General features: G+C 65.5%; 53 protein-coding genes (1 of these 53 running past the window's edge). 9 read left to right on the forward strand and 44 right to left on the reverse strand.

What is annotated here, in order from left to right; genetic code table 11:
- The 3 genes from DU475_RS04420 to DU475_RS04430 form a co-directional block, all read right to left on the reverse strand.
- The coding region (locus tag DU475_RS04420; protein WP_164630900.1) for a PAS domain S-box protein at window positions 1-2,986 on the reverse strand (2,986 nt) is incomplete at its 3' end.
- A 5-nt stretch (window positions 2,987-2,991) separates the two neighbouring features.
- Complete coding sequence (locus DU475_RS04425) at window positions 2,992-3,828, reverse strand: response regulator (protein WP_013503627.1); 837 nt, start codon at window positions 3,826-3,828, stop codon at window positions 2,992-2,994.
- Between the two features lie 22 nt (window positions 3,829-3,850).
- Complete coding sequence (locus tag DU475_RS04430; protein WP_013503628.1) at window positions 3,851-4,540, reverse strand: response regulator; 690 nt, start codon at window positions 4,538-4,540, stop codon at window positions 3,851-3,853.
- A 703-nt stretch (window positions 4,541-5,243) separates the two neighbouring features.
- Here DU475_RS04430 and DU475_RS04435 point away from each other — a divergent pair.
- Window positions 5,244-6,212: a LysR family transcriptional regulator gene (locus DU475_RS04435; protein ID WP_047309885.1), complete on the forward strand. Its 969-nt coding sequence runs from the start codon at window positions 5,244-5,246 to the stop codon at window positions 6,210-6,212.
- 232 nt (window positions 6,213-6,444) lie between these two features.
- On the opposite strand, the gene hemA is transcribed toward DU475_RS04435, so the two are convergent.
- The 14 genes from hemA to bchF are packed head-to-tail and all read right to left on the reverse strand — an operon-like array spanning window position 6,445 to window position 22,346.
- A complete protein-coding gene (hemA, locus tag DU475_RS04440) occupies window positions 6,445-7,656 on the reverse strand; it encodes a 5-aminolevulinate synthase (protein ID WP_047309886.1) in 1,212 nt (403 codons plus the stop codon).
- The gene (puhE, locus tag DU475_RS04445; RefSeq protein WP_013503632.1) at window positions 7,653-8,711 is read right to left on the reverse strand and encodes a putative photosynthetic complex assembly protein PuhE; all 1,059 of its coding nucleotides are present in this window, start codon (window positions 8,709-8,711) and stop codon (window positions 7,653-7,655) included. Before puhE ends, hemA begins: the two co-directional genes overlap by 4 nt.
- A 13-nt stretch (window positions 8,712-8,724) precedes the next feature.
- A complete protein-coding gene (acsF, locus tag DU475_RS04450; protein WP_164630902.1) occupies window positions 8,725-9,822 on the reverse strand; it encodes a magnesium-protoporphyrin IX monomethyl ester (oxidative) cyclase in 1,098 nt (365 codons plus the stop codon).
- A complete protein-coding gene (locus tag DU475_RS04455; protein ID WP_013503634.1) occupies window positions 9,819-10,118 on the reverse strand; it encodes an O2-dependent cyclase accessory protein in 300 nt (99 codons plus the stop codon). The genes acsF and DU475_RS04455 overlap by 4 nt, the downstream gene beginning before the upstream one ends.
- 2 nt (window positions 10,119-10,120) lie before the next feature.
- Complete coding sequence (puhC, locus tag DU475_RS04460) at window positions 10,121-10,627, reverse strand: photosynthetic complex assembly protein PuhC (RefSeq protein ID WP_013503635.1); 507 nt, start codon at window positions 10,625-10,627, stop codon at window positions 10,121-10,123.
- Between the two features lie 13 nt (window positions 10,628-10,640).
- Window positions 10,641-11,303 carry a photosynthetic complex putative assembly protein PuhB gene (puhB, locus tag DU475_RS04465; RefSeq protein WP_013503636.1) on the reverse strand — a complete coding sequence of 221 codons (663 nt, stop codon included), beginning with the start codon at window positions 11,301-11,303 and terminating at the stop codon, window positions 10,641-10,643.
- Entirely contained in the window at window positions 11,300-12,067 is a 768-nt protein-coding gene (puhA, locus tag DU475_RS04470) for a photosynthetic reaction center subunit H (protein ID WP_013503637.1), read from the reverse strand. The genes puhB and puhA overlap by 4 nt, the downstream gene beginning before the upstream one ends.
- 22 nt (window positions 12,068-12,089) lie before the next feature.
- Window positions 12,090-13,523: a BCD family MFS transporter gene (locus tag DU475_RS04475; protein WP_047309889.1), complete on the reverse strand. Its 1,434-nt coding sequence runs from the start codon at window positions 13,521-13,523 to the stop codon at window positions 12,090-12,092.
- The gene (gene bchM / locus DU475_RS04480; protein WP_013503639.1) at window positions 13,520-14,221 is read right to left on the reverse strand and encodes a magnesium protoporphyrin IX methyltransferase; all 702 of its coding nucleotides are present in this window, start codon (window positions 14,219-14,221) and stop codon (window positions 13,520-13,522) included. The genes DU475_RS04475 and bchM overlap by 4 nt, the downstream gene beginning before the upstream one ends.
- A complete protein-coding gene (gene bchL / locus DU475_RS04485; RefSeq protein ID WP_142882156.1) occupies window positions 14,221-15,159 on the reverse strand; it encodes a ferredoxin:protochlorophyllide reductase (ATP-dependent) iron-sulfur ATP-binding protein in 939 nt (312 codons plus the stop codon). The genes bchM and bchL overlap by 1 nt, the downstream gene beginning before the upstream one ends.
- Window positions 15,156-18,902 carry a magnesium chelatase subunit H gene (locus tag DU475_RS04490; protein WP_164630904.1) on the reverse strand — a complete coding sequence of 1,249 codons (3,747 nt, stop codon included), beginning with the start codon at window positions 18,900-18,902 and terminating at the stop codon, window positions 15,156-15,158. The genes bchL and DU475_RS04490 overlap by 4 nt, the downstream gene beginning before the upstream one ends.
- Window positions 18,877-20,499, reverse strand: a complete 1,623-nt coding sequence (gene bchB, locus DU475_RS04495; protein ID WP_164630906.1) for a ferredoxin:protochlorophyllide reductase (ATP-dependent) subunit B — start codon at window positions 20,497-20,499, stop codon at window positions 18,877-18,879. The genes DU475_RS04490 and bchB overlap by 26 nt, the downstream gene beginning before the upstream one ends.
- A 3-nt stretch (window positions 20,500-20,502) precedes the next feature.
- Window positions 20,503-21,792 (reverse strand): ferredoxin:protochlorophyllide reductase (ATP-dependent) subunit N, encoded by a 1,290-nt coding sequence (locus DU475_RS04500; RefSeq protein ID WP_164630908.1) that lies wholly within the window; start codon window positions 21,790-21,792, stop codon window positions 20,503-20,505.
- On the reverse strand, window positions 21,789-22,346 hold the full coding sequence (bchF, locus tag DU475_RS04505) for a 2-vinyl bacteriochlorophyllide hydratase (protein WP_433962608.1): 558 nt from the start codon (window positions 22,344-22,346) through the stop codon (window positions 21,789-21,791). The genes DU475_RS04500 and bchF overlap by 4 nt, the downstream gene beginning before the upstream one ends.
- A gap of 445 nt (window positions 22,347-22,791) precedes the next feature.
- On the opposite strand from bchF, the gene DU475_RS04510 reads away from it, so the two are divergent.
- The gene (locus DU475_RS04510) at window positions 22,792-23,484 is read left to right on the forward strand and encodes a cobalamin B12-binding domain-containing protein (RefSeq protein ID WP_234713426.1); all 693 of its coding nucleotides are present in this window, start codon (window positions 22,792-22,794) and stop codon (window positions 23,482-23,484) included.
- Window positions 23,485-23,545: 61 nt separating this feature from the next.
- Window positions 23,546-24,220, forward strand: a complete 675-nt coding sequence (locus DU475_RS04515; protein ID WP_142882154.1) for a biliverdin-producing heme oxygenase — start codon at window positions 23,546-23,548, stop codon at window positions 24,218-24,220.
- Window positions 24,221-24,250: 30 nt separating this feature from the next.
- On the opposite strand, the gene DU475_RS04520 is transcribed toward DU475_RS04515, so the two are convergent.
- Entirely contained in the window at window positions 24,251-26,446 is a 2,196-nt protein-coding gene (locus DU475_RS04520; protein WP_164630910.1) for a GAF domain-containing protein, read from the reverse strand.
- The gene (gene ppsR / locus DU475_RS04525) at window positions 26,447-27,844 is read right to left on the reverse strand and encodes a transcriptional regulator PpsR (protein ID WP_047310058.1); all 1,398 of its coding nucleotides are present in this window, start codon (window positions 27,842-27,844) and stop codon (window positions 26,447-26,449) included.
- A 322-nt stretch (window positions 27,845-28,166) separates the two neighbouring features.
- On the opposite strand from ppsR (DU475_RS04525), the gene DU475_RS04530 reads away from it, so the two are divergent.
- Entirely contained in the window at window positions 28,167-28,586 is a 420-nt protein-coding gene (locus DU475_RS04530) for a c-type cytochrome (RefSeq protein WP_047310057.1), read from the forward strand.
- Window positions 28,587-28,791: 205 nt separating this feature from the next.
- Here the strand turns inward: DU475_RS04530 and DU475_RS04535 are convergent, their stop codons facing one another.
- The 17 genes from DU475_RS04535 to DU475_RS04615 all read right to left on the reverse strand — a co-directional run bounded on the left by DU475_RS04535 (window position 28,792) and on the right by DU475_RS04615 (window position 44,626).
- The gene (locus DU475_RS04535; protein WP_013503650.1) at window positions 28,792-29,064 is read right to left on the reverse strand and encodes a hypothetical protein; all 273 of its coding nucleotides are present in this window, start codon (window positions 29,062-29,064) and stop codon (window positions 28,792-28,794) included.
- A gap of 33 nt (window positions 29,065-29,097) precedes the next feature.
- Window positions 29,098-29,562 carry a TspO/MBR family protein gene (locus DU475_RS04540; protein ID WP_047310056.1) on the reverse strand — a complete coding sequence of 155 codons (465 nt, stop codon included), beginning with the start codon at window positions 29,560-29,562 and terminating at the stop codon, window positions 29,098-29,100.
- A gap of 20 nt (window positions 29,563-29,582) precedes the next feature.
- Window positions 29,583-30,788 (reverse strand): geranylgeranyl diphosphate reductase, encoded by a 1,206-nt coding sequence (locus DU475_RS04545; RefSeq protein ID WP_164630912.1) that lies wholly within the window; start codon window positions 30,786-30,788, stop codon window positions 29,583-29,585.
- Window position 30,789: 1 nt separating this feature from the next.
- Window positions 30,790-32,115: a BCD family MFS transporter gene (locus tag DU475_RS04550; protein WP_047310054.1), complete on the reverse strand. Its 1,326-nt coding sequence runs from the start codon at window positions 32,113-32,115 to the stop codon at window positions 30,790-30,792.
- 2 nt (window positions 32,116-32,117) lie between these two features.
- Entirely contained in the window at window positions 32,118-33,011 is an 894-nt protein-coding gene (gene chlG / locus DU475_RS04555; protein WP_013503654.1) for a chlorophyll synthase ChlG, read from the reverse strand.
- A complete protein-coding gene (ppsR, locus tag DU475_RS04560; RefSeq protein ID WP_142882153.1) occupies window positions 33,004-34,437 on the reverse strand; it encodes a transcriptional regulator PpsR in 1,434 nt (477 codons plus the stop codon). Before ppsR (DU475_RS04560) ends, chlG begins: the two co-directional genes overlap by 8 nt.
- 288 nt (window positions 34,438-34,725) lie before the next feature.
- A complete protein-coding gene (gene pufM, locus DU475_RS04565) occupies window positions 34,726-35,649 on the reverse strand; it encodes a photosynthetic reaction center subunit M (RefSeq protein WP_047310052.1) in 924 nt (307 codons plus the stop codon).
- A 27-nt stretch (window positions 35,650-35,676) separates the two neighbouring features.
- Window positions 35,677-36,510 carry a photosynthetic reaction center subunit L gene (gene pufL, locus DU475_RS04570; RefSeq protein ID WP_047310051.1) on the reverse strand — a complete coding sequence of 278 codons (834 nt, stop codon included), beginning with the start codon at window positions 36,508-36,510 and terminating at the stop codon, window positions 35,677-35,679.
- Window positions 36,511-36,641: 131 nt separating this feature from the next.
- Complete coding sequence (gene pufA / locus DU475_RS04575; RefSeq protein WP_047310050.1) at window positions 36,642-36,833, reverse strand: light-harvesting antenna LH1, alpha subunit; 192 nt, start codon at window positions 36,831-36,833, stop codon at window positions 36,642-36,644.
- 15 nt (window positions 36,834-36,848) lie between these two features.
- Window positions 36,849-37,046 carry a light-harvesting antenna LH1, beta subunit gene (gene pufB / locus DU475_RS04580; protein ID WP_013503658.1) on the reverse strand — a complete coding sequence of 66 codons (198 nt, stop codon included), beginning with the start codon at window positions 37,044-37,046 and terminating at the stop codon, window positions 36,849-36,851.
- A 154-nt stretch (window positions 37,047-37,200) separates the two neighbouring features.
- Entirely contained in the window at window positions 37,201-37,425 is a 225-nt protein-coding gene (locus DU475_RS04585) for a hypothetical protein (protein WP_047310049.1), read from the reverse strand.
- Window positions 37,426-37,502: 77 nt separating this feature from the next.
- Window positions 37,503-38,951 (reverse strand): chlorophyllide a reductase subunit Z, encoded by a 1,449-nt coding sequence (bchZ, locus tag DU475_RS04590; RefSeq protein ID WP_047310048.1) that lies wholly within the window; start codon window positions 38,949-38,951, stop codon window positions 37,503-37,505.
- Window positions 38,951-40,540, reverse strand: a complete 1,590-nt coding sequence (gene bchY / locus DU475_RS04595; protein ID WP_164630914.1) for a chlorophyllide a reductase subunit Y — start codon at window positions 40,538-40,540, stop codon at window positions 38,951-38,953. Before bchY ends, bchZ begins: the two co-directional genes overlap by 1 nt.
- A gap of 23 nt (window positions 40,541-40,563) precedes the next feature.
- A complete protein-coding gene (locus tag DU475_RS04600) occupies window positions 40,564-41,562 on the reverse strand; it encodes a chlorophyllide a reductase iron protein subunit X (protein ID WP_013503662.1) in 999 nt (332 codons plus the stop codon).
- Window positions 41,562-42,500: a chlorophyll synthesis pathway protein BchC gene (bchC, locus tag DU475_RS04605; protein ID WP_164630917.1), complete on the reverse strand. Its 939-nt coding sequence runs from the start codon at window positions 42,498-42,500 to the stop codon at window positions 41,562-41,564. Before bchC ends, DU475_RS04600 begins: the two co-directional genes overlap by 1 nt.
- 88 nt (window positions 42,501-42,588) lie before the next feature.
- Window positions 42,589-43,710: a methyltransferase gene (locus DU475_RS04610; RefSeq protein WP_013503664.1), complete on the reverse strand. Its 1,122-nt coding sequence runs from the start codon at window positions 43,708-43,710 to the stop codon at window positions 42,589-42,591.
- A gap of 49 nt (window positions 43,711-43,759) precedes the next feature.
- Window positions 43,760-44,626, reverse strand: coding sequence for a polyprenyl synthetase family protein (locus tag DU475_RS04615; RefSeq protein WP_164630919.1), 867 nt, complete (start codon window positions 44,624-44,626; stop codon window positions 43,760-43,762).
- 119 nt (window positions 44,627-44,745) lie between these two features.
- Between DU475_RS04615 and crtD the strand changes: the two genes are divergently transcribed.
- The 3 genes from crtD to DU475_RS04630 all read left to right on the forward strand — a co-directional run bounded on the left by crtD (window position 44,746) and on the right by DU475_RS04630 (window position 47,675).
- Window positions 44,746-46,305, forward strand: coding sequence for a 1-hydroxycarotenoid 3,4-desaturase CrtD (gene crtD, locus DU475_RS04620; protein WP_164630921.1), 1,560 nt, complete (start codon window positions 44,746-44,748; stop codon window positions 46,303-46,305).
- A gap of 4 nt (window positions 46,306-46,309) precedes the next feature.
- Complete coding sequence (locus tag DU475_RS04625) at window positions 46,310-47,263, forward strand: carotenoid 1,2-hydratase (protein WP_013503667.1); 954 nt, start codon at window positions 46,310-46,312, stop codon at window positions 47,261-47,263.
- An 82-nt stretch (window positions 47,264-47,345) separates the two neighbouring features.
- Window positions 47,346-47,675, forward strand: a complete 330-nt coding sequence (locus tag DU475_RS04630; RefSeq protein ID WP_041807459.1) for a GIY-YIG nuclease family protein — start codon at window positions 47,346-47,348, stop codon at window positions 47,673-47,675.
- A gap of 43 nt (window positions 47,676-47,718) precedes the next feature.
- Here DU475_RS04630 and DU475_RS24025 read toward each other — a convergent pair whose 3' ends face one another.
- From DU475_RS24025 to DU475_RS04655, 7 genes are all read right to left on the reverse strand, one after another.
- Entirely contained in the window at window positions 47,719-47,871 is a 153-nt protein-coding gene (locus DU475_RS24025) for a hypothetical protein (RefSeq protein WP_013503669.1), read from the reverse strand.
- Window positions 47,868-48,002: a hypothetical protein gene (locus DU475_RS24450; RefSeq protein ID WP_283805259.1), complete on the reverse strand. Its 135-nt coding sequence runs from the start codon at window positions 48,000-48,002 to the stop codon at window positions 47,868-47,870. Before DU475_RS24450 ends, DU475_RS24025 begins: the two co-directional genes overlap by 4 nt.
- A gap of 64 nt (window positions 48,003-48,066) precedes the next feature.
- On the reverse strand, window positions 48,067-48,981 hold the full coding sequence (gene hemF, locus DU475_RS04635) for an oxygen-dependent coproporphyrinogen oxidase (RefSeq protein WP_013503671.1): 915 nt from the start codon (window positions 48,979-48,981) through the stop codon (window positions 48,067-48,069).
- Window positions 48,982-49,316: 335 nt separating this feature from the next.
- A complete protein-coding gene (locus DU475_RS04640) occupies window positions 49,317-50,384 on the reverse strand; it encodes a phytoene/squalene synthase family protein (protein WP_080964243.1) in 1,068 nt (355 codons plus the stop codon).
- Window positions 50,381-51,916 carry a phytoene desaturase gene (locus DU475_RS04645; protein ID WP_142882147.1) on the reverse strand — a complete coding sequence of 512 codons (1,536 nt, stop codon included), beginning with the start codon at window positions 51,914-51,916 and terminating at the stop codon, window positions 50,381-50,383. The genes DU475_RS04640 and DU475_RS04645 overlap by 4 nt, the downstream gene beginning before the upstream one ends.
- Before the next feature lie 75 nt (window positions 51,917-51,991).
- Window positions 51,992-52,879: an alpha/beta fold hydrolase BchO gene (bchO, locus tag DU475_RS04650; protein ID WP_013503674.1), complete on the reverse strand. Its 888-nt coding sequence runs from the start codon at window positions 52,877-52,879 to the stop codon at window positions 51,992-51,994.
- Between the two features lie 158 nt (window positions 52,880-53,037).
- Window positions 53,038-54,000 (reverse strand): alpha/beta fold hydrolase, encoded by a 963-nt coding sequence (locus tag DU475_RS04655; RefSeq protein WP_164630923.1) that lies wholly within the window; start codon window positions 53,998-54,000, stop codon window positions 53,038-53,040.
- A gap of 110 nt (window positions 54,001-54,110) precedes the next feature.
- Between DU475_RS04655 and hemE the strand changes: the two genes are divergently transcribed.
- Both hemE and DU475_RS04665 read left to right on the forward strand, forming a co-directional pair.
- Window positions 54,111-55,157, forward strand: a complete 1,047-nt coding sequence (gene hemE, locus DU475_RS04660; protein ID WP_164630925.1) for a uroporphyrinogen decarboxylase — start codon at window positions 54,111-54,113, stop codon at window positions 55,155-55,157.
- A 377-nt stretch (window positions 55,158-55,534) separates the two neighbouring features.
- Window positions 55,535-56,266, forward strand: coding sequence for a PilZ domain-containing protein (locus tag DU475_RS04665; protein WP_013503677.1), 732 nt, complete (start codon window positions 55,535-55,537; stop codon window positions 56,264-56,266).
- A 25-nt stretch (window positions 56,267-56,291) separates the two neighbouring features.
- Here the strand turns inward: DU475_RS04665 and DU475_RS04670 are convergent, their stop codons facing one another.
- Window positions 56,292-57,671: the 3' portion of a magnesium chelatase subunit D gene (locus tag DU475_RS04670; RefSeq protein ID WP_164630927.1), read on the reverse strand. Its footprint extends 393 nt past the window's final position; the window shows 1,380 of its 1,773 coding nt (coding positions 394-1,773); the start codon falls outside the window, past its right edge; the stop codon is at window positions 56,292-56,294.

Here is a 57,671-nt window from a genome sequence, read left to right on the forward strand (position 1 = left end):
CCGCCTCCTTGTAGCGTGCCACCTGCTCAGGAAGGACGTTCGCAGTGAGCGCGATGATCGCCCCCCCGCCCCCCTCCCCACCGAGAGCGCGGAGGCGGCGGGTGGCCTCGAGACCGTCCATTTCGCCCATTTGAATGTCCATGAAGATCACGTCGTAGCGGCGGCTGCCGACCATCGCGATCGCGGCGCTGCCACCGTCGGCGAGGTCGACCTCGTGGCCGGCCCGGGTCAGCATGGTCTTGCACAGATCGCGATTCATCTCGACGTCGTCCACCACCAGGATCTTGAGGCTGCGGCCGGCCTCCACCAGCGTTTCGCTCCTCTCGATGTCGAGCTCGGCGGCGATCGGTAGTTCGATCTCGAAATAGAACGTGCTCCCGCGGCCGGGCGCGCTGTCGATGCCGATCTCGCCGCCCATCGCCTGAACGATGCGCTGCGAGATCGCGAGGCCGAGCCCGGTGCCGCCGTATTTGCGGGAGATCGTCTCGTCGGCCTGACTGAAGCGCTTGAACAATCCCTTCTGATCCTGTGCCGAGATGCCGATGCCGGTGTCGGTGACGGTGATACGCAGCCGCGCACGATCGCCGACGCGCGACAGGCAGGCGACGTTCAATTCGACGGAGCCGGCCTCGGTGAACTTGACGGCATTGTTGAGCAGATTGAGGAGCACCTGTCGCAGGCGCGCACCATCGCCCATCAGAACCGCCGGGATTTCGTGCGCGTCGACCCGCAGTTCAAGTCCCTTCTTCTCGGCCTTCCGCTGGATGATCGACATGCAGTTGTCGATCAGTTGCTCGACGTAGAGCGGCTTGCTTTCCAGCGTCACGCCGAGCGCCTCGATCTTCGAGAAGTCGAGGATGTCGTCGATGATCACCCGCAACGAGTCGCTGGCTTCGAAGATCCGTATCACCTGCCGACGGGTGTCCAGCGCCAGCGTCTGGTCTTCCAGCACCAGATCGGCGTAGCCGATGATGCCGTTGAGCGGGGTGCGGATCTCGTGGCTCATATTGGCGAGGAAATCCGCCTTGGCGGCGCCGGCCTTCTCGGCGCTGGCGCGCGCGGCCTTCAGTTCGTTCTCGTATTTGAGCTGCTCGGTCAGATCGACCGCGATTCCGAGGACACCGAGATCGGTCCCGTCTTTCGTCCGCAGCCGGCTGAGCGTCAGCCGGACGGGAATCCGGCCCCCCTCCGCGTTGATATAGGTCCACACCGCGGTGTCGGGATCGCTGCGCGCGAGGCGCGCACGCAGCACGCCGAGATTCGAGCCGACATCGACCCCCTCCTGCCGCAACGCGTCGGCGCGCGCGGCGAGTTCATCGGGATCGTGAAACAGCATCGCGGTCGCCCGGCCGATCAGATCCTCGGCCTCGTAGCCCAGCATCCGCTCGGCCGCCGGATTGAACAGCGTAATGGTGCCGGTGACGTCGGTGGCGATCACCGCATAAGCGGCGCGTTCGAGGATGGCGGACTGCAGTGTGAGCGTCTTCTCGAGCTGCGCGGTGCGCTCGGCGACCTGCCGTTCCAGCCAGGCGTTGAGGTTGCGGATCTTGTGTTCGGCCGCCACCAGATCGGTGATGTCGCGCGCGGCGGTCGCGATGCCGATCAGTGAACCGTCTTCGCAGCGGATCGGCGAGACGCTGACGGCGACGTCGACGGGATCGCCGTTGCGTTTGTTGCGCTTGGTCCGGAAATGGCTGACCTTCTGTCCATCGCGGATGTCGGCGAAGATGCGGCTTTCCTCGTCCCAGAGCGACTCCGGAACGATCAATTCGGTCGTCGGCCGGCCGATCGCCTCTTCGGCGGAATAGCCGAACAATCGCTCGGCCGCCTTGTTCCAATCGACCACCGTGCCGTCGACCGATTTGGCGATGATCGCGTCGTTCGAGCTTTCGAAGATCGCCGCCAGCCGCGACCGTGCGATGTCGTGCTCGGCGCGGCGGGCCTTATACGAAATCTGCAGATTGACGAGCGAGGTGAGCAGAAATCCGAGCGCCAGCGTGACGGTGAAGCCGAGCCACGGGCTCGGCAGACTCAAGGAGTTCACGAACGGCGGCAACGCCCAGATCTGGATGTGCCAGGTGCGGCCGTAGACCGCGAACGAAATCTCGCGTGCCGGCAACGACATCCCAACGTCCTGCGGCCTGCCGACGGTGTGAAACGGCGCTCCGCCATCGTCGGTCAGTGTAAACCCGAACGCGCCGGTGGCGCTGTGGAGGTCCGCCAGGATCTGGTAGATGTCGATCGCGGTGAAGGCCCAGCCGATCAGCGCCCGTCGCCGCTGCTCCTCGGTCGCGATCGGATCGCCGGTGCGATACACCGGCAGCAGAATCAGCACTCCGCTGTCCATCCCGCTGATCGGTAGCAGTTCGATCGGCGCCGTCATCGTCGCCTCGCCGGTCGCCGCCGCCGCATCGGCAGCCGTCTTGCGGCTGCTCTCCGAGGCCAGATCGATGCCGTACGCGACGGCGTTGATGTGGCTCGGCTCAAGGTAGGTGACGAGGTATCGCGTACCGTCGTGCGGGGCCAGTTGGGAGACCTTGTAGGTCGGCTGACCGCCGGCGCGCCGCTGCGCGACGAACGCCGCCACGTCCTGCGGTTCGACCGGACGGACGAAGCCAAATCCGCGGGCGCCCGGGAACTCCCGGAGAAAGTCGCGCGTCTCGGCGTAGCGATGAAAGGTGTCGAAGCTGATCGACTCGCCGCCGCTGGCCACCACGACGCCGCGCGCGGCCAGCAGTCCGAAGCGATAGCTGCCGAGATTGTCCTCGAGCTGATCGGTGAGATCGGCGGCGAGCGCATCGAACTTGCGCGCCACGGTGCGGACATTCTGCTCCGCGACCCCATAGGCGACGAGGGCGCTCAACAGCGCGCTGGCCACCGTTCCGACGACCATCCCGACCAGCCACCGCCGCTGCGCCGCCCGCTCGCGCGCGACCGGCTGCGAGACCTTGGGTGCGGACGCTCCTGGGGACAGGCCGGCAACCATCGGTGTCAGAGCTTCACGGCAGCAATCGGCTCGGCCGAGCAATATTGCTGGATCGCATCGAACAGCTCGCTGACGTCGAACGACTTCCTGAAGATGCCGACGGCGCCGGGATAGCCCAGCATCTCTCGCTTGAGCTGCTTGGCAGTGGTCTCGTCGAGCTCCCTTCCGCTGATGACGATGACCGGGATCTGCGCCGTGGCGCGCGAGCTCCGCAGCCGCATGATCAGAAACTCCGCGTCGCCTTCGGGCATGTAGTAGTCGGTGACGACGACGCTGGGATAATGGCTGGCGGCGAGCCGCAGGGCACGGGCCGCATTTGGCGCGTACAGCACCTCGATGCCGAGCTTCTTCAGGCGGCTGGAGAGGAACTGGGCGACCTGCTCGTCGTCGTCGACCACCAGCACGCGCGGATTGCTCGGCACGGCGTCCGGCATCGTCGCAAACGGCCCGATCTGCTCGGCGATCGCTTCGGCCATGTGCGGAAAGATCTCCATGAGGGCCTGACAGATATCCTGCCAGAATTGCTCGCGCTTGCAGGCGTAGAACAGCCCCATCGCCTCGCAGTGCTGCAGCGTTTCGTCGCTCGGGGTGCCGGTGACGATGATGACGTCCGCCGAAAGGCCGCCCGGTTCGAGCAGATGGTACGAGGCGGTGAGCCCGTCGAGCTTCGGCATGTTGATGTCGACGATGATCAGGTCGGGCGAGCTGCGTCTGGCCTTCAGCAGCATCTGCAGGCCGTTGGTCGCGGTGTCGACCTCGAACCCCATCTTCCTGCAGCGGGTCGACAGCGCCGCCAGAACGGCAGGATCATCGTCGGCAATCAGGATCACGGGCGCGTTCATACGGCTCTCCAAATCGCGATGATCAATCCGGTCGCGGGCCGCTGTTCCGATCGAGCAATTCGAGGAGGCCATCCAGCCCTGCAAGCGTGTCGGCTCGGGCGACGCCGTCGGGCGTCATATGTGCGATCCCGTCCTCGACCGCTGCCGCAGCATCGCTGATCGCTCCGAAGCCGTAGATCCCCGCGACACCGACCAGCTTGTGGACGACGTGCCGCAAATCGTCCGGCGCGCCGCCGGCTTCGAAGGGTCCGCGCAACTCCCGGAGCAACGCGGCATCATCTTTGAAGCGATCCCGGATTCCGATCTCCGGCGCCGGGCCGGCGTCGTCGACCGCGGATGCCGCGAGCGCCAGATATCCGCGCACGCTGCCGATCAACTCCCGCAGATTGAAAGGCTTTGCGATGATGCCGGACGCGCCGAGCGCTTTGAAATCGGCGATGTCCTCGAATCTGCCACAAGCGGTGGTGAACACGACCGGGATGCCCATGGTGAGCGGCCGATTGCGCAACTCCCCCAGCAACTGGAGACCGTCGACCTCGGGCATCGAAACGTCGCTCAAAATCAGATCCGGCAGCCATTCGGCAGCGGCGCGCATCCCCTCCTCGGCGGAGAGGCACCCTCTGGTCTCGAGCGTCGGATCACGTGACAGCACCGCCGCAACAACTTTCAGCATCGCCGGATCGTCGTCGATATGCAGAACACGACTCTTCACACGACCTCCCTATCCGACACCCGCGCCGGTCCTGCCGTGACAAACAACCTCTCCGACCCGCATCGACCCAACGCCATGACGACCACCACAACGAGCCCCATGACGGACCCCATGACGAACCCCACGACGACCACCATGATAGTTAGCTCGCTAACATACCGTTTAAGTGACCTCGATTCTCACTCGATGGAAAGCACCCCGGCCAGTTACTCGGTATTGCACGTAGTTACGTACTAATTTCGACATTACTCGGAACTCTACGAAGCCCCCTCCCCGTACAATCCACACTCCGCCAGACGACGCACACGCCGGACCACACCCACCGAAGCGACCGCACCCGACCCGCAGCGCCATCGACGCAACTAATCGAATCGACGCGCCCGCAACGCAACTAATCGATTCGCCGCAGCAGTCGACGACACACACGCGCACGCAATCCGGCGCGCCTCTCCGACACGACACAGACCTGCGGTTCGAGATCAGCCGAAACCAACGCACGGCAGCTATGGCGCTGATACGCAAGCCGCCGGGCACGCCGATCGATGTCCGATCACCGTCCACCTCGACATCGTCGAACGCCCGATCGGCGCCTGCCGTGCCGGACGTGCCGCCGGTGCGGACGACACAGCGCGTTCGGTCAAGGTTGACCCTCCGGAGCGAATGACCGAAACTTGACCACCGCCACGCATGCAGTCGTTGTTCGATGAGTCGACAATTCAGGACCGTCTCGATCCGCCAGCTCCGCGCGCTGGCGGCGTTGGCAGAGACCGGCAGCATCACCGCGGCGGCAGTCAAATTGAACCTGACGCAGCCGGCCGTGACACTGCAGCTCCGCAATCTGCAGGCGCTCGCCGATCTGCCGCTGATCCAGCGCAGCAGTGACGGAATGCGGCTGACCGACGCCGGGCGCGAAGTGCTGGCGCTCAGCGAGCGGATCGAGGCCGCGATCGCCGCGTGCGAGACCTCGCTGGAGATGATCGCCGGCAAGACCGCGGGACGGATTTCGATCGGCGCGGTGTCGACCGCGAAGTACTTCGTGCCGTTCGCGATCTCGGGCTTTCTCAAGCGTCATCCGAAGATCGACGTGCATCTGTCGATCGGCAATCGCCAGGAAATCGGCGCCGAGCTGCGCAACTACGAACTCGACATCGCCATCATGGGACGTCCGCCGGTCGATCTCGAGGTCGACGTCCACCTGATCGGCGACCATCCACACGTCGTCATCGCGCCGACCGCGCATCGGCTGGCCCGCAAGGACGGCATTGCGCCGGCCGAACTGGCGAGCGAGACCTTCGTGACCCGCGAGCCCGGCTCGGGCACGCGCAGCCTGATGGAGCAGTTCTTCGGCGGCGCCGGAATCAGCCCGGCGATCGGCATGGAGATGACCAGCAACGAGACCATCAAGCAGGCGGTGATCGCCGGGCTCGGCATCGCCTTCATCTCGGCCCACACCGTCGCCACCGAGCTCGACGAGCGGCGGCTGGTGATTCTGGATGTCGAAGGATTGCCGGTGGTGCGGCAGTGGTTCGTGGTCAGTCGTCGGGACAAGGTGCTGCTGCCGCCGGCGCGGGCGATGCTCGACTTCCTGAAGGCCGAAGGCCCGCAGTTCCTGCCGCGCACCCACGGCCGGCTACGGCTGACCCGGCCCTCGCCCCGCGGCAAGCGCGGCTGAACGGAGGGTGCCGGTGGCTCTGATCCGCTGAGCCCGGCCTTTCACCGTCGTGGATCTCGAAGCTCGGCTGTGCGGAAACGCCCCCCTCGGCTGGATTGCTGCGCAATCCGGCCACTTCGCGCGCACAGGGAGAAGCCCGGTGCGGGCAGCCACGGGCAAAAGCACCTCGTAGAGACAAAAGCGCGCGCCTTGCGGCGCGCGCCAGTCTTGCTCGGGTAGATCGGTGAACGACTCAGGCGGCCTTGGCGAGGCCGACCCGTGCCCAGATTTCGGCGAGCGCCTGCACCAGATGCTCGATATCGGCGTCGGTGTGCTGCGGCGACGGCGTGATCCGCAGCCGCTCGGTGCCGCGCGGCACGGTCGGATAGTTGATCGGCTGCACATAGATGCCATAGCGGTTGATCAGCTCGTCGCTGATCTGCTTGCACAGCACGGCGTCGCCGACCATCACCGGCACGATGTGGCTCGGGTTCGGCATGTGGGCGACGCCGACCTGGTCGAGCCGCATCCGCAGCCGGGCGACGCGATCCTGATGGCGATCGCGCTCGGCCGAGCTCGAGCGGATGTGGCGAACGCTGGCCAGCGCTCCGGCGGCGACCGCCGGCGGCAGCGAGGTCGAGAAGATGAAGCCCGAGGCGAAGCTGCGGACGAAGTCGCACAGCGCCGCCGAGCCGGTGATGTAACCGCCGACGATGCCGAACGCTTTCGCCAGGGTGCCTTCGATCACGGTGAGGCGGTGGCTCAGTCCCTCACGGTCGGCGATGCCGCCGCCGTTCGGACCGTACAGGCCGACGCCGTGGACCTCGTCCAGATAGGTCATGGCGTTGTGCGCGTCGGCGACATCGCAGATTTCGGCGATCGGCGCGATGTCGCCGTCCATCGAATACACCGACTCGAACGCCACCAGCTTCGGGGCGTGCGGATCGAGATCGGCGAGCTTGCGCTCGAGATCGCGCGGATCGTTGTGGGCGAAGATCCGGGTCTCGCTGCGGCTGTGCCGGATGCCCTCTATCATCGAGGCGTGATTCAGCTCGTCCGACAGGATCACGCAGCCGGGCATCCGCGACGCCAGCGTCGACAGCGTCGCCCAGTTCGAGACGTAACCGGAGGCGAACAGCAGACCGGCTTCCTTGCCGTGCAGTGCCGCAAGCTCCTGCTCCAGCAGCACGTGATAGTGGTTGGTGCCGGCGATGTTGCGGGTGCCGCCGGCGCCGGCTCCGCAGGAATCCAGCGCCTCGTGCATCGCGCTCAGCACCGCCGGGTGCTGGCCCATGCCGAGATAGTCGTTCGAGCACCAAACTGTGACTTCGCTGATGCCTTCGGGCCGATGGTGAGTCGCGCGCGGGAACGAACCCGCGTGGCGCTCCAGGTCGGCGAACACGCGATAGCGACCCTCGCGATGGAGGCCTTCGATCTGCCGCTTGAAATAGGCTTCGTAGTTCATGACGTCCTCCCGTTGAGCGTCGCGGCGGGTTCTGCGACCCGAGCCGATGCCAAGCCGCTCCGGGGATGTTGCTCCAGGAAGGTCTGGCGGAACTGGTCTTCCAGCCGCTGCCGGGCGCAAACCTGGCGCGCCTTCGGCTGCGCCTCCTCGGCGCGGGCGGTGGGAACGACGACGAGCTGCGGTGCGGAGCGAGTCTCGACCGCGGCCTGAGAGTCGGCGTGCTGCGAGGAGCCCTGCGCGGACGCAGCAGCGATGGTGGCGGAGGGGTTCTGTTCCATGACGATGTTCTCCGGCGAGAAACCTGGACGAATGCCCCAGCTCCACAGCGTGATGGCAGGCAGGGGCAGCAGCATGAACCAATGCTCGACGACACCGAGCGCAAACAGCGTCGACACCAGCGTCAGCCCGACCACTTCAAACGGCGTATCGGCGACTTCCACAATGCGCTGGATCATAACCACCAGCACCGCAGTCGCCAGCGTCACCGAAATCGGGAAGAACGCGCTGACCGGCTTGCGGGCGAAATAGGTCTTCAGGAACTGGACGGCATCCGGCATCAGCTCGTCATTGGTGACGGGCACGCCGAGGAACAGATTGATCTTGGCGCTCTGGCGCAGCACCCACAGCGCCACATAGGTCCACAGCCCGACCTGGTTCTCGGCGCCGAGCGTGACCAGAAGCACCACGCCGCCGCAAGCGAGCAGGCAGATCTCGTGATAAAGGATTGCCTGCAACGCATAGCTGAAGCGCACGAAGCCCTTGGCGCCGGGCGGGCACGGCTCGGCCCGCGGGCCGGTGAGCCAGCCCGACAGGAAGGCGATCTCCTGGGCGCCCCACAGGAAGATGATGCAACTGAACGCCATGTAGGCCGCGCCGACGCTGACGTCGTTCGCTGTCACCGACAGGCCGCACAGCGCGATGATCAGCATTCCCCCGGCACACACCGCCCGCAGCAACTCCGAGCGGCCGACGCTGCCGACCAGCAACAACACCGCCCCGGTGGAGAACCACCAGACGAACGCCGCGAAGATCGGTGGGCCGAGGTAGCTGATCATCGGACCGTCCTCCTCACCACGCCGGACGCAGGCCGATGACGCGCGGCAGTTCGTTGCGCTTGGCCGGGAGCAGGAACAGGCGAGCGAACGCCAGCGCCGCCGCGGCGGCATGGAACGGACGTTTCATCCTGCCGAGCAGCCCCTGGCTGTGGCTCTTCTCGATCTTCTCGGCGGCGATGCGGATCCGTTCGAGGTTCCTGAGGAAGCGCGGATCGTCGAGGTTGATCATCACCGGAAACACCTGCTTGGAGATCTCGGTGGTGACGCGGAACACCTGCATGTCGTAGTCGGTGGCGTCGACTCCCAGCGCCTCGTAGAACGCCGGCCGCATGTGGTCGCGGACGTACATGGTCGCGAACACCGCGAGCAGGAAGAACCGGATCCACAGCTTGTTGACGCCGGACAGCAGCGACGGGTCGGCGCGCATCAGAAGCGCGAACGCCTCGCCGTGGCGGAACTCGTCGTTGCACCAGCGCTCGAACCATTTGAAGATCGGGTGGAAGCGGCGCTCGGGATGGCGCTCCATCTGGCGATAGATGGTGATGTAGCGGGCGTAGCCGATCTTCTCCGACAGATAGGTCGCGTAGAAGATGAACTTCGGCCGGAAGTAGGTGTATTTCTTGACCTTGGTCAGGAACGACAGGTCGACGCCGATGCCGTGATCCTTGAGGATCTCGTTGATGAAGCCGGCGTGGCGGGCCTCGTCGCGGCTGAGCAGACCGAACAGCTCGCGGATTTCCGGGTTCTTGATCCGCTTCTTGATCTCGGAATACAGCACGCAGCCGGAAAATTCGGCGGTCAGCGACGATACCAGGAAGTCCTTGAATTCGGCGCGCAGCTCGGGCGGCAGCTTGTCGAGGTCGCTCTCGATGAATTCGTCGGTCTTCTTGAAGTGCGACTTGTTGTAGTCGGCACGCAGCTCGTTCATCATCGTATTCCATTCGGAACGAACGAGGCTGACGTCGAGCTTGTCCATCGCGGCGTAGTCGGTGGTGTAGAACCGCGGGGTCAGAATGGTGTCTTGCTTGGCGATTTCGAGGCTGTCGATGCTGCCCTTGATGTCTGGTCGCGATCGCACTGCGCCCTGGGCGCCGCCCTCCATTGGAATCATTGAGCCCTCCCGGTCGAAAAGCTGACTTCGTACAGTTCGGTCAGTTCACGGTAGCCTTCGAACCGCGCACGGATCTTGTCGAGAAGACCGGCACGGACCACGGTTGCGGTGCGACGAACGACCAAACGTTCGCCGAAGTCGACGTGGGTCGGCGCATCGTGAACCAGGACCTCGTCGCCGGGTCCGATTTCGATATCGCCGTCGAGGACGACGTGTGCATGCAGGGTTTCCGAGGTCTGTTCGATCTCGACCGTGCAGGGGACGTCGAAGCTCGTGCGTTTCCCTAGTCCGAACATGCTTATTTCGAAGCGCCTTTCCCGGTGGGGTCCTGATTATTGGAGGTGGTTTGGTCCGCGCCGTCGCCGGCGGGCATCAATTGTGCGAAGGCGCGCAGATTGTCGGCGCCGAACGCGTTGAGGTCGATCACCTTCTTGGTGACCGGATCGGTCAGCGTGTACTGCCCGTTGACGTAGCGGGCGAGCTGGAACGACGGCGTCGAGCCGATGCCGGACTTCTGGCGCTCGCGCGCCATACCGTGCATCACGACCCGCACGAACCCGGACTGGCCGGGCTGCAGCGACGCCACGAGCTGCCGGTCGGCAGAACGATACACCAGCACCGCACCGTCGGGACTGTCTTCGAAGTTCAGGTCGAGGCTTTCGACCATCGCCGGCGGCGTCATTTTGGAATGACCGATGCCGGTCAGGCTGGTGGTCGCCGCCGCGGCGATCGTGAACAACACGACCGCCGCAGCCGCGATCAGGACACCCTTCGGGACATTGAGATTGTGCGCGGCCTCGCTCATCTCGATCTCCGGTTCAGGCTATTGCCGTTGCGGTTGAACTCGGCAGCGGACCGTCTTCCGGGCCGCTGCTGGTGGATTGCACGATCGCCACCGCGGAGCTGTCGGTCTGCGCCTTCACCGCCTCGGCGAGCTTGGCGGCGACGGCGGCGACGTCCGGAACCGAATTCAGCATCGGTTCGGGATTGTTGATGTACCAGGGCCGCACGTGCGGCCACAGCAGGACGTAGGATGCGCGCCTGTCGTCGATGACGCGCAGCGGAATGTCGCCGCTGCCGTCGCGATTGCGGCGGAGGTCGGCGTTGGCGATCCGGGTCAACGGAATGTTGATCGTGATCGGCAGCGCCACGCCCATCTGGATCAGGACGCGCTTCGAGGTGATGGTGTAGCAGGTCGCGCGCCGGAACAACCAGACCAGCAACGCGAGCAGCCCGAGGCCGATCGCCGCCGGGATCAGAAGCGTCGATGCCGAGATCAACGCTTCCGCCGGCGACTGGCCGTTCGACCAGTACGACCAGGACTTCCACACGATCAGCAGGGCGAAATAGATCGCCACCGCCCGCATGTGGAAGGACCTGATGGCCAACCCCTTGTAGGTCGGCTTCCCCTGCCAGATGACGCGCTCTCCCTCCGGCAAGGGCGATGGAAGCTCACGAAACTGGCTGGGGACGTCGGTCATACCAGAGACTCCGAACGCAGCGGCGTGGCGTAGAGGGTGCCGGCGCCGTAATACGCACAGATCTTGTCTTCTTCGAGCTTGGTGACCTGATCGCTCTTGGCGGTGGTCGGGACGCCGGCGAACTGATCGCCACGGATCGCGTCGACCGACACCCGGCCCGACGGATCGTTGATCAGCGCGAACGGCACCGGGAGCAGCACGCGCTTGCGGCTCTTGGCGACTTCCACCTCGAGGTAGCGGGCGAGCACTTCGGCGCGGTCGACCCAGACTTCGGTCACCGTACCGCCGACCACGCCGTCGCAGCCGATCACCGGCATGCCGATCGGATTCGGGTCACGCGGATCGAGGAACATGCCCTTGGCGGCACGCAGCGGCGCGATCGCCGGCAGGTTGTCGAGGGCGAGCTCCGGAACGTCGGCGCGCTGCGCGTAGGAGCCGGGGCCGACGCCGTCGGCGAACGGGTTGCCGGTCGGCACGAACGGCGCACCGGGCCACGGCGCCGACGGGGCGAGCGCCACGTTCGGGCGGTCGTTGCCGGTCGACGGCACGGTCTTGGTGGCACCGCCACGCAGCAGGTAGGTCTTCGGATCCGGCGGCGCAGGCACGCCGATCTTCGCCAGCCGGGTGCCGCTGCCGCTGTCGGCGACCAGCGGATAGCCCTCGCGCTTGTCTTCACGGCGAAGATAGAACAGCAAGCCAGCGAAGAAGATCCAAAATACGTACAGGGTAACCTGCGCTAAGTCCAAATACGCTCCGGGTTGCATGGGACAGACCCCTTCCTCTTAGTTAACTTGGAAATTCGGCTAGGCCGAATTTGGCTGACGACTGCGCGTAGTCCGTTCGTGTCGTGCGCACGAGCGGACCGACCGCAACCAGCGTTGCAAACAGCAACGCGATCTCGATGTAGTAGACGAAGCAGTAACCGATGGCCGGCCCCGACAGCACGGCGCCGAGCGCGCCGTCGCTGGCGAGAGCTGCGACGGCATCGCGAATGCCGCCGCCGAGCAGGATGCCGCCGCCGGCTGCGGTCGCCTGCACTGCGCCCCAAGTGCCGAGCGCCATTCCTGAATCACTGCGGGACGCCACGGCCATCGCGGCCGTCAAGGTGCCGGCCGCGAACAGACCGCCGCCGAATCCGATCAGCGCGGTGCCGATCCGGAACAGCACCGCCGATTGCGCCGGCGCCGACATCACCACCGCGGCGAACGCGAACATGCCGATCATGGCGCCGAGGCCGGCGAGCCGGTACGGATCGCCGCCACGGCCGAGGGTCCGCGCCGCCAGCGCGAATCCGCACAGCGTGCCGATCGCAAAGAACGCGGTCAGCGCCGTGGTCTGCCCCACGCTGAGCTGCAAAACCTGGGCGCCGTAGGGCTCCAGCAGAATGTCCTGCATCGAAAAACCGGCAGTGCCGAGCGCGACCGCCACCAGCATCCGGGTCGAGCCGCCGGCGTTGCGGAACTGGGTCCAGGATTCGGCAAACTGCGGTCGCGGCCGCGCCGCCGAGGTCAATTGCGGGTTGCGAGCTTCCTGCTTCCACAGCGCCACGATGTTGAGCCCGAGCTGCAGCACGGCGACGCCCTGGATCACCTGGATCAGCCTGAGCTCGCTGAAGTCGTGCAGCAGTTCGCTGAAGATCAGCGCGCTGCCGGTCATCCCGACCAGCAGCATCACATACAGAAACGCGACCACCCGCGGCCGCGACACTTCCGGCGCGATGTCGGTGGCGAGCGCGAGCCCGGCGGTCTGAGTGGTGTGCAGCCCGGCTCCGACCAGCAGAAACGCCAGAGCGGCGCCGATCTGGCCATACACCGCCGGATAGGCGCCCTCGCCCGACAGCACCAGCAGCGCGAACGGCATGATGGCGAAGCCGCCGAACTGCAGCAGCGTTCCCATCCAGATGTACGGCACCCGGCGCCAGCCGAGCACAGAGCGATGGTGGTCCGACTTGAAGCCGATCAGCACCCGGAACGGCGCGAACACCAGCGGCAGCGACACCATCAGCGAGACCAGCAAGGTGGTGACGCCGAGCTCGACGATCATCACCCGGTTGAGGGTGCCGTTGAGCAGCACCACCGAGGCGCCGACCGAAACCTGGAACAGCGACAGACGCAGCAGACGACCGAGCGGAAGCTCCTTGGTCGCCGCGTCGGCGAACGGCAGGAAGCGCGTACCGAGACGCATCCAGCCTTTCGCCAATGTCGCTGCGAGTTGGCTCATCGTCGAACCATCTCCAGGGCCTGCGAGGTGTAGAAGCCGGACGACACCCGATGGGTGCGGCCGGGCTGCCATTGCGCCAGCAGCGGCTCGGCCGCAACCAGACCGCGCAGCGTCTTTTCGCTGATCGGCTCGATCGCCGGCGCGCGGTCGGCACGCGGGAAGAAGCCGCCGACGAAATGCATCAGCGTCAGCAGCGGCGTCTTCGGCGCGAACGTCACCGCCATCGACTGCCGGGTGCGCGACGCCAGCGTCGCCAGCATCCGGCAGATGTCGTGCGGCAGATAGTGGATCAGCGAGTCCATCGCGACCACGAAGTCGAACTCGCCGAGTTCGGGGTCGAGCATGTCGCCGGAGCGGAAGTCGATCGCGGCCGGATCGATGTCGGCCGGCAGGCGCTCGCGCGCCACCGCCACCAGCGTCGGCGACAGGTCGATCGCGACGACCTTGGCACCGCGCCGCGCCGCCTCGATCGACAGCGCGCCGGTGCCGCAGCCGGCGTCGAGCAGCCGGGTGCCGGTCATGTCGGCCGGAAGCCACGACAGCAGCGTGCCCCGCATTTCGTCGCGGCCGGCGCGCACGGTGGCGCGGATACCGCTGACCGGCGCATCCGACGTCAGCTTGGCCCAAGTGTCGGCGGCGGTGCGATCGAAATAGGTTTCGAGCTCGCCGCGTCGCTCAATGTAGCTGCCCAACGCCATCAATCAAATCCCAAGAGATCAAAGATGTCGCGATCCTTCAGCGGCTTGCCCTGGACCGGGGGTTCCTTCGCCTCCCACAATTCGGTAGCGAGCCGAAGATATTCATTTTGCACAGCTTCGATTTCTGCGGTGTGATCCATCTCAAAAAGTGTCATCTTTTTCAGACGGCTCTTCCGGATGACATCGAGGTCCGGCAGATGCGCGACGCGCTGGATACCGGTGCGTGCGCCGAACTTGTCGATCTGGTCGGTCTCGCGGCTGCGATTGGCAATCAGTCCCGCCAGCCGCACGCTGTAGTTCTTCGACTTCGCCTGGATCGCCGCGGCGATGCGGTTGGCTGCGAAGATCGAATCGAAGTCGTTGGCGGCGACGATCATCGCCCGCTCGGAATGCTGCAGCGGCGAGGCGAAGCCGCCGCACACCACGTCGCCGAGCACGTCGAAGATCACCACGTCGGTGTCTTCGAGCAGATGATGCTCCTTGAGCAGCTTGACGGTCTGGCCGACGACGTAGCCACCGCAGCCGGTACCGGCCGGCGGGCCGCCGGCCTCGACGCACATCACGCCGTTGTAGCCCTCGAACACGAAGTCCTCGGGGCGCAGCTCCTCGGAGTGGAAGTTCACCGACTCCAGGACGTCGATCACCGTCGGCATCAGCTTCTTGGTGAGCGTGAAGGTCGAGTCGTGCTTCGGATCGCAGCCGATCTGCAGCACGCGCTTGCCGAGCTTGGAGAACGCCACCGACAGGTTCGACGAGGTCGTGCTCTTGCCGATGCCGCCCTTGCCGTAGATCGAGAACACCTTGGCGGAGCCGATCTTGACCTCGGGGTCGAGCTGGACCTGGACGCTGCCCTCGCCGTCGCCCTCGGCGCATTTGCCCGCATTGATGTCGGCGCAGCCCGAGGTCTTCAGCTTCAGGGGGTCAGTCAGGATGTTCATGCGGCCACTCCCACGCCTTCCAGGCGATCCTCGAGCTCTTCGCCTGCCTTGCGCAGGGTCTCGAGCATTTCCGGGTCCGGAGACCAGTAGTTGCGTTCGTGCGCTTCGATCAGGCGGTTGGCGACTTTCGCCGAAGCCACCGGATTGAGCGCGGCGAGGCGTGCCCGCATTTCGGGATCGAGCACGAAGGTTTCGGTGAGCTGCTTGTACACCCACGGGGCGACTTCCCCCGTCGTTGCCGACCAGCCCATAGTATTTGTCACGTGCTCTTCGATCTGACGCACGCCTTCGTAGCCATGCTTGAGCATGCCCTCGTACCACTTCGGATTCAGCATCCGGGTGCGAGTTTCGAGCGCGACCTGCTCCGAGAGCGTCCGCACCGTGCCGGCGCCGCGGGTCTGGTCGCCGATATACACCGGCGCAGCCTGGCCGCCCTTCGCCTTGCGCACCGCGCGGCTGATGCCGCCGAGCGTGTCGAAGTAATGATCGACCGTGGTGACGCCGAGCTCGACCGAGTCGAGGTTCTGGTAAGCCAGATCGACGTCGGCGAGCGCGCTCTTGAGCAGTTCGGCGTGCTGCACCGGCTGCCCCTTGAGACCATAAGCGAAGCTCTTGCGCTTGGTGTAGGTCTCGGCGAGTTCGTCCTCGTCTTCCCAGCGGCTGTTCTCGACCAGGTGGTTGACGTTGGAGCCGTAGGCGCCGTCGGCATTGCCGAACACCCGCAGCGAGGCCGTCTCCATGTCGCATTTGTGCTCGGCCTGGTAGGCCAGCGAATGCTTGCGGATGAAGTTCTGCTCGGCCGGCTCCTCGGCGCTCGCCGCCATGAAGGCGGCTTCGGCGAGCAGCTTGATCTGCAGCGGCAACAGGTCGCGGAAGATGCCCGACATGGTGATGATCACGTCGATCCGCGGCCGGCCCAGCTCTTCCAGCGGGATCAGGTCGGCGCCGGCGAGACGGCCGTAGCCGTCGAACCGCGGCCGGGCGCCCATCAGCGCCAGCGCCTGGCCGATCGGCGCGCCTTCGTTCTTCAGGTTGTCGGTGCCCCACAGCACGATCGCGACGGTCTCGGGCAGCGGATTGCCCTCGGCGACGTGCTTGTCGATCAGCCGCTGCGCCTGCTTGGCGCCGTCCTGCAGCGCGTAGGCGGACGGGATCCGGAACGGATCGAAGCCGTGCAGATTGCGGCCGGTCGGCAGCACCGCGGGCGTGCGCAGCAGATCGCCGCCCGGCGCCGGACGGATGAACTTGCCGTCGAGCGCCCGCAGGATCGCGGCGAGCTCATGGTCTTCGGCGAGCAGCTTGTCGATCCCGGCCAGCTCCTTGAGCATGTCGAGATTGGCCTGCGCTTCCGGACCGTTGCCCGACAGATGTTCGGGATGGCCGCCGCGCACCAGCGCTTCGAGCACCGACTTGTCGGGGCGCTTGCCGTGCATCGCATCGGCGACCGCTTCCAGCGTCTCGACCCGTTCCTCTTCCGACGGCACGTTGCCGACGACGTGGAGGCCGTGCGGGATCAGCGCGTATTCCATCTCGAGCACGGCATCGGCCAGCTTGGCGATGGTCGTCCCCGCCTCTTCGGCGGTCCAGGCCGGCTCGGCGGCGGCGAGATCGAGGCCGGCTGCCTGCGCCTGCACCAGCGTCGCCAGATTCTCGCGTTCGGTTTCTTCCTCCGGCGTCAGCCCGCGCCAGCGCTCGATCGAGGATTTCAGCTCGAGCAGCCCGCGATACAGGCCGGCATGCGCCACCGGCGGCGTCAGATAGCTGACCAGCGTCGCCGCCGACCGCCGCTTGGCGATCGCGCCTTCGGACGGGTTGTTGGAGGCGTACAGATACATGTTCGGCAGATCGCCGATCATGCGGTCGGGCCAGCAGGTGCCGGACAGGCCGGTCTGCTTGCCGGGCATGAATTCCAGCGCGCCGTGGGTGCCGAAATGCAGCACCGCATGGGCGCCGAAATCCTGCTTGATCCAGCGATAGAACGCCGAGAAGGCGTGCGTCGGCGCGAACCCCTTCTCGAACAGCAGGCGCATCGGGTCGCCTTCGTAACCGAACGCCGGCTGCACGCCGACGAACACGTTGCCGAAGCGTTCGCCGAGAATGAAGATCGAGGAGCCGTCGCTCTGCTGCTTGCCGGGCGCCGGACCCCACTGCCCTTCGATCTCGCGCAAATAACGCTCGGCCTTGACGTGATCGCCGGCCATCACCCGGGCGTGGACGTTGGCGGTCGAACCGAACCGCGCCGCATTGCCGGTGATGATCGCCTCGCGCAACGCATCGACGCTTTCCGGCACCTCGACGGTGTAGCCCTCGGCCTTCATCGCCTTCAGCGTGTTGAACAGCGACTCGAACACGCCGAGGAACGCCGCGGTGCCGGTGTTGCCGGCATTCGGCGGGAAGTTGAACAGCACCGCCGCGATCTTGCGGTCCTTGCGTTCGCTCCGCCGCAGCGCGATCAGCCGCGCGGTGCGCGAGGCCAGCATCTCGGCGCGCTCGGCGCAGACATACATGTCGCCGCCGCTCTCGTTGCGGTCGAACTTGCAGAACTTCTCGCAGCCCGGGCAGGCAATGTCGCCGCCGTCGGAGCGGCCGCCATAGACCATCGGGTTGGAGCAGCCGTCGAGCTCGGGGATCGCCACCATGATGGTGCTCTCCACCGGCATCAGACCGCGATCGGACGCGGCCCATTGCTCCAGCGTCTGAAACTCGACCGGATGCGCCGACAGATACGGCACGTCGAGCGCGGTGAGGATGTCTTCCGCCGCCTTGGAGTCGTTGTAGGCCGGGCCGCCGACCAGCGAGAAGCCGGTGAGCGACACCACCGCGTCAACTACCGGACGGCCGTTCTTGATGAAGAATTTCTCGATCGCCGGGCGCTGATCGAGGCCCGAAGCGAACACCGGAATCACGCGCAGGCCCTTGGCCTCGAACGACTCCAGCATCCCGTCATAGTGACCGGCATTGCCTGCGAGCAGATAGGAGCGCAGCAGCAGCACGCCGACAGTGCCCTTGGCGTCGGCCGGTCCCGGCGGCAGCTTGTCGACCGTCTCGGCGATGCGGCCCTTCATCTTCGGGTGATAAACACCGATATCGGCGTAATCGAGCGGCGGCTCGACCTTGGCGACGCCGCGCAGTCCCTTGCGCGGGCCGCTGGCGTAGCGATCGATCAGCAGCCGCACCATGTTGGCGATGTTCTGCTCGCAGCCCGCTAGCCAGTATTGCAGCGTCAGGAAGTAGGCGCGCATATCCTGGGCGGTGCCGGGCACGAAGCGCAGCAGCTTCGGGAGCTGCCGCAGCATCTTCATTTCGCCCTTGCCGGCGCTGCCTTCGGTCTTTTTACCACGCAGCTTCTTCAGCCAGTTGATCATGCCGAGCGCTTCGGCGCTCATGTCGAACTTGCCGATACGGGTGAGCTTCACCACCTCGGCGGCCGACATGCAGCACACCAGCGCGTCGCAATCGTTGCGGCGCGCCTGCAGCGCCGGCATCACCGCGCGGACGTGATCGTCCATGAACAGCATGGTGGCGATGATGATGTCGCCGGTGGCGATGTCGGCGAGACAGCGCTGCAATGCGTTGACGTCGCCGCCCCACTCGTCGGCGGAATGCACCGTCAACTCGATACCGGGATAATCCTTGCGCAGCGCGTTGCGGGCGCGCGCAGCGGCTCCGGACAGGTGGCTGTCCAGTGTGACGATGACGACCCGGACCGGGGTCTTGTCAGCGGGCGAAGTGCGCTTTGGCATCGTACAAGGTCTCGACAGTAATGGTTGCGACACCATTCTCGTTGGCGAAGCGCTCGGTATTCCGGCGAGCCTTGCCGCGGACGAAGAACGGTATCTTCAGCAGTTCCTTTTCGGCTTCCGGTGCCCACACAGCCCCCGTGGGGGCGGGTGCGGTCGGAGCCGGCTCAGATGCTGCACCGTCGAGAACCGGCGCGCTTTGCGGCAGCGCAACGGCGACCTCCGCCACAGCAGGCGCCGAAGCGGGTGCGTGGCCAGTGCCGAGATGCGACGGCAGCGCGCCGTCCTTGAATTCGAAATCGTCCTTGAACATCGCCAGAAGATGCTCTTCGAGGCCCATCATCAGCGGATGAACCCAGGTATCGAAGATCACGTTGGCGCCTTCGAATCCCATCTGCGGCGCATAGCGCGCAGGGAAATCCTGAACGTGCACCGGCGCCGAGATCACCGCGCAGGGCACGCCGAGGCGCTTGGCGATGTGGCGCTCCATCTGGGTGCCCAGCACCAGTTCCGGATGCAGTTCGGCGACCTTGGCCTCGACCTCGAGATAGTCGTCGGTGATCAGCGCCTCGACGCCGTATTTCGCCGCCGCCTCGCGAACGTCGCGGCCGAATTCGCGGCTGTAGGTGCCGAGGCCGACCACCTTGAAGCCCAGCTCTTCCGACGCGATCCGCGCCGACGCGATCACATGGGTGGCGTCACCGAAGATGAAGACGCGCTTGTTGGTCAGGTAGGTCGAGTCGACCGAATGCGAGTACCACGGCAGTCGCGTCGACGCTGCCGCCAGCACCGGCTCCGGATCGACGCCGGCAAGGCCGGCGACTTCGCGCACGAATTCGCGGGTCGCCGAGACGCCGATCGGAATCGTCTTGGTGAACGGCTGATGGAAGATCCGCTGCAGCCACGACGCCACCTGCGAGGCGACTTCCGGATACAGCACCACGTTGAAATCGGCATCGCCGAGCCGGGTCAGATCCGCCGGCGTCGCGCCCATCGGCGCCACCACATTGACGTCGATCCCGAGCTGAGCGAGCAGCCTGGTGATCTCGGCGACGTCGTCGCGGTGGCGGAAGCCGAGCGCGGTCGGGCCGAGCAGATTGCATTTGGCGCGCTGCCCCGCCGGGCGGTCGGGCCGCTTGGTGCCGGGAGGCGGCGCCTTCGGTCCGGCGATGGCGCGCACGAGCTGATAGAACGTCTCGGACGCGCCCCAGTTTTCCTTGCGCTGATACGCCGGCAGATCGATCGGGATCACCGGGATCGAGAAACCGAGCGACTTGGCGAGCCCGCCCGGATCGTCCTGGATCAGCGAGCCGGTGCAGGAGGCACCGACGATCATGGCCTGCGGCTTGAAGCGCGCATAAGCGTTGCGGGCCGCGGTCATGAACAGCTCCGCCGTGTCCTTGCCGAGATCGCGCGCGGCGAACGTCGTGTAGGTCACCGGCGGCCGCTTGTTGCGGCGCTCGATCATCGTGAACAGCAGATCGGCGTAGGTGTCGCCCTGCGGAGCGTGGAGCACGTAGTGCAATTGCTCCATGCCCGTCGCGACGCGCATCGCGCCGATATGGGGAGGGCCCTCATAGGTCCATACGGTAAGCTGCATGGGTCAGGCCACCAACTTGGCGCGCCGCACCAGCGGCCGCGCGAACAATTCAGCAAGATCGGCCGCCTGCTCGTACCCCTGGATCGGGGTGAACACGAGTTCGATCGACCATTTCGTCGTGATGCCTTCCGCTTCGAGCGGATTGGCTAGGCCGAGGCCGCACACCACGATGTCCGGACGCGCCAGACGGCAGCGATCGAGCTGATCGTCGACGTCCTGGCCTTCGGTGATCGCAACGCCGGCCGGCAGCAGCTTCAGCTCCTCGGCGAGCTGCTCACGATGCAGATACGGCGTGGCGACTTCGACGAGTTGCATGTCGAGTTCGCGCGACAGGAAGCGCGCCAGCGGAATCTCGAGCTGCGAATCGGGGAAGAAGAAGATCCGCCGGCCGCCGAGTTCGTTCTTGAACGCAGCCAGCGCGCGTTCGGCGCGGGCGCGATTGGGTGCGGTGACCTTGTCGAACTGCGCCGGGTCGACACCGAACGCATCGGCCGCCGCACGCAGCCAGCCGGTGGTGCCTTCGACACCGAGCGGGAACGGCGCCGCCAGCCGCTTGGCGCCGCGCTCTTCCAGGGCCCGCACGGTGTCGGGCAGGAACGGCTGCGCCATCAGGATCTTGGTGTTCGGTCCGACGCTGGGCAGCGCGGTCGATTTGCGCGGCGGGAAGAACGCGACGTTGCGGACGCCGAGCGCGTCGAACATCCGCATGAACTGATCTTCGACCACGTCGGCGAGCGAACCGACCACCAGCAGCGACGGCTTGGCATCGGTCTGCACCGGCAGTTCGGGCACCAGCGACGCCAAACAGGCGTCTTCGCCCTGGGTGAAGGTGGTTTCGATGCCGCTGCCCGAATAGTTGAGGATGCGCACGCCCGGCGAAAATCGCTGCGACAGGCGAAGCGCGGCGCGCGACAGATCGAGCTTGATGACTTCCGACGGACACGAGCCGACCAGGAACAACAGCTTGATGTCGGGCCGGCGCGCCAGAAGCTGCGTCACCACGCGATCGAGCTCGTCATTGGCGTCGGTGAGACCGGCCAGATCCTTCTCTTCCATGATCGCGGTGCCGAACCGCGGCTCCGCGAAGATCATCACACCAGCCGCCGACTGGATCAGATGCGCGCAGGTGCGCGAACCGACGACGAGGAAGAACGCGTCCTGGATCTTGCGGTGCAGCCAGACGATGCCGGTCAGCCCGCAGAACACTTCGCGCTGACCGCTCTCGGTGCGAATCTCGCGAGACACCAATTGGTCCGCGGTGGCGGACGAACAGCCGGAAACATGCACGGTCATGCGCGGCTCCCGGACATGTCGACTGCACTGGTCGCAGCAAGCCGCTCGTCGCGACGCGCAGCGCGCAGCTTGAGGATGAACTGAGCCGCATTGACCACGTAGGTCGCATAGGCGGCGAGCGCCACCAGCATCTGATCGCGCGGACTGCCGAGTCCGAAGAACAGCATCACCAGATAGGCCGTATGCAGCGCCAGAACCAGGAAGCTGAACACGTCTTCCCAGAAGAACGCCGGCGCGAACAAGTAACAACCGAAGACTTCGCGCTCCCAGATCGCACCGGTGACCATGATCGTATAGAGCACCAAGGTCTTGATCACGATCGACACCGTCGCGGCGGTGAAGCCGTCACCGGTCCACAGATAGTTCAGCACGAGTCCGAGGCTGACCAGAAAAACCAGGAACTGAACCGGCGCCAGAATTCCCTGGACCAGCGTCCATTTCGTCGCATCCCGACGCCGCCGCTCTTCGGGCGTGTAGAGAGTCTTAACCCCCTGCTTCTGCATCGAAACCGCGCCGCCGACCGCAGCACCGTCCGGCGCATTGGCACCTGTCATGTAAAGAACATTTGACACAGCGGCGTCGCGGTGGTGCGATACCGGCTCCGAGGCACGCGACAACGGCATCGTCGCACCGAGACCCTCTTTTTCTTGATCTGATGCGCTTGAATGATGCACCGCGCTTCTCCTTCAGGGCGGGCTGATCAACAAAGGCTAATCGTCACGAATGCCACTGTCAACCAAACCATACGTAAATTAAACTTGACGGTCTTAGGGCTATGCGCCTTAAGTTCGAGGTGACGGAGTACCCCTCATGACGAACTGGACCGACCGGCTGCTTCTGGAAGTCGTCGAACCCGACAGGGCCGCTTCGCCCATCGTCCCGCTCTCCCCTGCCGTCCCGGAACCGATTTGGCGGTACCGCCGTCCGATGAAGGCGACCGGTATTTCGATCTCGCTCCGTAAAGAGGTACTGACCCAGGTTGGGTTTTCGCTGCGATCCATGTTTGCGAATTCTTGTGGCCTGCCCGAAGGCGGCTCGACGCTCGAAGTTCAACAGTTCGTCCTGCTGACGCTCGGAAGCGACGAAGCGGCCGCGTTGCTCCATGTCGAGACTCTTATCTCGCAGGGCACCACGCCCGAATTGATCTTTCTCAACCTTCTCGCGCCGACGGCGCGGCGGCTGTCCGAAATGTGCGACAGCGACGCGATCGACTCGGTAACCGTGACGCTTGCGATCTGCCGGCTGCAGGAGATCGTCCGTCACCTCGGCGATGCGTTTCCGGTCAACAACCGCGGCATCGGCGGTGAGGTGTTGTTGACCACGATTCCCGGCAATCAGCTCAGTCTCGAAATGACGATGGTGGCCGAACTGTTCTACCGCGACGGATGGGCGGTGCGCTCGATGCCGTTCAGGCCGCTCGGCGATCTGTTCTCACTCATCGGCGAGTGCTGGTTCGAGGTGATCGGACTTTGGGTCACCAGCGATCGACGGCCCGACGAACTGAAGCGCTACATCCAGGACGTCAGGCGAAGGTCGCGCAATCCGAAGGTCGGGATCATGCTCGGCGGACCGACGCTGACGCGACGCCCGGATCTTTCGGCATCGGTCGGAGCGGACGTAGCTGCGGCCGAGGGAGATTCGGCGCCGCGCCTGGCACGCGAACTGGTCGCGGCGTTGAAGGCCGGCAAATAGACTGGTTCTTGTTCGCAGTAACCCGATTGCCCTGCTATAGGGTCTCATCATGGAGGCTCGTATGGCAGTGGTTCAGGCGGAAAACGACGCGAGCGTCGTGACAGCTCTTTATCTTCGGACGCGCGCGCTGCATCTCGAAGCGGAGCGCACCGGAATCGTCGCGGAGATTCTGCGCGGCACGGCGACCCGCGACGGCTACACGCTGTTGCTGCGCAATCTGCATCCCGCCTATCGGGCGATCGAAGCCGGCATCGCGCGACATCGCGACAATCCGATCCTGGCGCCGCTGGCGGCGCATTCGCTGGCTCGCACTCCTGCGATCGAAGCCGATCTCGTCGCACTCGCCGGCACCGGTTGGAACGATCAGCTTCCGGTGCTGCCTGCGGCCGAAGCCTATGCGGACCGTATCGCGGAGGCGAGCGAAGGCGACGGCAGCCGGCTGATCGCGCACGCCTACACCCGCTATCTCGGCGATCTCAACGGCGGACAGATCGTGCGCCGGCTGCTGGAGAAGACGATGCAGCTCGGCCCTGCCGAATTGGCGCATTACGACTTTTCGGCGATCGGCGATCCGGGCGCATTGAAGACCGAGTATCGCGAGGCGCTGGAACAGGCCGGAGCGGCGGCGCCCGATGCCGCGGCGATCATCGAGGAAGGCGCAGCGGCGTTCACCTGCAACATCGCGCTGTCGGTCGCAGTCCAGCAACATCTCGCGGATCGCGCAGTCACCGTCTGACCGCGCCCGCGGCCGAGCGCCGCAGCGCTCCTACGCCCTGCTCTTCGGATCGCCGTCGACGGTGTCGCTGCCCGCCGTGCGGGCGGCGTGCTGCACCAGATGGCCGAGCACTTCGGCGGTGCGCAGCATCGACTGGCGGACGCCTTCCAGCAGCTCGGCGATCCGCCCGGTCTCGACCCCGTAGGTGATTTCCAGCGCCGCAAGCTGCGCGTTCTCGACCAAGGCCGACAGCAGCTTCTCGTGGACCAGGTCGGACTTGGAATCGAGCCGCACGCCGGTCCGCGCGCTGGCGAGAATGCCTTCCTGAAATCTCGCACGCGCCGCCTCCGCGGTGCGGCGATCGGTTGCATCGCTGAAGATCAGAACGAAGCCGAGCGCCTGATCCTCCGACCGCGTCACCGGATCGGCACGAACCGTCAACGGAGACTGGGTGTTGCCGGGACCGCGCAGCATCACTTCGCCGCGCCAGCCGCGGCCGTGATCGACCAGCTCCGCGGTATTGCGCAGGAACTCCTGCTGTTCGACGAACAGGCCGGCGAGATCGCGCAGATGCGCCGCGGGCGGCGCGCCGGACGGCAGCATCGCGCGAAACGCGTCGTTCATCAGCAGGATGCGACCGCCCGGGTCGGTGATCAGCACCGGCTGCACCGAGGCGTGAACCTGGGTCGAAAACTGCTCGTACTGTTCGCGGGCGATCAGCGTCCGCACCGCGCGGAACTGCAGCACGATATCGGCGACGATCTGCCCGATGGTTCGGGCCGCGGCGAGATCAGCCGCCGTCCAGGGATCGGACGTGCCCTCGACGACCTGGTGCCATTGGGCGAACGAGCGCCGCGGCGACAGGTCGGCCGGGCTGTCGCCGATCGTGAATGGCTTCTCCGGATTGCCGCCCCAGGTGACGGTGTGAACGCGCTCGGGGCGAAACCACATCAGAAACTCGCCGCGATGATCCGAGATCGGTGCGGCCATCACGCCGCTCGCCGCGCGCGTCAGATGCGCGAACTGCGGAGCATCGAGACCGAGCGAAGCGGTCGACGCCACCGCCGCGCGAGGCTGGCGATCGAACCAGGCGGCGATCTGGCGGACGTCCTGGGTCGACGGCACCTCGCCGATGGTCCTGACCTGATCCTCATACACCAGCGCGCAACCGGCCGCGCGCAGCGGCTGCAGGATCGATTGCGTGGTGTCGAAGATCGCGGCGCGCCAGTCGCCTTCCCGGGTGATGGACTCGATCATGCGCTGCTCGAGCCGCTGGACGAACAGCTCCGACTGGCTCTGCGCGAAGCTCTCGAGCGCGGTGATCCGGGTCGCCATCGCCTCGGCGAGCAGCTCGCAGATCGCCCGCAGTTCGAAATGAATGAAGCGTGGCAGATAGTGATGGCAGGCGATCAGCCCCCACAGCTTGCCGCCGACCACCAGCGACACCACCAGGGTGGCGCGCACGCCCATGTTCTTCAGGTATTGCAGATGGATCGGTGACATCGAGCGCAGAAAACAGCCCGACATGTCGAGATCGCGCCCGGTGAGAGGCGACAGCCGTGGCTCGATCGGCACCGGCTGATAACCGACGTCGACAAGCACGCGGACACGCTGGCGCTCGTACAGCCGCCGCGCCATCTGCGGAATGTCGGACGCCGGGTAGCGGTTGCCGAGATAGGATTCGAGGCCGGGCACGTGGCGCTCGGAGAACACCTCGCCGTGGCCCTGCTCGTCGAAGCGATACACCATCACCCGGTCGTAGCCGGTGTGCTGCTGGAACAGCAGCGCGGCTGCGTCGCACAGCGCGCCCAGCGATCCGGCCGTACGAATCCGCTCGAGCGCCGGCGCCAGCGTGCCGGTCAGGTCGACCGGCGGCCCGGCACGCTCCAGCTCGATCACCAGCCCGCCTTGCGGAGGCCGATGAATCAGACCGTCGAAATCGGCGGCGGGACGGCCGAGCCGGCAGCGCACCGCGATCGGCATGCCTTCGACGGTGGGATCGAGGTGCGGCAGGATCTTGAGTAACAGATCGCCGTCGATCTCGGCGAGCGGAACGCCGACGACCCGGCTGATATTCAGGAACTCCGCCGCATTGGCGCTGGCCTGAATGATGCGATGGTCGGGCTCACTGACGACAAGAAGCGCGCCGTGCGGCTGGATCGAGCCGGCGAGATGGATTTCTTCAAGTTCGCAATTCGAAAGATCGGCAGTTCCGAATGCGGGGCTGCCGGAGGCATGACCTGCCACTCAATCCTCTGCGTCGTCTGAGCGACCGTTCCCGTCCTTGTCGGCGGCAGCGGAATTCGCACCTTTATCGTCGAAGCCGTAGCGGCTGAGTTTGGCATAAAGACTCTGCCGGCTCAATCCGAGCAACTCGGCGGTCGCCGTGCGATTGCCCCTGGATCGCACCAGGGCTTCCTTGACGTAGTGCTGCTCGACGATGCTGACCGCGTTCTTGACCAGCTTTCGCAGCGAGGATCGCCCGAGTTGCTTGCTGATCGGGCCGAGCGCCTGACGCAAGGCATCGTTGTCGTCCGCCTCGCCGAGGCGACGCGCGACGTTGCGGAGCAGAACGCCGATGTATTGGTCGTCATCGCCGTCGACGGCCGAAACCTCGATCTCGGTCTCACTGCCGAGTTCGCCGCGGATCGTGGTCTGATACAGCCGCACGGTCTTGTAACGCCGCAGCAGGGTCAGCAGACTGGTCAGATCGGCACCGGGCCGTCCCAGCCAGCAGCCGAGCGAACGTCCGACCGCCGCAGGCTTCGATCCGACCTGCACCAGATCGAGGAACGCCTGATTGGCGTGACGGACGATGCCGTCGGAGTCCAGCGCGACGAAGCCGTCGGGGATCCGGTCGATCAGGCCCCGCAGCACCGAGTCGTCGTCAGCTTCCTCAGGGATCGCCGAGGTCGTGACCGGCGTGAAGTGCAGCAGGAAGACCTGCCGCCGTTCGGATGACATCAGCGAGCCGCGCAGCATCCAGGCCCGATCGTAGCGGCCGAGATGGACCAGCACGCTCAGCGCACTGCCGCGCTCGCGCACCTGGGCCAGCATGTCGCGGACCGCGTCGCGATCGGCCGCGGCGACTTCGGCGAGAAAGTCACGCCCGACGACATCGTCGTTGATGCGCTCGACGCGGCTGATCGCCCCGACCGCCGCACGGTTGGCCTCGACGATTCGCATGTCGCCGGCCGACACGATCATCACCGCGTCCGCTGCGGCGTCGAACACCAGCCGATAGCGCGTTTCCAGCTCGCGCAATCGCCAGTAGTCCCGCTCCATCGCCTGCTGCGCGGCCATCAGCCGGGAATGCAGCTCGGAGACCGCCTGCATGTTCTTGCCGACCGCGATCATGCCGGTGCGATCGCCCAGCAGCATCGTGGTGAATTCGATCGGGATTTCGATGCCGCTCGGGAACGGCTGATTGATTTGCCGGAAGGCGGATATTCCGCTGCGCCTTGCGTCTTCGACCATCCGGCGAACCTTTTCGCCGCCGCCGTCGCCCGCGATGTCGCTCCAGAGCCGGCCCAGCCAACCGTCAACGCTTTCAGCCGCCATTGCCGGAGACAAAGTGGCTTCGCGAATCACACCCTCCATATCGAGCAGAAGGGTAATGTCGGCATGAACGGATTTCGGGGCCATCAACTCCGCTCGCACACAGCAGGGCGTCATTACGACGCATTGTCGAGGAACACTGCCGTGCAGCCAAGCACTTAGGCGCACTGCGGGCGCTTGACAAGTGGTCGTCACCGGCCGGCAATGAAAAATTAGCCGAATTGACTAGCCGGTAATATAATTTCGACAGATCAACGTCATCTAGCACAAATGCGTCGAGCCATCGGTCCGCATCTGGGTTAGAACGACTTTACAGAACCGACCAGAACGGGTTTGGATGCGACTGTTTGTCGTGGCCTACGAGGCCCGGGGTCGCTGGACGCCAGGACGGGTTCTTAAGGAGAGAGACGTGGTCAAAAAACTTCTCACTATTGTCAGCATCGCCGCTACCGCAGGATCCCTGTCGATCGGGACTGCCTCGGCGCAGGATGCCAAGGCGGGCGAGGCGGTGTTCAAGCAGTGCATGACCTGCCACCGCGCCGACAAGAACATGGTCGGTCCGGCGCTGGCCGGCGTGGTCGGCCGCAAGGCGGGCACCGCCGCGGGCTTCACCTATTCGCCGCTGAACCACAATTCGGGCGAAGCGGGTCTGGTCTGGACCGCCGACAACATCGTTCCGTATCTGGCCGATCCGAACGCCTTCCTGAAGAAGTTCTTGACCGAAAAGGGCAAGGCTGATCAGGCGGTCGGCGTCACCAAGATGACCTTCAAGCTCGCCAACGAGCAGCAGCGCAAGGACGTGGTGGCCTATCTCGCCACGCTCAAGTAAGTCGTCACAACTCGCTGACGTCTAGCGGCACGAGGGCTTCGGTTCACACGAACCGGAGCCCTTCGTGCTTTCGGGGCCGTGGGACTGGGGCCTGGGTGCTTTCGGGGCCTTCGTATGTTGGCCTCAGTGCTGCTGTTGATTGAATGTCCGGAACGGACGATTCTGGACCGCGCCGCGGCGAGCACCCGACCGGAGGGCGCCGCTGTCAGCGCCAGCGCCGCAGCACATCCACCAGATGCGCCCCGCCCGCCGCCAGCAGGCACAGCGTCGGCACCAGCCAGCCGCTGCCGGCGAGGACGGCGCGGAGCGCCAGCAGCATCAGCGCGCCGGATATCATCCCCGGCAGGAAATCCGCCGGCGCGATGCCGCGCTTGCGCCAGAGCCAATAGCCGATCACCCCGATCGCCTCGAACAGCAGGAAGATCAGCACCACGTCGACCACGGTGCCGCCGGCGAACAGTTCGGACATCATCTGCATGGCAGTTCTCGAGGTGGCCGCATCGCCGCGCGATCAGAACGGCGTGTTGAGCGCGACCACGGTCCAGTTGAGGTAGGCCGCGAACGTCACCCAGACCAGGTACGGCAGCAGGTAGTAACTCGCGGTGCGGGCGCTGCGCCAGAACACCACGACGCCGGCCAGCACCGACAGCCACAGCAGCGGCACTTCGAGCAGCGCCCAATCCGGCCGCCGCACCGTGAAGAACAGCATGCTCCACAGCACGTTGAAGAAGCCGTTGGCGGCGAACAGGCCGATCACCCAGTCGCGCTGGGCGCGGGTGCGGGCGCCCCGCCAGGCGTACACCGCCGACATCGCGGCGAGCGCGAAGATCACCGTCCAGGCCGGACCGAACGCCCAGTCCGGCGGCTGCCACCAGGGCTTCACCAGGCTCTGATACCAAGTTCCGGTGTCGGTCAGCGAACCACCGAGCAGACCGACAAAGAGCGCGACGGCAGCCGCAACGAAGATCGGATTCACAAGGCCACCGCCTGTAGCAATCAAACCGAAGCCAGCCCCGTCATGTGGGCCAGGTTCTTGAAGAAGATCCGGACATGGGCGATCGGCTTGGCCCGGACCAGCTTTTTGTTCATATACGAGTCCCACGTCAACTTCTGGACGTCGCGATCGCGGCAGATGCTGACGAATTGTTCGCGGCGCTTGTCGTTGGCGTACCAGTACCACTGCATCAGGCCGAGAATGCGGAACACCGAGCCGTTCGCGCGCATGAAGCGCTTGCGCGCCAGCTTCAGCGCCTTGGCGTCGGCGGTCTGCAGGAACTCGCCGACCGCTTCGGCCGCGAGACGGCCGCCGAGCAGCGCGTAATAGATCCCCTCGCCCGAGGCCGGCGCCACCACGCCGGCGGCGTCACCGGCCAGCAGCACGCTGTGGCCGTCGTCCCAGCGCGGCAGCGGATGCAGCGGGATCGGCGCCCCCTCCTTGCGGATGGTCTCGACCTCGTCGAGCCCGGTCGCCTTGCGCAGCTCCGCCACCGAATCGCGCAGCGAGAAGCCCTTGTGCATCGAGCCGGTGCCGACGCTGACGGTGTCGCCATGCGGAAAAACCCAGCCGTAGAAATCCGGCGAGACCTGGCCCTGATAGTACACGTCGCAGCGGGCGCCTTCGTAGGCGGCCTTCTGCTCCGGACGCGGCGTCTTGATGATTTCGTGATACGCGAACACGAACGGCACACGGTCGGCGTCGGGCAGGAACTGCCGCGCCACGCCGGACACTGCGCCGTCGGCGCCGATGATCGCACGGCAGCGCACCGTCTGATCGGCCATCGAGCCGTCGGCCTGACGCGCCTCGTAGTGCACGGTGTTGACGCCGGATTCGTCGCGGCTGAACCGCTTGAACAGGCCGGTGCGCCGTTCGGCGCCGACTGTGGCGGCGCGCTGGCGCAGCCACTCGTCGAAATGCTCGCGGTCGACCATGCCGACGAAACCGCCGTCGATCGGCATGTCGACTTCGAACTTGCTCGGCGACACCATCCGGGCCGAGCGGATCTTCGCCACCAGCATGCTGTCGGGAATCGCGAAATCGTGGATCGCACGCGGCGGGATTGCGCCGCCGCACGGCTTGATGCGGCCGGCGCGGTCGAGCAGCACCACCCGCTTGCCGGCACGCGCCAGATCGCAAGCCGCAGTGGCACCGGCGGGGCCGCCGCCGACGACAACGACATCGTAAATTGCGGAGCTCTCGGTCATTTCAACCTCCGGCGACTGCTGGACTGGACAAATCTGCGACACGGCGGTGCTGTGCGCGATGCACCCACACCGCCATCGCTGCGGACGCGACGAACAAACCGGCCTCGGCGGCGAACACCACCGCATAGGACAGGGCCGGCGCCCCGAGGATCAGGCGAGCCAGATCGCTCGCCAGCGTACCGATGAAGCCGCCGACGCCGAATGCGATCGCCTGAGCGGCGCCCCACAGTCCCATCCGCACGCCTTCGCGATTCTCGCCGCCGGCACCGACCAATTCCATCATCGAGCCGATCGCCGCGACCGCATAGGCGCCGTTGGTGACGCCGAGCATGAACACCGTGCTCCGCAGCGGCCAGGACGGCCCGACGATCGCGGCGGTCGACAAGCCGAGCAGCGCGATCGCCGAAGCGACACAGCCGCCGATGGTCCACACTTGCAGATTGCCGCGCGATTTCGGAAACAGCGCGCCGATGATCGGCACCATCGCCATGCCGATCAGCGTGCCGCCGTGCTGCACGCTGGACAGCTTGGTGGTCTCCCCGGGAGTGAAGCCGAACACCGCGCCGGCGAACGGCTCGAGGATCAGATCCTGGGCGCTGTAAGCGAGCATCGACACGAACACGAAGATCGCGAAACGCCGCGCCTGCGGCTCGTGCCAGACGTCCGCGAACGCCTTGCGGAAAGATTCCTGCTGTGCCGCCGGCTTGGCGGCAGGCGCCGGCGCGCCGCCGCGCCCTTCGACGCCCCACACGCCGAGCAGGGTCAGCGCCATCGCGATCAGCGACACGCTGCCCGACACCGCGACCAGCCGCTGCGGCGAGAACGGGTCGAGCAGATGCCCGGCGATCGCCGTGGTGACGATGAAACCGGCGATCATCATCACCCAAACGATGGTGGCCGCCGCCGCGCGACGCTTTTCGTCGGTTCGCTTGGCGAGCAGGACCAGCAGCGAGGTGCCGGCTGCGCCGACCCCGCCGCCGATCAGACAGAATGCGACCACCGCCAGCGCCATGCCGAGCAGCGGCTGCACCGTCATCCACGCGGTCGCCACCGCGGCCAGGAAGCCGCCGAGCGCCAGCACGGCCATGCCGCCGATGATCCACGGCGTGCGGCGCGCGCCGCGATCGGAGCCGTGGCCCCAGGCGGGGCGGAAGACTTGCAGCGCGTAGTGGATCGCGACCAGGGCGCCCGGCAGCATCGCCGGCAATGCCAGCTCCACCACCATCACCCGGTTGAGCGTCGAAGTGGTCAGAACCACGATCGCACCAAGGCCGGTCTGCACCAGCCCCATCCGAACAATGCCGAGCCAGGACAGCGGTCGGATCATGATCAGGACGCTCCGAACGACGACACGGCGACGGCGCTGGCCATCATCCCCATGACGTACAGCGCCACGCCGAGGCCGCTGAACCAGGTGGCGCGTTCGACCGGACTGCGCAGGAATCGGACCATCAGGCCGAGCTGCAGCACCAGCACGAGACCCACGATGCCGGCCTGGATTGGGCGATCCCATGCCACCAGCAGCGCGACCACCACCACCTGCGGGATCGCCATCACGGCGCAGGCGACCCGGGCGGCATTGTCGACGCCGAGCTTGACCGGCAGCGAACCGACCCCGGTCTTGATGTCGCCCTCGATCGACTTGAAGTCGTTGAGCGTCATGATGCCGTGAGCGCCGGCGCTGTACAGCAGCGCCAGCGTGACGATCCACCACGGCGGCAGGCCGGCGAGCATCACGGCGGCACCGGTGAACCAGGCGAAGCCCTCGTAGGTGATGGCGCAGGCGCCGTTGCCGAGCCAGCCGTTCTGCTTCAGCCGGAACGGAGGCATCGAATACATCCAGGCCAGCACCAGGCCGAGCGCCGCGGCGCCGAACACCCAGGCGCCGAGCTGGCTCGCCACCAGCAGCGACGCAGCGGTCCACAGAAACGACAGATACAGGCCCCACCGCCCCGGAATCCGTCCCGACGGAATCGGCCGGTTCGGCTCGTTGATGGCGTCGACGTCGCGATCGAACCAGTCGTTGACGACCTGGCTGGTGGCGACCAGCAGCGGACCGCACAGCACGATGCCGGCAATCACTTCCACCCAGCGCGAGGAGATCGGCACGCCCGACGACACCACGCCGCAGCCGAACGCCCACATCGGCGGAAACCAGGTGATCGGGTGCAACACCTCGAGCACCGCCGACGGCGCTGGACGCACGGCCACACTGTTACTCATCGGCTCCGTCTCCTTCCGGTGCGTGTTCGGCCAGACCGTACCGGCGCAATTTCACGTAGAGGCTCTGGCGGCTCAGCCCGAGCATGTCGGCGGCCGAAGCGCGGTTGTCTCCGGTCAGCTCCAGCGCCGCCTCGATCGACAGCTTCTCGATCACGTCGGTGGTCTCCCGCACCAGATCGCGCAGCGGCACCCGGCCGATCAGCTCGGTGAGCTGCGCCACCGAGCGCGGCAGCTCGCGCTTGGATGTCGCCGCGGTGGTCAGCCGCTTCTCGACGTTGCGAATTGCGAAACCGAAACACGGCTTCTCCTCGATGTCCTTGAGCGCCACCGCGGAGACTTCGACTTCGGCGGCCGCCCCGTATTCGCCGCGCAGCACGGTGGCGAACAATTTGATCGTGCCGTTCTGACGCAAGTTGGCGAGCGCCACCGACAGATCGACGCCGGTGCGGCCGAGCCAGCGATCCAGCAATTCGCCGCGCGCCTGCTCGGCGCTGCCGAGCTGCGCCATTTCCAGAAATGCCAGATTGGCCCGCGCGACACGGCCGTCGTATTGGGTGATGACCAGCGCGTCGGCGGCGGATTCGAAGTAATTCAGAAGGAGTGACGCGGTCTTGGCGCTGCCGGCTTCGGGCGCGACGCCGTACGACGCCAGCCTGACCAGATACAGGGAGGCGTTCTCCTGGCGGAACAACGACGCCGAAAGTTCACACTCGCGCACACCGTCCGCCAGTTTGATTCGTGCCCGGCCGTCACGGCCGGTGGAGCGGACGTCGGCGAACAGGTTCAACACCGTCTGCTGATCGGCGCCGGCGACGAATCCGACCACCGGCGCATTCAGCGCTTCCGGCGCGCTGGTGTCGAACAGCGCCAGCGTCGCCGGATTGGCGTCAACGATCAGTTCACTGGCCGCATCCACGATCATCACCGCTTCCGAGGACACCTGGAACAGCAGCCGGTACCTCGTCTCGGCGTGCCGCAGCCGGATGTAGTCGCGCTCCATCGATTGCTGGGCGTTGATTAGCCGCTGCTGCATCATCGCGAGTTGACGCAGATCACGACCGACCACGAGGAGACGATCGTCTCGCCCGAAGTTGATCGCCGAATACAACACCGGGATGTCCTCGCCGCCCGGCGAGGGATGATTGACCTGCCGCCAGGTCGGGGTATCGCGCACGGTGGCGTCGAGCAGCAACTCACGGATCTTCGGCTGGGTGTCGGAGGTGACGATGTCGACCAGCCGTGAGCCGAGCCAACGCCCCTCACCGTCGAGCTCTTGCGCCAGCTCGTCTTTATTGAACGCCGCGTCCCGGATCACGCCCTGCGGGTCGACCACCAGCGCGACATCGGTCGCAGCGGCGATCAGCTTAGCAGCAGACTGTGCACCGAGATCCCCCAGCGACTCCTTCGGAGATTTGAACACTTGCACCAGGGCAAATATCCTCCAGCAAGAACTCGTCCTCCACTCCGGCGTCTGCGTCCTTACAAGCCTGGCCTTATTCTCGTTCGCAGTCTTCTCAGGCTTTGTTTTGTCGGCCTCTCAGCGGAGTTCGAGGCGCTTCGTTTACAGCAGGTCGCTTCCCTCGTCATCAGCCAGCGGTAGAAAAGGACCGCCAGCCGTCGTATTTCTCGGGAGCCGAAAGCAGCAGCGCGCGCCTGTTGGGATCTATACCATCAGGCGCGCGCATCATTCGTTCAGATAGACGTGCGGTTGTGGTTACCGCGGCGGGGCCAGGCCGTGCTTCACGCCCCAATCGAACCAGTTATCGACCACCGGGCCGGTCAGGATGATGCCGATGGCACCGGTCAGCGGGCAGAGCACCGCGAACCACCAAGCCCAGCGATGGATCGATTCGGCAGTGGCGTTGAAGCCCATCGTCCAGCGCCAGAACAGAGCAGCGCGTTCAAGTGCGGTACCGCGGTCCAGCATCTGCTCGATTTCGCGCTCGCCACCGTAGCGGCTCACAGCGAGGATGGTCGCACCGTGCATGGCGAACAGCAGGGCCGAGCCGTACAGGAAGGCGATCGAGAGACAGTGGAAGGGGTTGTAGTACAGGTTGCCGTACTTGATCGAGAAGTTGTTGGTCCAGTCGAGGTGCGGGAAGACACCGAACGGCGGCGCTTCGCTCCAGGAGCCCATCAGCAGCGGCTGAATGAAGCCGAGCGACAGGTACAGCAGGATGGCCGAAGCGAACGCCCACGCAATGTGGGTGCCCATGCCGAGCGCCCGAGCGCGGCGGTAGGTGCGAACCCACCACAGCAGGATCGACACGGTCAGGAAGAAGCCGGCGATCAACCACCAGCCACCTTCCTTCAGCGGCGGAATGCTCAGACCGTATTCCGGCTTCGGCGGCTCAAGAGCCAGCCAGCAGAACTGGCGCAGGAATTCGATCGGGCTCCAGTCCACCGACGCCAGCATGTTGAGACCGATGATCTCGATCGCAACGAAGCCGCACAGCAGCGAGCAGACACCGGTGAAGCCGAGATAGACAGGACCAATCTGGGCATCGCCGAGCTTACCAAGCCAATAGAAGAAGGTGGTCTTGGTCTCGCGGGGTGAGCTGCCGGGACGTAGCGGCACCCCCGCATAGGCAGGTCCTTCAACCTGGACCTGCGTAAAGATGTTCTGGTATTGGGCCATGACAAGACTCTCTTGTGACCGGTTGAATTACGGATTCCAGATCGGCAGGTTGCGCCACCAATTCCACCAATCGGGCCACGAACCACCTTCCGCCAGCACCGGACCGCTGATGATCATGCAGACCGCGCTGAAGAACACGGCAGCCAACGCCAGGAACAGACCGAGGCGGTGAATACCGATGGTACCAATCGAGTAGCCGACGAGATCGCGGAACACGGTGTTTTCGTGCTCCGGAGACTTCACGGGTTCACCACGGTCCGGATTGAGAGCGGACAGCACCAGGCCGCCGTGCAGCGCAAGCGCCAGACAGGTGGTGAAGAAGAACGTGATCGCGATCATGTGCGCGGGATTGTAGTGGAACTGGCCGTAGGCGTAGCCGGTGTTCGACACCCAATCCAAATGCGTGAAGATGCCGTAGGGGAAACCGTAGCTCCAGGAGCCCATCAGAACCGGACGGATCACCACCAGCGTCACATACGCGAAGATCGCGAAGCTGAAGGCGAACGGAACGTGGAAGCCGATGCCGAGCTTGCGGCAGATCTCGACCTCACGCAGCGCCCAGGTGACGAACGCGCCGGTCGCGCAGATACTCACCCACTGCCAGATACCGCCCTCGGTGAGCGGCGCAAATCCCAAACCGTACTTTGCGTCCGGCGGGTTGACGCTGATCTGCCAGAGATTCCAGGTGGGGCCAAGCGCAGTATTCCACGCGATCAGCGCGATGCCGATCAGCGCGAAGAACACGGTCATCACCCCGAAGATCCCAACGTAGAACGGGCCAACCCAGAAATCGAATAGGTCGCCCCCGATTAGCGTTCCGCCGCGAACGCGGTATTTCTTCTCAAAACTGAGCATTGCCATCGATCGTTCCTCCGCGTGCGAGCCAGGGAAAATCCATCGTCGTGGTCCAGTCCAAGTCGCTTCCCGGAAGGAAACGGGCCCGGCAGATCGGTCCGTTTCCCGCCCCTTCCGGCAAGCAGTGCTTCACGCCATTAGACCGGCATGCTCGGCGGAGTGAAGGGCAGCGAGATCGACGCCGCCTTCGCCGCACGCGGACCATCGAGCCAGTTGAACCGGCTGGTGCTCAGCAGGATGAAGTGGATGATGATGCCCAGGCCGAACAGAAACACGAACAGCAGGACCAGCGCGCGACGCGGATCAAACAGAAGCCAAATTCGCCACATAGTAGTCGTCTCCCCTTAGCACAGGAACGAAGTCAGTTGCTGAACGCTGTCCATCGCGTAGCCGGTCGCTTTGGGCAGCCACGGACGCCACATCCAGGCGAGGATGTGAGCGACAACCGCAACGACGATGAAGAGGAAGAAGCTGGTCACGAAGATCGAGTGGAATTCCTTGGCTTCCGCTTCGGAAAGTCCCGAGATGGAACCGTCACTCATTTGGTCACCTCCTAGTGATGGCCTTTTGGGCCGACACGCCGCCCGAGCGAGGGCGGCTACGATTGCCGTATCGTTTCCGAAACGACAGCGATTTACCGTTTCGTCTCCAAAACGGCAGCCTTCCGTCCGGCGGAGGCCGGACGAAATCTCCGAATTACATTCCCATGAACGACGAGGTCACCAGGACACTCGCCGCGTTGTGAGCTTCACTGAAGACCGACTCCTGCGAACCGGACCTTTTGCGCCAGGGCATCGCCCGCGTAACCAGAGCCCGGATCAGAAACAGCGCGTAGCACGCACCGAACATCACCCGGCATTCGAACGCGGCACTATCCGGAAGAACCCTAGAGCGACGGCCGGTGTGGGCGTAGTCGGACATCGATCATCTCCTCACTCTTGGATTGCTCATATTTGGTCGCGACATTGTGAAGCGCATTGTTCTAGCTCAAATCATCGTTACATCGTTTGGCCGTCGAGCAGCGCCGCGCGCGCCCGAGACACGAATTCGGTAGTGACTTTTTCCTGTCCGGCGCGGCGTGCGCTGTTTTCGGCGGCGTCGCGAAGACGTTTTGCCGCAGAGATCCGCACCAGAACCGGATGAGCTTCGAGCACTTCGTCGAGCAGCGCCTTGGCCTCGTCGCTCCACAGCAATTCTTCGTGCCGGCGTGCCGGCGTCGGATCGACCCGGTCGAGATCGCTGCCGAGCGGCAGGATGTTGAAGAGCGCGTCGAACAGCGCGTTGCAGACTTCCTGCACCAGGTAAGTGGCACCGGAGTAGCCCATGAACGGCGTGCCGGTGTGACGGCGGATCACAGCACCCGGGAATGACGCCGGAATGTACACGGCGCGACCACCGGTCTCGGCCAAATACATTCTTTCGTTGTAGCTGCCGAACATGATCAGCGGCGGGGTCTGACGAATCGCTGCACGCACCGCTTCGTTGTCGGTCTTCTTGCCGACACAGCGCGAGATCGCGAAGGTGCACGGCAGCCCCATCTCGTCTTCGAGGAAATGCCGCACGCCACGGGCATAGGTATCGGTCGCGACGATGGCGAAGCTGGCGGTGCCGAAGAAGTCCTGGGTCACCGACCGCCACAGATCCCACAGCGGCTTGATGGTGGTGTTCTTTTCGCGCTCGATGAACGGCTCGGGATCGAGGCCGGTGAGCTCACCAAGCTTGCGCAGGAAACGCGTGGTCGAATGCAGCCCGATCGGCGCCTGCAGGTAAGGCCGCTCCAGCGATTCGCACAGCAACCGGCCGAACTCGCGATACATGCAGACGTTGACGTCGGCATTCACCAGCTTGGGAATATCAGACAGGTGCGTGCCAAGCGGGAACACCATGTTGACTTCGGCGCCGATGCCTTCGATCAGGCGGCGGATCTCGGCGAGATCGGACGGCATGTTGAAGGTGCCGTAGATCGGTCCGATGATGTTGACCCGCGGCTTCTCGCCGTCCTTGCGCTTCCGCTCCGGAATTTTCTTCGGGCCGTATTCTTTCCACAGCCACGAAATCGCGCGGTCGGCGCTCTGCCACTGATCCTCGTCGATGGTGCGCGGCAGAAAGCGCTTGATGCCGGTGCCTTCGGGCGTGACGCCGCCGCCGATCATTTCGGCGATCGAGCCGGTGACGACGACGGCCGGCAGATAGGGATCGAGCGCCTTGTGGGCGCGGTGCATCGCGCCTTCGGTGCCGAGCTTGCCGAGCTCTTCTTCGCCGAGGCCGGTGACGACGATCGGCAATTCGTGCGGCGGCAGCGCGTCGGTGTAGTGCAGCACCGAGGTCACCGGCAGGTTTTCGCAACCGACCGGACCGTCGATGATCACCTGCAGACCCTTCACCGCGGTGAAGGCGTACACGGCGCCCCAATAGCCGCCGGCGCGATCGTGATCGAGGACGAGCATCAGATCATCTCCTCCGCCTTGCGCTTCTTGGCTGCGGCTTCGATCTGCTTCTTGTACTTCTCGCGATAGGCCGGAACGTCCTTCGGCGTGTCTTCCCAGACGCCGGCGGCATAGCCCTGCCCGACGTCGCCGAAGAACTCCTTCATCTCGTCGAATCGCGCCTTGTTGCCGAGCGCGGCGTTGATCACCTGCGCCAGCGATCCGGCGCCGGCGGGACCGAACAGCGGCCGCGCCGAGATCAGGTTGGTGAAGTACAAGGCCGGGATCGACATCGTCTTGGCCTTCTGCACCACCGGCGTGGTGCCGATGGCGAGATCCGGCATGAACTCGTCGACCGCGGCGTAGTCCTGCTCGAGCGAGGCGCGGAATTGCACCCGCACGCCCTTGGCTTCCAGCCATTCGCGATCCGGGTCCGACCACGGCGTGCGCGGCACCGCGGTGCCGACATAAGGTACGTTCGCGCCGCTCTCGATCAGCAGCCGCGCCACCAGCAGCCCCGAGCCTTCGTAGCCGGACACGGTGATACGCGCGTTGATCGGCTTGGCGGCGAGCGCCGCCTTGATGGCCGGCAGGAAGCGGTTCTTGGCGGCGTCGATCTTCGAGCGCTCGACATTGCAAGCGGTGCCGATCGCTTCCAGCCACGCCTCGGTGCCGTCGTGCCCGACAGGCGCCGAGCCCACGACCTTGCGACCGGCGAGCTCGAACTGGCGGATACACGACTTGTAGAACGGGTGAATCGCCGCGACGACCTGGCAGTCGAGCGCGGCATAGAGCTCGCGCCATTCGCGGGTCGGCACCACCGGACCCACGGCGAGGCCGAGCGGGTCGAGCATCAGGTTGATACCAACCGGATCGGCCGGGAACATCTCGCCCAGCAGCGTCACGGTCGGACGCTCGCTGCGGCCGCCGCGCGGCGCCTGCACCGGGCCCTGCTCGGCTTCCTTGCGGGCGTATTCGAGCATCGCGCCGGACAGTACGTCCTTGGCCTCGGCGTGAGTCGGCACGCCGAAGCCCGGCACGTCGATGCCGATGATGCGAACGCCGTTGATTTCCTTCGGCAGCAGATCGAGCGGCACGCCCGAGGCGGTCGGCACGCAGAGATTGGTGATGATGATGGTGTCGTACTGCGCCGGATCGGCCAGCTTGTACACCGCCTCGCGAATGTCTTCGAACAGCTTGCCGGTGACCAGCGTTTCCGAACTGAACGGCACGTAGCCGACGGTGCGGCGCGCGCCGTAGAAATGCGACACGAAGGTCAGGCCGTAGACGCAGCAGGCCGAACCGGACAGCACGGTCGCGGTGCGGCGCATCCGCAGACCGACGCGGAGCGAGCCGAACGCCGGACACATGCTCTGCGGCTGGTCGTGCGGTCCCTTCGGATAGTCGGCGGCGTAGCGTTCGAGCACGTCGCTCTTGCCGGCGGCTTCAGCCGCCGCTTTCATTTGTGCAGCACCGGCGTGGCAGCCGAGACCGTCGGCTTTGGTCGCGGCTTCGTTGATCGCGGGCGCATCGGTGTCGACGGAAAAATCCGCCGCATCGTCGCCGATCGATCCGGCGATGCGGCCGGAATAACGAGACATGACACTCATGACGAACTCCCGATCACCCGATCTCAGACCTCGTCGTAGATCACTTCGAGCGACGGCTTGTTCAGCACCGCAGCGCCGCACATGTCTTCCATCGTGGCCGGCTCGAGTACGACGTCGCGCCCGGTGACGTCGCTGGAGAACAGGCCGAGCAGCCCGTCCTGAGACAGCGGCTTCGGCCGGACCGGCGGCGCCGTGGCGACGTTGTCGGCGAGCGTCGCGAACAGCGGACCCCACTGCCCGTCCGGCAGCGCGACGATCTCGTAGTTGGCGCTCTTGCGGCGGATGCCTTCGTCGGCGGGAATCGCCGACAGCACCGGAATCCCGGCCGCCGCTGCGAAGGCTTGAGCCTCGCCGGTGCCGTCGTCCTTGTTGATCACCATGCCGGCGACGCCAACATTGCCGCCGAGCTTGCGGAAATACTCGACCGCCGAGCAGACGTTATTGGCGACATACAGCGACTGCAGGTCGTTGGAGCCGACGATGATCACCTTCTGGCACATGTCGCGGGCGATCGGCAGACCGAAACCGCCGCACACCACGTCGCCGAGGAAGTCGAGCAGCACGTAGTCGAAGCCCCACTCGTGGAAGCCGAGCTTCTCCAGCGTCTCGAAGCCGTGGATGATGCCGCGACCGCCGCAGCCGCGGCCGACTTCCGGACCGCCGAGCTCCATCGCGAACACGCCGTCGCGCTTGAAGCAGACGTCGCTGATGGTGACTTCCTCGCCGGCGAGCTTCTTCTTCGACGACGTTTCGATGATGGTCGGAGTCGCCTTGCCGCCGAACAGCAGCGACGTGGTGTCGCTCTTCGGATCGCAGCCGATCAGCAGCACTTTCTTGCCCTGCTGGGCCATCATGTAGGACAGGTTGGCGAGCGTGAAGCTCTTGCCGATTCCGCCTTTGCCGTAGATCGCAATGATCTGGGTTTCCTTGGTGACGGGAGTCGTCACCGGGGCATCGGGTTCAACCGACGCCTCGGCCCGGAGTTGTGCGTCTTGCAGGCTGATCTGCGGAACGACGTTCATCAGCTCGGTCTCCAATTCAGAACCATTTTGAGGCAAGCAGGGTCTTCGAAAGCGATCCGATAGGCGTCGGGGGCCGACGCCGCCTCCTGGTGGTGTGTGATCAGTCCGTCGAGCGAGAGCTTGCCGCTTTCGATCAACGCCTTGGTGGCGCCGATGTCCGGCGGCTGCCATTCCGCCGCAACCCGAATGCGTGCTTCACGCATGAAAGCGGGCGGGAACGAGAACGACAGCGGCTCGCTGTAGAACCCAGCGAGCACGATCTCGCCGGTGGCCGCGATGCGCGAGATCAAAGTGTCGAGCAATTTCGGATCGCCGCTGACGTCGTAGATGCTGCGATAGTCGCGACGCTCGTCGGCGGCGGGGTCGACCACCGCATAGCCTTCGGCGCCGCCGCTGCGAATCGGGTTCTTCTCCCACACCACCGGCGGCGGATTGCCGAGCGCGATCGAGATCCGCGCCAACAGGCGACCGAGCACGCCGTGACCGACGATGCAGTCGGGCGGGGTCGCACCGCGCGCGGCGATCGCATGATAGGCCGTCGCCGCCAACGCGATCAGAATGCCGCGCTCGCCGAGCTTCGAATCCAATGGCACCACGCGCTTGGCGGGCACCACCAGCCGCGACGCCGAGGCGCCAAACAGGCCGCGCACTTCGCCGAAGCACTTCGCCCCAGGCACGAACACCATCTGGCCCGGCTTCAGGTCGGTGGCCGATCCGGCCTCGACGACCTCGCCGACCGACTCGTAGCCGGGGACCAGCGGGTAACCCATTCCGGGGAATTGCGGCATCCGGCCCGACCACAACAGCCGCTCCGTACCGGTGCTGACGCCACTCCAGGCAACATCGACAACGATGTCGTCGTCAGTCGGCGCCGTGAGGCTCAAGCGACTGAGTTCGACCTGTTGTGGCTGCTTGAGTACGACCGCGATGGTGTCCATCGCTTACTCCAAAATCCGAACGGCAGAGCTCTGCCGCCGAGTGTCATGCTAAACTGACGGACCACAGTGTCAAGCCAGATTAACACAACTACCGTTTGGATGCGGTAATTACGGAGGCAACCAGCGGCATCGGAACCGGGTGCAAAGTGACCTGGGAGAAGCCCGCATTCTCCAACATCGCCCGTAGCCGAGGGAAGCTCCGGGCTTTCCCGGAGCCCATCGCGTAAAGATAGAAGGCGAAATAGGCGTCGGAGATCGCCGCGGTGCCGGGGGTGCCGGCGATCGGCTCGGCGATCAGCAGTTTTCCATTGTCGGGCAAGGCCTTGTGGACGGCGCGCAGCAGCGCCTCGACGACTTCGTCGTCGTGGTCGTGGATCACCCGGATAAGAGAGATGATGTCGGCGCCTTCGGGCAGCGGGTCGGTTCTGAAACTGCCGCCGACTGCAGTCGCCCGGTCTTTCAGCCCGTTTGCCTCGAACCGGGCGGCCGCCTTCTCGGCCACCGCCGGCAGGTCGAACAGGATACAGCGAAGCTGAGGCGCCTGGGCGGCGACCGCCGACAGGAACGAGCCGTCGCCGCCGCCGACGTCGAGCAGGCAGCGGTGATCCCGGAACGTGTAAACGTGGAGAACCTCGCGGGTGATCATCGGCTGCGAGGCGGCCATCAGCTCGGTGTAGGACGCAATCGCATCGGACGGCAGCTCGCACGGGCGCTCGCCCCGCACATACGCCCAATACGCCGCCAGCTCGCCCCCGCCCCGCGGCGCGCGCAGCATTGCCACCGGATCAGACAGATCGCGATACAGCATGGCATGATGTTCGACCAGCGCGAGCACGCCGGGATTGCCGCGCAGCTCGGCGCCGAGCTGACCGAGGCCGTAGCGGTTGCCGTTACGGGGCTGCAGCAACTGGAGCGCGACCGCCCCATCGAGCAGCATGCGCATCGACTCGACCGGCAGCGACAGACGCACGGCCAGTTCTTCGGCGGTGGCGGGACGATCGGCGACGATGTCGAGCAGCCGGAGCTGAACGCAGGCCAGCAGAATCTGCGAATAGACGAAGCCGGCGACCAGATCGAACATCGCCACGGCACGCCGGCGGGCGACCGGACGCATCAACGGAAACACCGCGGCAAAGCGCTGAAAGCGCGGATTCGACAGGATCGAATCGCGCCAGCCGAGCAGCCGGTCACGCAGGCTCAGGGAGACCATCTGGATCTGCTACCACCGGCCGGCCGCGAAAGCCAAGCCGGCGGCCGCATCAGGCCGCTGTGGCGGCGAGCTTCGCCGGCACCAGACGCGTCGCTTCCGACATGATCAGCGACCGCAGCTCGTTGCCATTGGTACATTCCGGCATCGCCTCGACGGCGCCGCGCACCAGCGACTTCAGGTGGTAAATCGCGCCATCGATGCCCATCTCGCGCACCGCGCTGGGGCGATCGTGGGCGATGTCCTGACCGACCGGCTTGCCGATCTCCTCGACATCGGCGGCGGCGTCACGCAGATCGTCGGCGACCTGATAGGCCTCGCCGATCTTCTCGCCAACCATCCGCCACGGCTCCGGATCGGCCCCCGCCGAGGCCGCGCCCATCGCGGTGGCGGCGACGAACAGCGCGCCAGTTTTGGAGCGATGATAGTGCGCGAGGTTGATCTCGGACTCGCATTCCCAGGCCTGGCCGGCGACGATGCCGAACGGCACGCCGACCGCACTGCCGATGATCTGGGTCAGCTTCAACAGCCGGTCCGCCGGGCCGTCGACCCGGGCGATGGTCTGGAACGCCAGCACGATCATAGCGTCACCGGCGAGCACGGCGAGCGGCTCGCCGAACGCTTTGTGCACCGAGGGCCGGCCACGGCGCAGATCGGCGCCATCGAAGCACGGCAGATCGTCGTGGATCAGCGAGGCGCAATGCATCAGCTCGAGCGCGGCACCGGCGGCTTCGGTAATTCCCGGATTGTCTTCGCCGCAGGCAAGCGCCACGCTGTGGCAAAGCCGCGGACGAACGCGCGCCCCGCGCGGGAACACCGCGCCACGCATCGCCGCCGCCAGCCGCGGCGGACAACCGGCCATATCGGCCTGATTGAGCGCCTCAGTCAGCGCACGCTCGATCCGATTGGTGACATCCATGGCTACACTCCCGCGCCGGGCACAAGTGTCAATTTAACTTGTCACGCGAAACTGTAAGTTATTATGGACACCTGTCAATGATATGGCTCAAAGACAGCTAAGCCGGAGCGAGAAATCGAATGCGGGATCAGACCGCGAAGAATCGCGTCGTAGTGATCGGCGCAGGCGTCGCGGGACTGACGTCTGCGCTCGCATTGGCCGCTCGCGGTCTCGACGTCACGGTGCTGGAACGCGCCGCAGGCCCCGGCGGCAAACTGCGCGAAGTCGCAATCGGGCAGGCGCGGATCGACAGCGGCCCGACCGTATTCACGATGCGCTGGGTGTTCGAGGAACTGTTCGCCGGCATTGGCCTGAATTTCACCGACCATGTCCGCCTACGACCTTTGTCGGTGCTCGCCCGCCACGCCTGGGACGACACCACGCATCTCGACCTGTTCGCCGACGAGGCACGCTCCGCCGACGCGATCGGCGCGTTTGCCGGCGCGGCCGAAGCCAGGCGCTATCGCCAGTTCTGCGCCGACAGCCGGCGCATCTACGAGATTTTGGAGAAGCCGTTCCTGCGCGCCACCGCGCCGAGCCTGCCGAAGCTGGCGACCGCCGGGGGCATCGGCGGTCTGATCGAACTGCGCAAGATCCGCCCGTTCACCACGATGTGGAAGGCGCTCGGCGATTACTTCCACGATCCGCGGATGCGGCAACTGTTCGGCCGCTATGCGACTTATTGCGGATCGTCACCGTTCGACGCGCCCGCGACGCTGATGCTGGTCGCCCACGTCGAACACGAGGGCGTCTGGATCATCGAAGGCGGCATGCACGCGCTGGCGCGGGCGCTGGCCGATTGCGCCGTCAGGTTCGGCGCAACGATTCGCTATCAGCAGAGCGTGCGCGAGGTGATGGTGTCCGGCGGACGTGCCGCCGGCGTGATCCTGGAGAACGGCGAGCGGATCGAGGCGCATTCGGTGATCGTCAATGCGGACGTCGGCGCCTTGCCGGCCGGGTTGTTCGGCGAGGCAGTACGCGCCGCCGCGTCGCCGCTGGCCCCTCGATTGCGCTCGCTGTCGGCAATCACCTGGAGCATGGTGGCGAAAACCGAGGGCTTCCCGTTGAGCCGGCATTCGGTGTTCTTCTCGCGGGATTATCCACGAGAGTTCACAGAGATCTTCGGCCGCGGCGAGGTTCCGAGCGAGCCGACCGTGTATGTCTGCGCGCAGGATCGCATCGACGACGAGGCTCATCTCGACGCCGGCGGCGAAGAGGAATTGCTGGTGTTGATCAACGCGCCGCCGGTCGGCGATCGGAAGACCTTCGATCGAGGCGATGTCACGCGGGCCGCCGAGCGCGCGTTCGGCGTGTTGCAGCGTTGCGGCCTGCGGGTCGATTCTGATCCGAGCAAGACGCAGGTGACCACGCCGGCGGATTTCAACCGGCTGTTCCCGGCGACCGGCGGCGCGCTGTATGGTCGCGCTTCGCACGGCTGGAGCGCCTCGTTCGAACGTCCCGGAGCGGGTACAAAGATCCCCGGCCTGTATCTGGCGGGCGGCAGCACCCACCCCGGTCCCGGTGTGCCGATGGCCGCCCTGTCGGGTCGCGCCGCGGCGGCGAGCTTGTTCGCCGACCTCGACTCCAACCCCTCCGGGCCGAAGCCTGCCCTTCGCCCGGCAGCCTCCAAGACGACGTGAGAGAATGATTGCCTGGCCTAACGAGACCGACGAACGCCGCGCCGGATTCAATGTCGATATCCCGCGCAACGGCTATGCTTGGTGGTACATCGACGCGATCAGCGACGACGGCCGCGAAGGGCTGACCATCATCGCCTTCATCGGCAGCGTGTTTTCGCCGTACTACGCGTTCGCGCGGCGCCGCGGGCCCGCCGACCCGCTCGACCATTGCGCCATCAACGTCGCGCTGTATCACCAGGCCGGCAAGCGCTGGAGCATGACCGAGCGCGGCCGCGGCCGCGTGGCGCGCAACGTCAATGCCTTCCTGATCGGCCCCAGCGATCTCGGCTGGGACGGCAAGACGCTGACCATCAACATCCGCGAAACCGGCGCGCCGGTGCCCGGCCGAATCGAAGGCCGCGTCCGGGTGACGCCGGCCGCGATCACCAAGGATTTCTTCGTCCTCAACCTGCAGGGCAATCATCGCTGGTGGCCGATCGCGCCGCGCGCGCGGGTCGAGGTCGATCTGCGGCGACCCAACCTGTCGTGGCAGGGCGAAGGCTATCTCGACAGCAATGCAGGCGACGAACCGATCGAGACCGGCTTCCGGCATTGGGAATGGGCGCGCGGCGCGATGCGCGACAAGACTGTGATCCTGTACGAAGCCGAACGCCGCGACGGCAGCCGGGTCGACCTCGCCGTCACCTTCGACGCCGACGGCAACAAGCAGGAATTCACCCCGCCGCAGCTATTGCCGCTGCCGCGCTCCGGCTGGAAGGTCGACCGCAGCGCCCGCAGCGAGACCGGCGCCAAGCTGGTCCGCACGCTCGAAGACACACCGTTCTACGCCCGCTCGATGGTGGAAACGACACTGCTCGGCGAGAAGGTGACGCTGATGCACGAAAGCCTGTCGCTCGACCGCTTCCGCATGCCGGTGGTGCAAGCCATGCTGCCGTTCCGGATGCCACGGCGGAGATAGCGGGCGGCGTGCGTTTTCGATGGCCGGAACGAGTCCGGCCGTGATGGCCAGACCAGAATAGACGCAGCATTCCAACACCGTCATGGCCGGGCTTGTCCCGGCCATCCACGAACGACATACTCACCGCATGGGATGCGGTTACGTGTACTTCTTGACCAACCGGCCCAACGGCATCCTGTATATCGGGGTGACGAGCGACTTCGTGCGTCGGGTCCATGAACACCGCACCGGCGCCGTTGCGGGCTTCACGAAGCGCTACGGCTTGAAGCGGCTGGTGTACTTCGAAATTTGTGATGACATCCGGACTGCGATCCAGCGCGAGCACAACATCAAGCACTGGAGCAGGACTTGGAAAGTGCGCCTGATCTTGGCGACGAATCCGCATTGGGACGATCTTTACGACTCGTTGTGAGGCTGTTCGTGGATGGCCGGGACGGAGCCCGGCCATGACGGATTCAGTGCCCCTCGGGAAGTCTAGCCCCCTTCGCCTTCTCCGCCTCCCGCTTGCGGTCCAGTCTCCTGCCCTGCCATTCGAGCACGCCCCAGCCGGCGGCGAACATGCCGAGCATCAGGATTTCGAAATAGTTGAAGGCGCTGTCGCTGTTCATTGCGGGCGATCCTTGTCGCGCTCGGCGCGGGCGCGGTCGAGGCGTTTGCCTTGGCGCTCCAGCACCAGCCAGCCGACGATCAGGCAGGCGAACACCGCGATCAGTTCGATCAGTCCGTAATAGTTCTCCATCACGAGCCTCCCGCGGCCGCAGCCAGTTCGGGCTTGATCAATTCCAGCGCACCCAAGGGCCTGATCAGCTCCAGCTCACCAGCGGCGGCATCGAGCTCATGATGGTCTCGGTGTTGCCGCCGGTCTGCAGGCCGAACATCGTACCCTTATCGTACAGCAAATTGAACTCGACGTAGAGGCCGCGGCAGGCGAGCTGCTGAGCGCGCTCCTGTTCGGTCCACGGCTCGACCATGCGCTTGCGGACGATCTTCGGATAGATATCCAGCAGCGCCGAGCCGACGTCGCGGGTGAAGGCGAAGTCGCGGTCGAAATCGCCGCTGTCGAGGTGATCGTAGAAGATGCCGCCGACGCCGCGGGCCGTGCCGCGATGCGGAAGAAAGAAATACGTATCGGCCCAGGGCTTGAACTTGGCGTAGTAGTTGGGATCGTGGGCGTCGCAGGCGGCCTTCATGGCGGCGTGGAAGATCACTGCGTCCTCCGCGTCCTGACTGCGCTGCTCCGGCAGCATCGGCGTCAGATCGGCGCCGCCGCCGAACCAGCCTTTCGACGTCGACAGAAATCGCGTGTTCATGTGCACGGTCGGCACCCGCGGACTTCGCGGATGCATGATCAGGCTGATGCTGGTGGAGACGTAATCGAGGCTGACGCCGTCTCCGGGCAGATTCTTGGCCATCTCCGGAGTCAGCCTGCCGTTGGCCGACGAGGTGTGAATGCCGATCTTCTCGAACAGCCGCCCGTTCGACAGAAAGCCGCCGACCCCGCCGCCGGCGCCGGTCTTCCGCTGCCACGGCTTGTAGGTGAAGGTGGCCGGCTCGCCGGGAAACAGCTCCGCCGGCGCTTCGCGCTCGAGCGTTTCGATCTCGGCGCAGATCCGGTCGCGCAGCCCCTCGAACCAGGCCCGCGCCTGGGCCCGGCGGGCCTCGACGGGATTATCGGTGGAAGCAGCGGGCGAGCGGTCGAGGTCGGTGTCGATGGTCATGGCCGTGATCCGTTGCGCAAGGTCCGCATCGGTATCACGCCAATGTGGCGGCTACGAGAGTTTTTGCAACTCAGTGGCGTTTGAACGGAGCAGCCCGCTCGGGGAGCGCGCGGCTCATCCTTCGAGACGGCCGCTACGCGGCCTCCTCAGGATGAGGTCGAAGCGAGAGGATGGCCCAATCGAGATTCGTGGAGTGTCGCTACGCGCGATGTCCTCATGGTGAGGAGGCGCGCAGCGCCGTCTCGAACCATGCGCCACAAATGTCGGCGCAACCGCCGTTCGCGGATGGCCGGGACAGGCCCGGCCATGACGAAATTGAGACGGAGATCTGCTAACTACACCCGGCTGCGCTGCAGCATCTGGTCGCGGCGTTCGAGGCGGGTGAACAGGTCGACCAGCCAGGCGACCTTCTGCTCGAGCGGCTTGACCTTCTGGCGCGGCGGCAGTTCGCGCACCGGATGCGCGATCACCGCGTCGACCAGAAACTTAGTCTCTTCCATATCGCCGAACTTGGCCGGCAGATACTTCGCCGGCGCCCATTCGGTTTCCTGGAACGCCAGCAGCCGCGCCAACACCGCGAGCTTGCGGCCGGTGGAAACCACCGCGCGGCTCGACACCGAGTCGAGACCGGAGCGTTCGACCTCGCGGCCGATCTCGGCATACAGCGCGCGCGCCGCGAAGATGCCGGGACGGCAGGAGCGCGGCAGATTGGCGATGCCGAGCGTGGCGCGATCGTACAGCGCGTCCGCGGTGTCGATCAGTCGCTTGACGATGCTGGCGATCTCCGGCGTGAACTTCGGATCGGCGAGCCATTTGGCGGGATCGAGCCCAGCTTCGCGCATCCACGACAGCGGCATGTAGATGCGGCCGTTGCGCGCGTCCTCGCCAATGTCGCGAGCGATATTGGTGAGCTGCATCGCGCAGCCGAGATCGCAGGCGCGGGCCACGATGTCGGGTTTGCGCTGCCCCATGACCAGCGTCATCATTACGCCGACGGTGCCGGCGACCCGGGCGCAGTACGAGTACAACTCCGACAGCGTCTCGAACCGACGGCCCTGCGCGTCCCACTCCAGCCCCTCGATCAGCGCCTCGGGAATCGCCGGCGGAATCGAAAACCGCGCCACCACATCGGCGAAGGCGCGGTCGGACGGATAGGCTCGCGGCACGCCGCGGCAGGCGCGGTCGAGCCGGTCCTTCAGCACTTCGACCGCGGCGGCGCGATCGAGGCCGAGATCGACGGCGTCGTCAGCGACGCGGCAGAACGCATACAGCGCGATCGCCGGATCGCTGATCCGCCGCGGCAGCACGAGGGACGCCGCGTGGAAGGTGTGCGAGCCTTCCTTGATCATCTCGCGGCAGGCCAGCATGTCGGATTGGGCCAACATATCGGATTGCAGACTCATGATGTCACCAGACTGTCGGCCGGAGGGACCAGCGCATCGATGACCCGCGCCGAGGACAATACCCCGGGCAGGCCGGCACCGGGATGCGTTCCGGCGCCGACGAGATAAAGCCGCTTGACGTCTTCGCTCTGATTATGCGGCCTGAACCAGGCACTCTGCCACAGCACCGGCTCCAGACCGAACGCCGCGCCGCGGAACGACGACAGCCGGTCCTGGAAATCCAGCGGCGTGGTGATCTTGGAGGTCGCAATCTGATTTTCCAGATCGGGCAGAATGGTGGCGCCGAGCATCTTGGCGATCGCAGCCCGATAGGGCTCCGCCTTGCTGTGCCAATCGACGTCGCCGAGCAGGTTCGGCACCGGCGACAGCACGTAGAAGGTGTCACAGCCGGGAGGCGCGAGCGACGGATCGGTCGCGGTCGGGCGATGCAGATACAGGCTGAAATCCTCGGCGACCACCTTGCGGCTGAAGATGTCGCTGATCAGCTCCCTGTAGCGCGGCCCGAGCAGAATGGTGTGGTGCTTGACGTCGTCGTAGCGGCGCTTGGTGCCGAAGTACCAGACGAACAGACTCATCGAGTAGCGCGACTTCTCGATCTTGGCGTCGGTCCAGCGCTTGCGAGTCTCCGGCGCCAGCAGATAGCGATAGGTCGAGGCGGAATCGGCGTTCGACACCACGATGTCGGCCTTGATCACCTCACCGTCGGCGAGCTTGACGCCAGTCGCGACGCCGTTCTCGACCACGATCTGACGGACGTCCTGGTGATAGCGTATCTCGCTGCCCTGCCCTTCGATCAGCTTCACCAGACCGGTGACGAGCGCGCCGGTGCCGCCCATCGCCGAATGCACGCCCCACTGCTTTTCGAGGTAAGTGATCAGGCAGTACACCGAACTCGACATGAACGGATTGCCGCCGATCAAGAGCGGATGGAAGCTGAACACCTGCCGCAGCTTCGGATCCTTGAAGTGCTTGGCGACGAGGCCGTAAACGCTGCGATAGCTCTCCAGCTTGATCATCGCCGGCGCGATCTTCAGCATGTCGGTGAAGCGGCTGAACGGCTGATCGCCGAGCTGCTCGAAGCCGACTTTGAAGATCTCGTGCGAGGCCGCCATGAAGCGGTCGTAGGCCGGCACGTCGTCGGGGCAGAACTTCGCGATCTGGTCGAGCACCGCATCGCGATCGTCGGAATAGTCGAAGTGCGTTCCGTCGTCGAAGCGGATGCGATAGAACGGCGACATCGGCTTCAAGGTGATGTCATCCGACATCCGCTTGCCGCACAACTTCCACAGCTCTTCGAACAGATACGGCGCGGTGACGATGGTCGGCCCGGCGTCGAACGAGAAGCCGTCCTGCTTGTGGACGTAGGCGCGACCACCGGGCTTATCGAGCTTCTCCAGCACGGTGACCCGATACCCTTTAGCGCCCAGACGGACCGCCGCGGCCAAGCCGCCGAAGCCGGAGCCGATCACCACCGCATGCGGAGCATGATCGCGGGGAGGACGAGGAGCAGGATTGGGGCCAGGATCAAGCATGGGTACCACTGTAACAAAAAATTGACAGAGGGCTAGCGGCAATCTGTAAGCGGGTCCTGACAAGCCGTCTTTGATCTATTCGATATTCGGAAGTTTTTCCGCATAGCGTTCGATCAGGTCGGCGATCAGGGCCGGCCGCTCCTCGTGCGCCAGATGGCCGAGCGCCGGAATCCGTTCGATCACCGCTTTCGGCAGGATTTCCCGTACCTTGACCGCCACCGACGGTGGGATCGCACGGTCCCCCTCGGCCGCCACCAGCACCAAGAGCGGCTTCAGATTGGGCAATGCTTTCAACAGCGGTTCAAGCTCCCAGTTCGCCATCATCCGCAGCGCTGCGGCGACATGATGCGGGCTGGACACCAGCTTGCCGTAAAGCTTCATGCCGGCCGGATCGATGGTCGAGCCGGTGTTGCCGATCAACCGCTCGACCGAGCCGCGGTGTCCGGCCTGCCAGGCGAACAGACTCGGCACGAACGGATTCATCACCAGCATCTTGGCGAGTGGCGAGAAGAAACTCGCCGCCGGCCCTCCATAGGGCAGAAACGCGCCGTTGAGGCTGAACAGGATTTTCGGATCGATCGCGCCGTCGAGGCACATCCGCGCCAGAATCGCTGCGCCCGCCGAGTGACCGACCACCAAACAGGGGGAGACCTGCAGCACGCGCAGCAGCGCGGCGAGGTCGGTCGCCATCCCGGGCAGCGACATCCGATGGCCACGCGGCGACTGGGTGAAGCCGTGCCCGGGTAGGTCGGGCGCGACCACCTGATAGTGCTGTGCCAGCAGCGGCGCCAGACCCCGCCAGGAGTGCGAAGCTGCGCCAGTGCCGTGGATCAGCAGGATCGCCGGCGCGGTCGGCGATCCCATGCGTTGCACATGCCAGCGGAAGCCGCCGGCCTCGACGAAGCGGCTGGCCTCGCGATGGGGCCAATCCAGGCCGTCCCGACTCCAGACGAGATCGCTCACGGCACGCCTCGACTACAGGCCCCTCATGGTGAGGAGCCCGCTCTGCGGGCGTCTCGAACCATGAGGATGCAGGACGCCATCCTTCGAGACGCGGCCCTGCGGGCCGCTCCTCAGGATGAGGCCCGTTGTGAGGAGAGGCAGTGACATCGTCGCCGCCACTACAGCGTCGCCCTACCCGTCCCCGTGACCCGACCGAGAAACTCGTCATAGGCCCGCATGAACTCGCCCGGCACCTCGAAATGCGGCATCGCGCCGGTCTGAAACACCGTGACGGTCCAGTTCGGCCGGCCCTCCACCGTGGTCTTCAAGGTGTAGTCGACGAAATCGCCGCGGACGCCGTGGCTGAACCACACCGGCATCGGCAGATCCTGATAGATCCGCAGGATGTCCTGACTGAACAGATAGCCGGCGACGAAGTAATACGGCGCGTGCTGGGCGCCCGGCTGATGCGTCGTCAGATAGTCGTAGTCGAGCATACCCTGATCGATGTTCGGCGCGCCGAAGGCCTTCTTCAGGAACCAGGCGATCACCGGCTTCATCGTCAGCAGCTTGAAGATGCCCTCGCTCCATACCGGGTTCTCGAAGAACGCGTGCAGCCACGGAATCGCGCGCGATCCCTGGGTCCAACGCTGGTTCTTCTTGTCGAATCCGGTCGGGGCGACCAGCGCCAGGCTACGGAACGGCTGCGGCGTTTCGCTCGCTGCACGCGCCAGGAATTCGCTGCCGAGCGACAGCGCCAGTGCATCGATCGATTTGTCGGGGTGCACCTTCTGAATCTCGGCGACTACGGAATGCACCGCATCCGTCATCATCCGAATGGTGTATTGACGCTTTGCGCGCGACGAATGACCAAAGCCCGGCAATTCGATCGCATAAACCGGGCGGCTTCGCGCATAGTGCTCGAAGATCGGCCGGACTTCGTAAGCAGAGCCTGCGGCATTGACGCTGTGGATCAGCAGCAGCGGCGGCTCCGACGTCGGCTCCGCCGGCGCTGCGGACCAATAGGTCAGCCGGCCGCCGAAGCTGTCGATGTCGTGACGTTCGCCCGGGACCGGCGCCGGCAGCGCCGGATTTCCGCTGAGCGTCTCGGACGATGCGGGGGTGGGTGCGGTTGCATTCATCTCGAAATTCCTATTCGCGGCATCTCCGCCGCAGGTCGGCGTGGTCAAGACGGTGCGCGCAGTGTATCAGACCGTCAAGAAGACTTGTCGTACAACAGTGGGTAGCTCTCTTGACACAGAATCTGGTGACCAAACCGTTCATGGAAGTGCTTTCCGGCAACCGGCAGGCCTCTCCTCCGATGTGGATGATGCGGCAGGCCGGACGTTACCTGCCGGAATACCGCGCAACGCGGGCGCAGGCCGGTAGTTTCCTCGATCTGTGCTTCAATGCGGAGCTTGCCGCCGAGGTGACGCTGCAGCCGATCCGGCGATTCGGCTTCGATGCCGCCATTATCTTCTCCGACATTCTGGTGGTGCCCTATGCGCTCGGCCGCGCGGTGCGGTTCGAAGTCGGTGAAGGTCCGCGGCTCGACCCGCTGGATACGCCCGACAAGGTCGGTACGCTGAGCAGCGCGATCGACCTGTCCAAGCTCGAGCCGGTTTTCCAGGCGCTGCGCATCGTCCGCGGCGAACTGTCGCCGGAAACCACGCTGATCGGCTTCTGCGGTTCACCGTTCACGGTCGCGACCTACATGGTGGCCGGCCAGGGCACCTCGGACCAGCACCCTGCCCGACTGATGGCCTACCAGCATCCCGGCGCATTCGCGAAGATCATCGACGTGCTGGTCGAGAGCTCGATTCAGTATCTGCTCAAGCAGCTCGAAGCCGGCGCCGACGTGCTGCAGATCTTCGACACCTGGGCCGGCATCCTGCCGCCGCGCGAATTCGAGAAGTGGTGCATCGAGCCGACCCGCCGGATCGTCGAGGGTATCCGCAAGGTCAAGCCGGGCACCAAGATCATCGGCTTCCCGCGCGGCGCCGGCGCGCTGTTGCCGGCGTTCGTCGAGCGCACCGGCGTCGACGCCGTCAGCATCGACTGGACCGCCGAGCCGGCGTTCGTGCGCGAGAAGGTGCAGACCAAGGTCGCAATTCAGGGCAACCTCGATCCGCTGCTGCTGATCGCCGGCGGCTCGGCGCTCGACCAGTCGGTCGACGACGTGCTGAACAACTTCTCGGCCGGACGGCACATCTTCAATCTCGGCCACGGCATCACGCCGGACGCGTCGATCGCTCACGTCGAGCAGATGATCAAGCGCGTCCGCGACTACAAGGCCTGAGGCACCTTCGCCTCTCTCATCGATCTGATCGAGGAGCCGGTGCAGCCCGCACCGGCTCTTTTCATTTGTCGATTGCAGCGAGCAATCACCACAACCTTCCAGGCAATCCGGCAGTCAGGTTGTGCGGACGCTTAGTTCCCGTTTTTGAACTCGTTGTGCCGGTAGTCGGCATTGGCCGGAACCGGGGTTGTTAGCTCGCGGGCGCCAGGAAAGGCCCGATACGCCTGGATTTCAGGTTCCCGAACAAGCTTATCCGCAGCCACAAGATTTCGATAACCAAGGTTGGAATCATTGGCGGATCATGAGCAATCCTGAAGATCTCCACGCCGGCGAGTGCGTTACTAATCGACAGGTATTCTTCCGGGGGCCGAACCGCAGTGTCCGTCCAGCGATTTCTCAAGCAGCGCGCCGTTAACGTCACCGTCGGTGGCAACTACTCGCTGGCGAACTGGTACGACCAGAACGGCAAGCTGCGACAATTCGCCTGCCGCACCAGCCGGGTGTCACCGTTCCGGATGATCGTCGACGTCCCGGTGATCGGCCGCGTCGGCGATCAGATCTCGTCGTACTTCAGCGAGTTCGGCAAGCTTGAAGGGCACATCAGCGACACGCTGCCGGGCGGGTTTCTCTTGGAACTCGCCGTGACTCGCGCGATGCGCGAACGCCTCTCCAACCAGTTGAGCTGGCTGGAGCGGAAGATGCTGGACCCGGAGATCAAGGACGCACGGGAACAGGCGCGGATCGTTCCGGCCTGTCCGCACTCCACGCTGATCCTCGCCGACGGCAGTACGCACACCTGCTTCGTCATCGACATGTCGATCTCGGGAGTCGCGGTGTCCGCCGACGTGCAGCCCGAGATCGGCACGCCGTTGGCGGTCGGCGGCTGCGTCGGGCGCGTGGTGCGGCATCGCCCGGACGGCTTCGCGGTCAAGTTCACCGAGCTGCAGAACCGCAACGAACTGGAATGGCGGATCGCGCGGCCGCCGCAGCGGAACTCGACGGTCGGTGCGCGGGTCGAAAGGCTTGCCACCATCGAGGCGCCGCCGCCTCCTGCTCCGATCACGCCGCGTGTCGCCGGAGACGACGACGCCTTCGTGCTCGACGCTTAAGATCACTGCTCCGAGCGGACGCCGCTCAGTCCTGCCGGGTAGCGGCGGTCACTGCCTGCGCCAGAACGGTGGCGTCGGCATGCGGCAGCGGCAGGTAGCGCGCGTCCATTTCCTTGGCGAAGGCTTCCGCCTGCGGTCCCGGACGCGGCGACATATCGATCACCACCGAACTGATTCCGGCGACGCGGAACTGCCGGGCCGACGCCTTGGCGTCTTCCTCGGCCTGCGGCCGTCCCGGCGCGCCGTCGCGCGCGATGTTGGCGCGGCCGTCGGTGAGCACGATCACGGTCGGCGTCTGGCCTTTGCGCTTGATCGAATCCGCCAGCATGAAGGCACAGTCGAGCCCGGCCGACAGCGGAGTGCCGCCGCCCCCCGGCAATCCGGCGAGGCTGCGCTTGGCGCGCGCCAGCGACCGCGTCGGCGGCAGCAGGATCTCGGCGATGGTGCCGCGGAACGAGATCATCGCCACCTGGTCGCGGCGGACGTAGCAGTCGGCAAGTAACAGTTCCACCGCGCCCTTGGCTTCGGCGAGCCGGTGCAGTGCCGCCGAACCGGAGGCGTCGACCACGAAGATGGTGATGGTCTCGGTGCGCTGCTTGAAGCGCGCGATCCGGAAATCGTCCTTCTCGACCAGAATGCGCGGCGCGCTGCCGTTGCGTCCCGCGGCCTGGCGCCGCCGCAGCGGCTGCCACGGCGCCGCGGCGCGCAGCGTCTCGATCACGTTGAGCTTGGAGCCGTCGCGCAATTCGCCGCGCACGCTGCCGGCGGGGCGGCCGCGCTTCTTCGATTTCTGCAATTCGCCGGCCTTGCCGGCGGAGCGGGCCCGCGCCCGTCCGGCCGAGGCCCGCATCGCCTCCAGCACGCCGGGCGGCATCGCGGCCTTGACGGCGGCGAGGATCACCTCGTCCAGCGCCTTGTCGATGTCGGGCGTCTGCTGTTCCTGATCGCTGTTGTCCTGATTGTCGTCGTCCGGCGGCGGCGGCTCGGGCGGCGGCGGCTCGTCGGCCTGATCCGGCTGCTCCTGCTGCGGGAACACGGTCGCGCGCGGCGCCAGCACCAGCCGTGCGGCAAGCGTGATGTCGTCCTGCGCGATCGCAGGTCGATCGAACAGCGCCGCGCTCGCCTTGGCGGCGCGGATCGCCAGCAGCGGGGCGCGCAGCGAGATGATGCCGAGCGCGGCAGCCGCCGTACAAACCGCCTCGATCTGGTCGCTCTCGACCTTGATGTCGGCGAGCCGGGCGCGCGCGGCGCGGATGTCGTCGAGCGAGATCGGGAAATCGTCGGTCTCGCGCCAGGCGAACTGATCGAGATCGAGATGGAAGCCGAGCCGGTCGCGCAGCCCGGCCGGCGCGAACTCGTCTTCCAGTCCTTCGTCGAGCGCGATGACGCCGAACCGCGCCGGCAT

Origin of the sequence: Rhodopseudomonas sp. WA056 (assembly GCF_010906995.1) — a bacterium.
GTDB lineage: Bacteria > Pseudomonadota > Alphaproteobacteria > Rhizobiales > Xanthobacteraceae > Rhodopseudomonas > Rhodopseudomonas palustris_G.

Excerpts from the sequence above, each read along its gene's own strand:
- DU475_RS04425 (WP_013503627.1), bottom strand. The coding sequence starts at position 3,828 with ATGAACGCGCCCGTGATCCTGATTGCCGACGATGATCCTGCCGTTCTG.
- DU475_RS04435 (WP_047309885.1), top strand. The coding sequence starts at position 5,244 with ATGAGTCGACAATTCAGGACCGTCTCGATCCGCCAGCTCCGCGCGCTG.
- hemA (WP_047309886.1), bottom strand. The coding sequence starts at position 7,656 with ATGAACTACGAAGCCTATTTCAAGCGGCAGATCGAAGGCCTCCATCGC.
- puhE (WP_013503632.1), bottom strand. The coding sequence starts at position 8,711 with ATGATCAGCTACCTCGGCCCACCGATCTTCGCGGCGTTCGTCTGGTGG.
- acsF (WP_164630902.1), bottom strand. The coding sequence starts at position 9,822 with ATGATTCCAATGGAGGGCGGCGCCCAGGGCGCAGTGCGATCGCGACCA.
- DU475_RS04455 (WP_013503634.1), bottom strand. The coding sequence starts at position 10,118 with ATGTTCGGACTAGGGAAACGCACGAGCTTCGACGTCCCCTGCACGGTC.
- puhC (WP_013503635.1), bottom strand. The coding sequence starts at position 10,627 with ATGAGCGAGGCCGCGCACAATCTCAATGTCCCGAAGGGTGTCCTGATC.
- puhB (WP_013503636.1), bottom strand. The coding sequence starts at position 11,303 with ATGACCGACGTCCCCAGCCAGTTTCGTGAGCTTCCATCGCCCTTGCCG.
- puhA (WP_013503637.1), bottom strand. The coding sequence starts at position 12,067 with ATGCAACCCGGAGCGTATTTGGACTTAGCGCAGGTTACCCTGTACGTA.
- DU475_RS04475 (WP_047309889.1), bottom strand. The coding sequence starts at position 13,523 with ATGAGCCAACTCGCAGCGACATTGGCGAAAGGCTGGATGCGTCTCGGT.
- bchM (WP_013503639.1), bottom strand. The coding sequence starts at position 14,221 with ATGGCGTTGGGCAGCTACATTGAGCGACGCGGCGAGCTCGAAACCTAT.
- bchL (WP_142882156.1), bottom strand. The coding sequence starts at position 15,159 with ATGAACATCCTGACTGACCCCCTGAAGCTGAAGACCTCGGGCTGCGCC.
- DU475_RS04490 (WP_164630904.1), bottom strand. The coding sequence starts at position 18,902 with ATGCCAAAGCGCACTTCGCCCGCTGACAAGACCCCGGTCCGGGTCGTC.
- bchB (WP_164630906.1), bottom strand. The coding sequence starts at position 20,499 with ATGCAGCTTACCGTATGGACCTATGAGGGCCCTCCCCATATCGGCGCG.
- DU475_RS04500 (WP_164630908.1), bottom strand. The coding sequence starts at position 21,792 with ATGACCGTGCATGTTTCCGGCTGTTCGTCCGCCACCGCGGACCAATTG.
- bchF (WP_433962608.1), bottom strand. The coding sequence starts at position 22,346 with ATGACAGGTGCCAATGCGCCGGACGGTGCTGCGGTCGGCGGCGCGGTT.
- DU475_RS04510 (WP_234713426.1), top strand. The coding sequence starts at position 22,792 with ATGTTTGCGAATTCTTGTGGCCTGCCCGAAGGCGGCTCGACGCTCGAA.
- DU475_RS04515 (WP_142882154.1), top strand. The coding sequence starts at position 23,546 with ATGGCAGTGGTTCAGGCGGAAAACGACGCGAGCGTCGTGACAGCTCTT.
- ppsR (WP_047310058.1), bottom strand. The coding sequence starts at position 27,844 with ATGGCCCCGAAATCCGTTCATGCCGACATTACCCTTCTGCTCGATATG.
- DU475_RS04535 (WP_013503650.1), bottom strand. The coding sequence starts at position 29,064 with ATGCAGATGATGTCCGAACTGTTCGCCGGCGGCACCGTGGTCGACGTG.
- DU475_RS04545 (WP_164630912.1), bottom strand. The coding sequence starts at position 30,788 with ATGACCGAGAGCTCCGCAATTTACGATGTCGTTGTCGTCGGCGGCGGC.
- DU475_RS04550 (WP_047310054.1), bottom strand. The coding sequence starts at position 32,115 with ATGATCCGACCGCTGTCCTGGCTCGGCATTGTTCGGATGGGGCTGGTG.
- chlG (WP_013503654.1), bottom strand. The coding sequence starts at position 33,011 with ATGAGTAACAGTGTGGCCGTGCGTCCAGCGCCGTCGGCGGTGCTCGAG.
- pufM (WP_047310052.1), bottom strand. The coding sequence starts at position 35,649 with ATGGCCCAATACCAGAACATCTTTACGCAGGTCCAGGTTGAAGGACCT.
- pufL (WP_047310051.1), bottom strand. The coding sequence starts at position 36,510 with ATGGCAATGCTCAGTTTTGAGAAGAAATACCGCGTTCGCGGCGGAACG.
- pufA (WP_047310050.1), bottom strand. The coding sequence starts at position 36,833 with ATGTGGCGAATTTGGCTTCTGTTTGATCCGCGTCGCGCGCTGGTCCTG.
- pufB (WP_013503658.1), bottom strand. The coding sequence starts at position 37,046 with ATGAGTGACGGTTCCATCTCGGGACTTTCCGAAGCGGAAGCCAAGGAA.
- DU475_RS04585 (WP_047310049.1), bottom strand. The coding sequence starts at position 37,425 with ATGTCCGACTACGCCCACACCGGCCGTCGCTCTAGGGTTCTTCCGGAT.
- bchZ (WP_047310048.1), bottom strand. The coding sequence starts at position 38,951 with ATGCTCGTCCTCGATCACGATCGCGCCGGCGGCTATTGGGGCGCCGTG.
- bchY (WP_164630914.1), bottom strand. The coding sequence starts at position 40,540 with ATGAGTGTCATGTCTCGTTATTCCGGCCGCATCGCCGGATCGATCGGC.
- DU475_RS04600 (WP_013503662.1), bottom strand. The coding sequence starts at position 41,562 with ATGAACGTCGTTCCGCAGATCAGCCTGCAAGACGCACAACTCCGGGCC.
- bchC (WP_164630917.1), bottom strand. The coding sequence starts at position 42,500 with ATGGACACCATCGCGGTCGTACTCAAGCAGCCACAACAGGTCGAACTC.
- DU475_RS04610 (WP_013503664.1), bottom strand. The coding sequence starts at position 43,710 with ATGGTCTCCCTGAGCCTGCGTGACCGGCTGCTCGGCTGGCGCGATTCG.
- DU475_RS04615 (WP_164630919.1), bottom strand. The coding sequence starts at position 44,626 with ATGGATGTCACCAATCGGATCGAGCGTGCGCTGACTGAGGCGCTCAAT.
- crtD (WP_164630921.1), top strand. The coding sequence starts at position 44,746 with ATGCGGGATCAGACCGCGAAGAATCGCGTCGTAGTGATCGGCGCAGGC.
- DU475_RS04625 (WP_013503667.1), top strand. The coding sequence starts at position 46,310 with ATGATTGCCTGGCCTAACGAGACCGACGAACGCCGCGCCGGATTCAAT.
- DU475_RS04630 (WP_041807459.1), top strand. The coding sequence starts at position 47,346 with ATGGCCGGGCTTGTCCCGGCCATCCACGAACGACATACTCACCGCATG.
- DU475_RS24025 (WP_013503669.1), bottom strand. The coding sequence starts at position 47,871 with ATGAACAGCGACAGCGCCTTCAACTATTTCGAAATCCTGATGCTCGGC.
- DU475_RS24450 (WP_283805259.1), bottom strand. The coding sequence starts at position 48,002 with ATGGAGAACTATTACGGACTGATCGAACTGATCGCGGTGTTCGCCTGC.
- hemF (WP_013503671.1), bottom strand. The coding sequence starts at position 48,981 with ATGACCATCGACACCGACCTCGACCGCTCGCCCGCTGCTTCCACCGAT.
- DU475_RS04640 (WP_080964243.1), bottom strand. The coding sequence starts at position 50,384 with ATGAGTCTGCAATCCGATATGTTGGCCCAATCCGACATGCTGGCCTGC.
- DU475_RS04645 (WP_142882147.1), bottom strand. The coding sequence starts at position 51,916 with ATGCTTGATCCTGGCCCCAATCCTGCTCCTCGTCCTCCCCGCGATCAT.
- DU475_RS04655 (WP_164630923.1), bottom strand. The coding sequence starts at position 54,000 with ATGAATGCAACCGCACCCACCCCCGCATCGTCCGAGACGCTCAGCGGA.